Genomic DNA, 56,304 nt, shown 5'->3' with positions numbered 1-56,304 from the left:
CCCCTCGACGACGTCGAGCTCGTCGGCGAGCGACTTGCCGTCCTCGACGGTGATCACGCCTTCCTTGCCGACGCGGTCGATCGCTTCGGCAATGCGCTGGCCGATCGACTCCTCGCCGTTCGCGGAAATCGTCGCCACCTGCGCGATTTCCTTGCTGGTGGTGGTCGGCTTGCTGATCTTCTTCAATTCGTCGACGGCCGATGCGACGGCCTTGTCGATGCCGCGCTTCAGGTCGAGCGGATTGAGCCCGGCCGCGACGTATTTCTGGCCCTCGCGGACGATCGCCTGCGCGAGCACGGTGGCCGTCGTCGTGCCGTCGCCGGCCGCGTCGCTGGTGCGCGACGCGACTTCCTTCACGAGCTGCGCGCCGATGTTCTGCAGTTTGTCCGCGAGTTCGATTTCCTTCGCGACCGACACGCCGTCCTTCGTGACGACGGGCGCGCCGAAGCTGCGTTCGAGCACGACGTTGCGGCCTTTCGGCCCGAGCGTGACCTTCACCGCGTTCGCGAGGATGTTGACGCCTTCGGTCAGCTTCGCACGTGCGACGTCGCTGAAAATGATTTCCTTGGCTGCCATGATTGTGCTCCGTTATTGATTGACGACCGCGACGATGTCTTCCTCGCGCAGCACGAGAAACTCGTTGCCGTCCACCTTGACGGCTTGCCCCGCGTACTTGCCGAACAGCACGCGCTCGCCGACCTGCAGGTCTGGCACGATGCGCTGGCCGTCCGCGTCCTTGCGGCCGGGGCCGACGGCGATCACTTCGCCCTGGTCGGGCTTTTCGGCCGCGCTGTCGGGAATCACGATGCCCGATGCGGTGGTGGTTTCCTGATCGAGTCGCTTCACGATCACGCGATCGTGCAGGGGGCGTAGGCTCATTTTTTCGTCCTGTGCTGTTCTGTCGAAATTGGCTGGCACTCTTTAACAGAGAGTGCTGACGAGTATAGAAATGCGCGGCGACGCGATCCAATAACGGATTCGGAAAAGCATTTGCGCGAATGCGCTTTGGGAGCAGCGCCGGCTCCGCCGCATGGAGACCGTCGCCGGACGCAACGCGCAACGCGGATGCGTCAGATCAGCAGCGACACCGTCCTGAACAGCGCGAGATCGTCCTTGCGCGCGGAGCGCGCGTGCCGCCGGACGACCTGCAGCAGGCAGTCGATGAAGCAGCGCGCGGCCTCGCTCAGCGTGCTGCTGCGGCGCGTGACGATGCCGAGCTCGCGCGGCTCGAAGGTCTCCTTCAGCGACAGCGCGCGCATCCGCTCGCCGAACGGCGGCACGGCGGCAAGAATCGTCGGGCACCACGTGCACATGTCGGCCTGCTCGAGCATCGTCTGCAGCATCGCGACCGATTGCGCGCGCACGATGCGCCGCTCGTCGATCTGCGCGCCGTGGCGCGTGAACAGGTAGTCGACGAGCGCCGCCTGGCCGTCCACCGCGAAATTCAGCACCCAATCGTTGTCGAGTAGATCGTGGATCGATCGCGCGCGTTCGCGCGGGTGGCCGGCGCGCACCATCACCGAGGTCTCGTAACGCAGCATCGGCTCGAACGCGAATTCCTGCGCGCTGCCCGGCTGCACGTGCCCGAGCGCGAAATCCATGGTGCCGTCGCGCAGCAGCGGCTGCGCGACGGCGATCAACGCTTCGTAGAGTTCGAGACGCACGTCGGGCATCCGTTCTCGAAAACGCAGCACCGTTTCCGCGAGGAACGTCATGGTGAGCCATGGCGTGACGCCGACGCTCAGCCGCCCCTCGATGCGCCCGCGCATCCGTTCGAGATCGCTCTGCGCGTGCTCCAGTTGTTTCAGCACGAGCTTCGCGTGCGTGAGCAAAGTTTTCCCGTATTCGGTGAAACCGATGCCCTCCGGCGCGCGCACGAGCAGCGGCAGGCGCTCGTTTGCCTCCAGCTCGCGCAACGCGCGCGTGACGGCCGCCTGCGACAGCCCGAGCATGCGCGCCGCGCCCCGGATGCTGCCGGCCTCCGCGCTCGCGACGAGCGCCTGCAACTGATGCAGTTTCATGGTGCGATACCCGACAACGAAAGGTTGTCATCATAACGAAACCGCGGCTGTTCGCCCGGATTTTCACTGCATACGATCCCGTCACGATTCGCCCTCCGGCGATCGGCAACCGGAACGTAGCGAAGGAGTATCGGGGTTGGGCCAGACACGAATTTTTCCCGAAATGGCAGCGATCGAAGCCGAGATGATCGCGCTGCGCCGCCGGCTGCACGCGCATCCCGAGCTCGGCTTCGAGGAACGCGCGACCGGCGATCTCGTCGCCGAGCACCTGACAACATGGGGTTATCGGGTGGAGCGCGGCCTCGGCGGCACCGGCGTGGTCGGCACGCTGGCGCGCGGCGCCGGCAAGCGGCTCGGGTTGCGCGCGGACATGGACGCGTTGCCGATCCGCGAGACGACCGGGCTGCCGCATGCGAGCCGGCACGACGGCGTGATGCACGCGTGCGGCCACGACGGCCATACGGCGATGCTGCTCGCCGCTGCGTGCTGCATCGCGGCGCGCGCGCGTTTCACGGGCACGCTGAACCTGATCTTCCAGCCGGCGGAGGAAGGGCTCGGCGGCGCGAAGCGCATGCTCGACGACGGGCTGTTCACGCGGTTCCCGTGCGACGCGGTATTCGCGATGCACAACGTGCCGGGGTTGCCGGCCGGCGTGCTCGGCTTCTGCGACGGCTCGGCGATGGCGTCGGCCGACGAGGTGCGCGTGCGCGTGACGGGCCGCGGCGGGCACGGCGCCGCGCCGCACACGACGGTCGATCCGGTGGTGGTTTGCGCATCGATCGTGATGGCGCTGCAGACGATCGTGTCGCGCAACGTGAATCCGCAGGAGCTGGCGATCGTCACGGCGGGCGCGATCCATGCGGGCGCTGCGTCGAACGTGATTCCGCCGCACGCGGAGCTCGAACTGAGCGTGCGCGCGCTGTCGCCGGACGTGCGCGCGCTGCTCGAGCGGCGCATCCGCGAGGTCGTGCACGGGCAGGCCGCGAGTTATGGCGCGACGGCCGAGATCGACTACCGGCACACCTATCCGGTGCTCGTCAATCACGCGGCGGAAACGGCATTCGCCCGCGAAGTCGCGCGCGAATGGGGTGGCGACGGCGCGCTGATTCCGCAGCTGCGGCCGATCGCGGCGAGCGAGGACTTCGCGTTCATGCTGAACGCGTGCCCGGGCAGCTACCTGTCGATCGGCAACGGCGACGGCAACGGCGATGGCGCGACCGGATGCGGGCTGCACCACCCCGGCTACGACTTCAACGATGCATGTCTCGCGACGGGCGCGAGCTATTGGGTCGCGCTGGCGGAGCGATATCTCGCGTGACGCGGCGCACGCGGCGAACCGGCGCCCGATGCGCCGGACGAATTCGATTCACGATCTACACAAGGAGACTGCAATGAAGCAGTGGATGGCGGCGCTCTCGATGGCGCTGGCGGCAGGGGCCGCACATGCAGGCGACTGGGCGGGCAAGGATATCCGGCTCGCGGTCGATCCGACCTACCCGCCGCTCGAGTACAAGCTGCCGGACGGCACGCTGACCGGGTTCGGGATCGACATCACGAATGCGCTGTGCGCGGAACTGAAGGCGCGCTGCGTGTGGGTCGAGTCGAGTTTCGACGGGATGATCCCGGGGCTGCTCGCGCGCAAGTTCGACGTGATCGCGTCGTCGATGACGATCACGCCGAAGCGGATGCAGCAGATCGCGTTCACGAACCGGATCTCGAACGCGCCTGCGCGGCTGATTGCGCGCAAGGGTTCGCCGTTGCTGCCGACGGCCGAATCGCTGAAGGGCAAGCGGATCGGTGTCGAGCAGGGCTCCGCGCAGGCCGACTATGCGATCGCGAACTGGCAGCGGGCCGGCGTGCAGATCGTGTCCTACCCGAACAAGGACCAGGTCTACGCGGATCTCGTGACGGGGCGGCTCGACGCGGCGTTCCAGGCGTCGATCGCGGCCAGCGACGGTTTCCTGAAGAAGCCGCAGGGCAAGGACTTTGCATTCGCCGGTGAAGCGGTCGACGACACGAAGTACTTCGGGCAGGGCGACGGGCTCGGTCTGCGCAAGCAGGACACCGACTTGCGCGACGCGTTCAATCGCGCGCTCGCGACGATTCTCGCAAACGGCACGTATCGGCGGATCAACCGGAAGTATTTCGATTTCGACATCTACGGCGCGAAGTGAGCCGCGCGGCGTGCTGTCGGCGCGTCGCACGTGAGGAGACCCCGCGCGCGATCGACCGCGCGCCGGATACCGGGAATGACCGCCTGCACGGCCTGCGAATCGCGCGGGCATTCACGTGCAGGCCCGGAAAAACGAATAAGGATAACGAATGAACTGGAGAATTTTTTTCGTCGCGGTTCCGGCGCTGTGCGCAGTGCCTGCGTTCGCGCAGGGTAGCATCACGCTCTACGGTCTGGTCGACACTGGTATCGACTATACGAACGACGTCGGCGGCCACGGTGCGTGGCAGATGGCGAGCGGCTTCGCGCAGGGCAGCCGCTGGGGGCTGAAGGGCGCCGAGGATCTCGGCGGCGGCTATAGCGCGCTGTTCCAGATCGAGAGCGGCTTCAACGTGAACGCCGGCACGCTCGCGCAGGGCGGGCGCATGTTCGGGCGGCAGGCTTATGTCGGGCTCGGCAGCACGCGCTACGGCACGCTGACGCTCGGCCGGCAATACGATTCTGTGGTCGACTATCTCGCGCCGACGACCGCGAACGGGAGCTGGGGCGTCTATCCGTTCTCGCATCCGCTCGATAACGACAACACGGGCAACACGTTCCGCGTCGACAACACGGTCAAGTACGCGAGCCCGGATTTCTCGGGTTTCTCGTTCGGCGGCACCTACAGCTTCAGCAACGACACGGGCTTCGCGAACAACCGGGTGTGGAGCGTCGGCGCGCGGTACGAGCACGGCGGGCTGCTGGTCGGCGCTGCGTTCCTGAACGCGAACGACCCCGGCGCGACGTCCGGCGGCGCGGTCGCGGGTTCGGGTTCGGTCGGCGCCGATGCGAACTTTGCGTCGGCGCGGCTGCGAATCTTCGGGGCGGGGATCAACTACACGGCCGGGCTCGCGACGGTCGGCTTCGCGTACACGAACAGCAACGTCACGCGTCCGACCGCGAACGTCGGCTACCTGTTCGGCGACGAGACGATCGCGCCCATGACGGGGCTGCTCGCCGGCGGCACGGTGACGGCGATCAAGTACCAGAACTTCGAGCTGAACGGCAAATACCAGTTCACGCCCGCGTTCTTCGTCGGCGCGCAGTACGTGTACACGACGGTGCGCTACGACGCGACGACGGGCAGCGCGAAGCCGAAGATCCATTCGATCGGGCTGATGGCCGACTACGACCTGTCGAAGCGAACGGACGTGTACCTGATGGGCGCGTATCAGCGGGTTGCGGGCGACGCGACGGGTTCGTCGCTCGATCGGGCGCTCATCCCCGGCGCGGCGGACCTGTCGTCGACGTCCAAGCAACTGATGGCGCATGCGGGGATTCGTCACCGGTTCTGACGGCGTGCGGTCAAGCGGCGGCAACGGACGGCGGAAGACTCGTCGCCCGTCGCCGCCGACGTGCGTGCGCGATCGCGCAACGCGCCGCTTTCTCCCGTCACGCCGCGACGCGAATCACGACCTTGCCGAAATGCTGGCCCGACTGCAGGTACGTATAAGCTTCCGGCGCTTCGTCGAAGCCGAACACGCGATCGACGACGGGCCGGATCCGCTTCGCGTCGACGAGACGGACGACGTCGTCGAGCATCGCGCGGCTGCCGACCATGATCCCGTGAAGCCGCCGGATGCCGCCGATCAGCGACAGCAGCCCGAGTTCGGGGCCGCCGAAACTGCTGAGGCCGCCGATCACCGACACGATGCCGCCCAGCTTCGTCGCGACGACCGAGCGCGGCAGCGTGTCGCGTCCGCCGACCTCGACGACGAGATCCGCACCCGCGCCGTCGGTGAGCCGCAGCACTTCATGCTGCCATTCGGGCGTCGCGCGATAGTTGATCGTTGCATCCGCACCGAGTGCACGCGCGCGTTCGAGCTTCGCGTCGCTCGACGATGTGACGATCGTCCGTAGCCCCGCCGCATGCGCGAGCTGCAGCGCGACGATCGATACGCCGCCGGTGCCGAGCAGCACGACGGTTGAGCCGGGGCCTGCGCCGCCGTCGGCGAACAGCGCATTCCAAGCGGTCACGCCCGCGCACGACAGCGTCGCCGCCTCGTCGTAATCGAGATGCGCGGGAATCGCGACCAGCGCGGTTTCGTCGGACACGAAGTGTTCGGCCAGCACGCCGTCGAATTGCGCGCCGGGCGAACCGGAGACTTTCGCCGGCGTGGGCGGCCCGTCGATCCAGCGCGGGAAATACGTGTTGATCACGCGATCGCCGGGCTTGAAGCGCGTGACGTCGCGGCCGGTTTCGACGACTTCGCCCGCGCCGTCGGCCACGGGAATCAGCGGCGCGTCGCCGATGCCGAGATAATCGCCGCGCGCGAACATCAGGTCGCGATAGTTCAGCCCGGCCGAGTGGATCTTCACGACGACGTCGGTCGGCCCAACCGGCGGGCTGGCCGCGTCGATGCGCCGGAGCCCGGCGACGCCGTCGCCCGGTTTCAGTTGCCATGCATGCATGTTCGACTCCTGGTTCGAGGGGGACGGGACTATCATAGTGTTGCGTATGGGGACGCATTGGCGAGAGTTTGGCCACGTACTGTTTCCATGCGGGACACAAACCTGCGAACGAACCGGAGCGGAATCACATGGACGAGCGGCTGAGAGGCGTCGCGGAATTCGTCGAGGTCGTGGAGTCGGGCAGCTTCGCGGCGGCGGCGTTGCGCGTCGGCGTCACGCGTTCGGCGGTCGCGAAGGTCGTCGCGCGGCTCGAGCACCGTCTCGGCGTGCGGCTGCTGCAGCGCACGACCCGCCAGCTCAACCTGACCGACGAAGGGAACGTCTATTACGAGCAATGCCGGCGGTTGCTGGCCGAACTCGGCGAAACGGAGGCCGCGCTCGACGCGGGCCGCCGCGAGCCGTCCGGACGGCTGCGCATCAGCGTGCCCGTGCTGTTCGGGCGCCAATGCGTGGCCCCGGTCATGCGGCGTCTCGTCGAGCGTCATCCGCGGCTCGAAATCGACGTGTCGTTCAGCGACCGCGTGGCCGACCTGATCGACGACGGCTTCGACATCGCGGTGCGCATCGGCGAGCTGGCCGATACGAGTGCGCTCGTCGGGCGGCGGCTGGGCGTGCAGCGCATGGGCATCTGCGCTTCGCCCGCGTATCTCGAACAGCATGGCCGGCCGTCGGGGCTCGACGAACTCGCGTCGCACGTCGGCATCGCGTACTCGCGCGGCGGGCAGCCGGTGCCGTGGCGGATCATCGGCGCGGACGGCCAGGCGCACGACCACCGCGTGGCCGGGCGCCTGCGGTTCGACGACCTGCAGGCGATCGCCGAGGCCGCCGCCGCCGGCGCGGGCCTCGCATGGCTACCGTGCTGGCTGATGGCGCCGTACTTGCGCGACGGCCGGCTCGCGCTGGTGATGGACAGCAACAGCGTATCGGGCGCGGAGGTGTTCGCGGTGCGGCCGAAGTCGCGGCACGTGCCGTCGAAGGTGCGCGTCGTCGTCGATGCGCTGGTCGACGAGATCCCGCGGGTGCTGGCGTCGGATGACGGAGACGGGCAGCGCACGCCGCATCGTCGCGAGCGCGATCCGCGCCCCTCGCGCATGGTCGGTTGACGCGGCGTAGGTCGCGTCGACGTACCTGATCCTGGCGCCCGGCATGTCGGCCGGCGCCGTCGCGTTCGTCGCATCGCAGCAGCCGATTCTCGTCGCGGCGCTCGCGCTGCTGCTCGGGGCGCTCGCGTTGCCGGCAGGCAGGGTGCTCGCATGGCAGATCGCGTCGCGACGCGATCTGCCGATGGCGGTAAGCCGCCCCGCTCGAGCGAAGCGGATGGCGGCGACCGTACGCGTTTTTCTCACGTGACGCACAATCGTGCGGAACGTGCATGCGACGCGCGGCAGCGTACGCATCGCGCCGTCTTCGATTCTTTCGTACGAGGCACGAATCATGTCATCCCGCACTTATCTCGTCACCGGCGCGTCGCGCGGCATCGGCTTCGCGGTCAGCACGCTGCTCGCGCGGCGCGGCCATCGCGTCATCGGCGTCGCGCGGCATGCGCAGGACATCGATTTCCCCGGGGAATTGCACGCATGCGATCTCGCCGATATCGGGCAGACGGCCGCGACGCTCGCGCGTATCGGTGCGTCGGCCGATATCGACGGCATCGTGAACAACGCAGGCATCGCGTTGCCGCAGCCGCTCGGGCAGATCGACTTCGGCTCGCTGCAGGCCGTATTCGATCTGAACGTGCGGGCGGCGATCCAGGTCACGCAGCATTTCGCCGACGTGATGAAGGCGCGCGGCCATGGACGCATCGTCAACGTCTGCAGCCGCGCGATCTTCGGCAGTCTCGATCGCACCGCATATTCGGCCGCGAAAAGCGCGCTCGTCGGCTGCACGCGCACGTGGGCGCTCGAACTCGCCGAACACGGCGTGACCGTCAACGCGGTGGCGCCCGGCCCGATCGAGACCGAACTGTTCCGCCAGACGCGGCCGGTCGGCAGCGAAGCCGAGCGCAAGGTGCTCGCGACGATTCCCGCGCGCCGGCTCGGCACGCCCGACGACGTCGCGGCTGCAATCGCGTTTTTCCTGTCGGACGAAGCCGGTTTCGTCACGGGGCAGGTGCTGGCCGTGGACGGCGGCGGCAGCCTCGGCGGGCGCAACTGACGCACGGCGGCGCGGTGCGTGGCGGCCGGCGCGCATCGCATATTCCCGCACCCCGTTAGCATGTGACGAATCCGACTTTGGGCACCGCGCGCGCGACGCTAAGATCGCCGATCCCGTAGATCGAGCGTTCCGCAACAATGAAAAAGTCCGCGTCGCCGTTGCATGCTTTTCGTTTCCGTGTCGTCTGCGCCGCGATTGCCGGTGCGGTGTCGCTCGCGTCGTGCGGCGGCGTCGACGGCGATCCGCCGCCGCAAGCCAGCGCGACGCCGTCGGCCAAGCGCCCGAACATCCTGTACATCATGGCCGACGATCTCGGCTATTCCGACATCCATGCGTTCGGCGGCGAAATCGACACGCCGAACCTCGACGCGCTCGTCGCGTCCGGTCGCATCCTGTCGAACCACCACACGGGCACCGTCTGCGCGATCACGCGCGCGATGCTGGTGTCAGGCACCGATCACCATCTCGTCGGCGAAGGCACGATGGGCGTGCCGACCGACGAGCGGCGCGGGCTGCCCGGCTACGAGGGCTACCTGAACGACCGCGCGCTGTCGTTCGCGCAACTGCTGAAGGACGCCGGCTATCACACGTATATCGCGGGCAAGTGGCACATCGGCTCGGGGATCGTCGGCAGTACGACGGGCAGCGGGCAGACGCCCGACCAGTGGGGTTTCGAGCGCAGCTACGTGCTGCTCGGCGGCGCGGCGACGAACCACTTCGCGCACGAGCCGGCCGGCTCGTCGAACTACGCGGAAGACGGCCGCTACGTGCAGCCTGGCCAGCCCGGGCAGCCGGGCGGTGCGGGCGGCAACCCGGCCGTGTTCTATTCGACCGATTTCTATACGCAGAAACTGATCTCGTACATCGATGCGAACAAGCAGGACGGCAAGCCGTTCTTCGCATACGCGGCCTACACGTCGCCGCACTGGCCGCTGCAGGTGCCCGATCCGTGGCTGCACAAGTACGCGGGCGTGTACGACGCCGGCTACGATGCGATCCGCAACGCGCGGATTGCCCGACAGAAGGCGCTCGGCCTGATTCCCGCCGATTTCAAACCGTTCGACGGCCTGCCGGAAACGACGGCCGCATCGCCCGCGACCGCGAACGACGGCAAGGCCGGCGCGAAGTACGTCAGCGCCGTGCATTCGGCCGCGGACGGCTACGTCGACTACGGCCCCGGCAAGGTCGACAAGCTGTGGTCGAGCCTGTCGCCGGCCGAGCGCCGGGCGCAGGCGCGCTACATGGAAATCTACGCGGGGATGGTCGAGAACCTCGACTACAACATCGGACTCCTGATCCAGCATCTGAAGGACATCGGCGAATACGACAACACGTTCATCATGTTCCAGTCGGACAACGGCGCGGAAGGCTGGCCGATCGATTCCGGCGCCGACCCGACCGCGACCGATACCGCGAACGCGCAGGAGCCGACCTATTCGGCGCTCGGCACCGACAACGGCAAGCAGAATGCGCAGCGCCTGCAGTACGGGTTGCGCTGGGCCGAAGTGAGCGCGGCGCCGTTCCGGCTCACGAAAGGCTATTCGGGCGAAGGCGGCGTATCGACGCCGACGATCGTGCACCTGCCGGGCCAGTCGCAGCCGTTGCCGACGCTGCGCGCGTTCACGCACGTGACCGACAACACGGCGACGTTCCTCGCGGTCGCGGGCGTCACGCCGCCGTCGCAGCCGGCGCCGCCGCTCGTGAACACGCTGACGGGCGTCGACCAGAACAAGGGCAAGGTCGTCTACAACAACCGCTACGTGTATCCGGTCACGGGCCAGTCGCTGCTGCCGGTGCTCACGGGCTCGGCGACGGGCGAAGTGCACACGACGCCGTTCGGCGACGAAGCGTATGGCCGCGCGTACCTGCGCAGCGCCGACGGCCGCTGGAAGGCGCTGTGGACCGAGCCGCCGCTCGGGCCGCTCGACGGTCACTGGCAACTGTACGACCTCGCGTCGGACCGTGGCGAGACGACCGACGTGTCCGCGCAGAATCCGTCCGTGATCGGCGCGCTAGTCGACCAGTGGAAGGCCTACATGAGCAACGTCGGCGGCGTCGAGCCGCTGCGGCCGCGCGGCTACTACTGAGCGCGGGGGCGACACGATGCGGTTCCGCTTCTGGACGATCGGCGCGACGCTGGCCGCCACGCTGTTCGCCGCCGCGTTCGCGGCAGGCTACGCGAACCCGGCGGCGTCGGCCGGCGGCGCATTCGACGACCTGAATCGCGGCCGCACGCTCGCGCCGCTCGGTTCGGAGCGCGAGTGCGAACGCTATTCGGGCTTGCCGTCGAAGTGGCGCGACGATCCGAAGGCCGGGATGGTGCACCTGCGCGGCGGCGCGTTCGTGTTCGGCAGCACGCGCGGCTATGCGGACGAGCGTCCGGCCGGCGACGGCCGCACGCGCGTCGGCGGCTTCTGGATCGACCAGACCGACGTGACGATCGCGCAGTTCGCGGCATTCGTGCAGGCGACCGGTTACGTGACCGAGGCCGAGCAGCAGGGCGGCGCGGCGGTGTTCCATGTGCCGACGCGCGACGAGATGAACGCGCGCGACCTCGCGTGGTGGTCGTGGGTGAAGGGCGCGTCGTGGCGGCATCCGCGCGGGCCCGGCAGCGACGTGGCGGGGCTCGGTAACCTGCCGGTGACGCTCGTCACGCAGCGCGATGCGCTCGCGTATGCGCACTGGCTCGGCCGCGACTTGCCGACCGAGGCCGAATGGGAGTACGCGGGCAAGGCCGGCCGCGACGACGCATCGCTCGATGCGGCGCCGCGCGACGCGCAGGGCAAGCCGGCCGCGAACTACTGGCAGGGCGCGTTTCCGGTGCTCGATTCGGCGGAGGACGGCCACGCGGGGTTGGCCCCCGTCGGCTGCTATGCGGCGAACGGCTTTCGTCTTTACGACATGATCGGCAACGCATGGGAATGGACGAAGGACGCGTACACGGGCCCGCATCAATCCCACACGAACGGCGACACGGCGGCCGTCGCCCCGCCGACGCGCCGGCACGATACGCCGATGGTGATCAAGGGCGGATCGTTCCTGTGCTCGCGCGATTACTGCGTGCGTTACCGCGCATCGTCGCGCGAGCAGCAGGAAGCCGATCTCGGCGCGTCGCATATCGGGTTTCGCACGATCCTGAGGGACGCTTCATGAAGCGGGCGATGACGCATTGCGTTGCCGCGTCGCTGGTCGTTGCGTGCGGCTTCGTATGTTCGGGTGCGGCTCTTGCCGCGGAAGCGGTGACGCAGGCGATACGCGTCGGTGTCACGCGCGGCGTGCATGCGGAGATCCTCGACGAGGTGAAGCGCGTCGCCGCCGCGCGTGGCCTCGATGTCGACGTCGTGCAGTTCGACGACGCGTCGCGCATCGATGCCGCGCTCGCGAACGGCCGAATCGACGCGGCGAGCTTCGAGGACGCGCAGCGCCTCGGCGCGACACGCGCGGAAAAAGGCTACGCATTGACCGCCGTCGCCCCGACCGTCACGTTGCCGATGGCGTTCTATTCCCGCAAGCTGACGAGCCTGAACGCATTGCAACCCGGCGCGACGGTCGCGCTTCCCGCCGATCCGCGCGGGATGGCGCGCGCGCTCGTGCTGCTGCAGAACGACACGCTGGTGACGCTGCGCGAGAAGGCCGGCCTGCATGCGACGCTGCGCGACGTGACGGGCAACCGGCTCGGGCTGAAATTCGTCGCGCTACGCCGCGACCGGCTTTACGCGGCGCTCGACACGGCCGCGTTCGTCGCGATCGACAGCGACGACGCGGCCCGCGCCGGGCTGCAGCCCGCGCGCGACAGCATCAGCCTGGAGGATGCGCGCTCGCCGTATGCGAACGTGCTGACGGTACGCGACGCCGATCGCGCGAAGCCATGGGTCGCGCAGCTCGTCGCCGCGTACCACTCGGACGACGTCGCGCACTTCATCCTCACGCGCTACCAGGATTCGGTGCGGCGGCCGTGGTAGACAGTTACCTGCTCGCGTGCAACGCGTGCGGCCGCTGCTGCAACAGCGCGCCGGCGCTGTCGTTGCGCGAACTGTTCCGGTATCGGCACCGCTTCGTCGGCGCCTTGACGATCCGCCGCGTGCCGAAGCGGCGCATCGGCGAACGCTGGCAAGCGGGCGGCCGCGAGCACGCGCTCGATGCGGACGACGTCGCGGCGGCCGATGCGTTGGCGGACCGGCTGTTCCATCGCGGCCGCGTGGATGGCGAATGGCTCGCGCTGACGCTGCAAGGCTACGACTATCCGTCGCTGGGCCGTTGCGCGGCGCTGGCCGACGACGGCCGCTGCGGCGTGCACGCGAACAAGCCGTCGATCTGCCGCGCGGTGCCGCTCGATCCGATGCTGCCCGACCGGTTGCAGGCACGCGTGCTCGCGACGCGGCGCGGCGATGCGGCGTGGCTCGGCGCGAATTGCATCGTCGATGCCGCGAGCGTGCAGTCTGCCGAGGTATCGGCGTTCCCGATTCCGCTGGTGACGGCCGGGCAGGTCGAGGATCGTGCGATGCTCGACGCGCATCGCGATGCGCTCGTGTTCGAGCGCGCGGTGTGGCGCGACGCCGTGTTCGCGTCGCTGGCCGACGGCGGACCGGGCGTGAGCGATGCGCTGTCGCGGCTGGCGCCCGGCGGCTACCTGACCGTGTCGATCGTGCCGGCCCTGCTGGCCGTCGCTCAGGTATCCGCGCATTGCCGCGCGCTGTGCATCGACTTCGTCGACGCCCAACTGACCTTGATCGGCACGAACATCGAAGCGGCGCTCGCGCGCCGACATGCCGACGACCGGCCCGCGACGCGCGAATTGCGCGGCTTCGCGCAGGCGCTGGAGCGGGCGCGACGGGCGCTCGCGGCGACGCCGGCATTCGCCGCCGCCACGCGCGACGATGCGTCACGCATCGAAGCGTGGCTCGACGATCGCGTCGACGCCGCTTCGCTCGCCGCCTGACGATCGCGGCACGCCGCGCGTGCCTTACACTTGGCGCTCTTTCAATCGTTGCAGAGCGAGCGGGCATGTACGCGTCGACTTTCATTTTTCGCGCCGGCCAGTACGACGACGAATTCCACCGGCTCGACCGGCAGATCGCCGACATGGCGCGCGCGACGCCCGGCTATCTCGGCGAGGAAACGTGGGAGAACGCGCAAGCCGGCTTGATCCAGAACGTCTATTACTGGGAATCCGAGGCGGCGCTGCGGCAGTTGATCCAGCATCCCGCGCATCTCGAGGCCAAGGCGAAGCAGGCGCGCTGGCTGGACGGGTATCGTGTCGTGATTTCGCAGGTGCTTCGCGAGTATGGCGACGGCAAGCTGACGCCGCCGCATGCGGCGCCATCCGCGTAAGGGGTGCCGGGTCAGGCGGCCGCCCCGGCTTTTCCCGGGCCGCCCGGCTTGCCCGCCGCGCGCTCCCAGATCGGGAAGGTCGCGTTCTGGATCGACGTCTGCGCATCGATGACCTTGCGGTGGTCGATGCCGGGCAGGTCGAGCAGCCGGTCGACGGCCGCCTTCGCGCCCTGGGCGTCCTGCGGAAAGCCGCACGCGAACTGCTTGTTCGTATCGAACAGGATCCACCAGACGTCCGACACGAACGGCCCATGATCGCTGGTTTCGATCAGGATCGCGCCGAGGTCGGACAGCGCGATGCCGCGTGTCGTCCCGGTCTGGTCGGTCGACGCGATGCGCGTATCGGTGGCGGTCACGGTCCAGCCGCTTTGCCGGGTAGACGGGCGGGGCGAGGACGGCGCGGCATTCGGTCCGGCCGGGCTGCCGGCGGCTGCGTTTGTCCCAGCGCCTGCGCCGGTCGGCACGCCCCCGCCCGCGGCACCGACCGCAACGCTTGGCGCACTGCCATCCTGCCGTGCGCGCCCGTCGATCCACGGCAACGCGGCGGCGCCCGCCATCGCCGCAATCCATAAGTAGTACCCGGCCCCGAACGTGCGGATCGTTTCGTAGTTCGCGTCGGTCGGGATCGTATGCCACCCGGCCGCAAAGGCCACGACCACGGCCAGCAGCGCCGACACGGTACGGCTCGGCCTGAGCAGCGCGACGACGAGCAGCGGGTTGCCGAGCCAGGCGAATTGCAGGTCGAGGATCGCGAGCCCGCCGAGCGCGAGCACCGTATAGCCATGCAACCAGCTCACCGCGCCGGCCGCATTCGGCGGTTCGGCCGCGACGGGCAGCAGCAGCGACGCGGCATACAGCGCGACGATCACGACGCGCGCGAGGTTCAGGCGGGGCGAGGCGGAGCGAATCTGCATGTTGCCTTCCTGTCGTGCACGGTCATGCGAGGCGACGAATGCCGGACGGCCCGGCCTTCATTCACGATGCGCGGCGCCGACGTGGCGGCGCGCCGAACGCGATTGTGGGCGATTCGCGCGGCGATGTCGAACGCGCGTCGTCCACCGCTGCAAAGTCAAAGCGCTTCGACCAGCAACCGCGTGCTCTTCTCGCAATACTCGTGACAGGCCGCGCGCGCGGCGATCGACGCGCCATGCACGAACCGCGGCGCGTCCGCCCGCCGCGACATCGACACGACGATCGACGGCGGCGACGGCTGCAGCGGCAGCTCGACGACTTCGCCGCTCGCGATCAGCGCATCGACGAACAGTACCGGAATCGCGGCGACGCCGAAGCCGTCGCGCACCAGTTGCACGATCACCGAGATCGACGGCGATCCGGTGATGCGCGTCTCCGACAGCGGCACGCCGTGCGCATGCGCGAGCGTGCGGACGATGTCTTCCAGCGCACGATGGGGCGCGGTGCCGCGCCCGTAGGTGAGGATCGGCTGGCGCAGCACCTGCCGCGCGAGGCCTGTGCGCAGGTTCGGCAGCAGCCCCGCGCGCGCGATCCAGCGCACCGGGTAGTTCGCGAGCGCGTCGCATACGACCGACGCCTCGTCGCTGCCTTCCACGCGGATGATCAGGTCGAGCTCGCCGGCCATCAGCCGGCGTTGCAGCACGACGCTGACGTCGACGGTCAGATCGATCTCGAGCTGCGGATAGTCGGCCGCGAGCCGCCGCATATAGTGCGGCAGCCAGCTGTGCACGACCGTCTCGATCACGCCGAGCCGCAGCTTGCCGCGCAGCGCGCGCTCGCCGGACGCGGCGGCCTGCAGTTCCTGCGTCGCTTCGACCACGGCTTTCGCATAGCCGAGCAGGTATTCACCGTTCGGCGTGAGCCGGAACGCGCGGCTGTCGCGATCGACGAGTACCGTATGCAGTTCGTCCTCGAGCGCTTTCAGGCGCTGCGAGATCGCGGCCGGCGTCGCATGCAGCGCGGCCGCGGTCGTGCGGAAGTTGCGCAGCTTCGCGAGCGTGACGAAGGTTTCGAGAAAACGCGTGTTCATGGCGGTCGGGCGAGCAGTGGATGCGCAGCTTGCCGGCGACGAAAAATGAACGGGACCGGGGAAAACCCGCGGATCCGTTAAGAAATTCTATACAACGGACGCAAAAAAACTCGTTGGCGACAAATTTTTTTCTTTTCTATTCTTCGCCGTATCCGATGACACGCCACCGTCATCGCCATGCCATCCCGATTCTGCGACCGACCATCATGACGCCTTCCGAATTCCGCCAGTCCGTGCGCCGCGGCGCGTTCCGCGGCCCGACCGCCGGCCATTGCGGCCCGTTTGCCCAGGCGAACCTGGCGATCCTGCCCGACGCGTACGCGCACGATTTCCTGCGCTTCTGCCAGGCCAACCCGAAGGCCTGCCCGCTGCTGGGCGTTGGCGAACCGGGCGCGTTCCGGATCGACGCGCTCGGCGAGGATCTCGACATCCGCACCGACGTGCCGAGCTACAACGTCTACCGCGACGGCCGTCTGACCGGGCGGGTCGAATCGCTGGAAGCGCTGTGGCGCGACGATTTCGTCGTATTTGCGATCGGCTGCTCGTTTTCGTTCGAGGACATGCTCGCCCGCGAAGGGATCGGGCTGCGCCACGTCGAGGAAGGGCGCAACGTGCCGATGTACCGCACGTCGATCGCGAACCGCCGCGCGGGAATCTTCGGCGGCCAACTGGTCGTGTCGATGCGGCCGCTGCGCGGCGCCGACGCGATCCGCGCGGTGCAGATCACGAGCCGGTTCCCGGGCGTGCATGGCGCACCGATCCATATCGGTCATCCGCGGGAACTGGGCATCGAGGATTTGAACGCGCCCGAATTCGGCGACGCGGTGACGATCCGCGACGGCGAACTGCCGGTGTTCTGGGCGTGCGGCGTGACGCCGCAAACCGCGCTGATGGACGCGAAGCTGCCGATCGCGATCGCGCATACGCCCGGCCACATGCTGATGACCGACATCACGAACGCGTCGCTGGCCGTGTTTTGACCGGCCGCACACCCCTTACGCCACGTACCCGCGACATACCACACCACACGCCATTCGACGGCGCATCACGACAGGAGCACCACCATGGAAAGCAAGACCCTCGCGGCGCCCGCCGCCGAGCCCGCGAGCCGCGCGCGCAGCGGCCTGTTCTCGTGGTACGCGGATGCGCAGCCGCGCGAACGCCGCGCGTTCTGGAGCTGCAAGGTCGGCTACATGCTCGACGGAATGGACACGCAGATGCTGTCGTTCGTGATCCCGACGCTCGTCGCGACCTGGGGCATCTCGCTCGCCGACGCAGGCTTCATCGGCACGATCACGCTGCTCGCGTCGGCGCTCGGCGGCTGGATCGCCGGCATCCTGTCCGACCGGATCGGCCGTGTGCGCACGCTGCAGCTCACGGTGCTGTGGTTCGCGGTGTTCACCGCGCTGTGCGGGCTCGCGCAGAACTACCCGCAACTGGTCGCGGCGCGCGCGCTGATGGGCTTCGGCTTCGGCGGCGAATGGACGGCCGGCGCGGTGCTGATCGGCGAGGTGATTCGCGCGCGCGACCGCGGCAGGGCGGTCGGCCTCGTGCAGTCGGGCTGGGCGATCGGCTGGGGGCTGTGCGCGCTGCTGTATGCGCTGCTGTTTTCGGTGCTGCCGGCCGAGCAGGCGTGGCGCGCGCTGTTCCTCGTCGGGCTCGCGCCCGCGCTGCTGGTCGTCGCGATCCGCCGTTACGTGAAGGAGCCGGACGTCTACGAGAAGGAGAAGGCCGCGCAGGCGAAAGTGGCCGACGCACCGCGCCTCACCGAGATCTTCGCGCCGAAGCTGATCACGACGACGCTGCGCGCGGCGCTCCTGACGACCGGCGCGCAGGGCGGTTACTACGCGATCACGACGTGGCTGCCGACCTTCCTGAAGACCGAGCGGCACCTCACGGTGATGGGCACCGGCGGCTATCTCGCGATGATCATTCTCGGCTCGTGGGTCGGCTACCTGACGAGCGCGTACCTGACCGACCGCCTCGGCCGCAAGCCGAACTTCATCCTGTTCGCGGTCGGCTCGATGGTGATCGCGTTCTCGTACACGTCGCTGAACCTGACCAATGCTTCGATGCTGTGGCTCGGCTTCCCGCTCGGCTTCTTCGCGTCGGGCATCTTCTCGGGGATGGGTGCGTTCCTCACCGAGCTGTTCCCGACCCGCGTGCGCGGGTCCGGCCAGGGCTTCTGCTACAACGTGGGCCGTGCGATCGGTGCACTGTTCCCGTTCCTGATCGGCGCGCTGTCGAAGCAATACGGGCTCGGCACGAGCATCGGCATCTTCGCGGTCGCCGCGTACGGCGTGGTGATCGTCGCCGCGCTGACGCTGCCCGAGACCCGCGGCCGCGAACTCGACGCCGCGTAAGCGGCAGCGGCCCGCGCGCCGCTTTCTCCCTTTTCCCCTTTTTTACCGGTACCGCCACGCGGCGCGCGACGCGCGCCGTGCGGCGGCGCTCGCCCCTCGATTCAACGACGCATCGACCCGACATCATGACCGACCGACACCTTTCTCCCGTTTCCTCCGACGCCGCGCGCTGGCAATTCTGGATCGACCGCGGCGGCACGTTCACCGACATCGTCGCGCGGCGGCCCGACGGCACGCTCGTCACGCACAAGCTGCTGTCGGAGAACCCCGAGCAGTACCGCGACGCGGCCGTGGCCGGCATCCGTCACTTGCTCGGCCTCGCGGCCGGCGAGCCGATCACGCCCGAGCGGGTCGACATGGTGAAGATGGGGACGACGGTCGCGACCAACGCGCTGCTCGAACGCAAGGGCGAACGCACCGCGCTCGCGACGACGCGCGGCTTTCGCGACGTGCTGCGCATCGCGTACCAGAACCGGCCGCGCCTGTTCGATCTCGACATCGTGCTGCCCGACGCGCTGTACGAGACGGTCGTCGAGATCGACGAGCGCGTCGGCGCGCATGGCGACGTGGTCGTGTCGCTCGATGTTCAGGGTGCCGAAGCATCGTTGCGCCGCGTGTTCGACGGCGGCGTGCGCGCCCTCGCGATCGTGCTGATCCACGGCTACCGCTACACCGCGCACGAACGGATGCTGGCCGAACTCGCGCGCCGCATCGGCTTCACGCAGGTGTCGGTGTCGCACGAGGTGTCGCCGCTGATGAAGATGGTGTCGCGCGGCGACACGACCGTGGTCGACGCGTACCTGTCGCCGATCCTGCGCCGCTACGTCGAACAGGTCGCGCACGAGATGCCGGGCGTGAACCTGCAGTTCATGCAGAGCAGCGGCGGGCTGACACGCGCCGATGCGTTCCAGGGCAAGGACGCGATCCTGTCCGGCCCGGCCGGCGGCATCGTCGGGATGGTGCGCGCGGCGCGCGCGGCCGGCTTCGAGCGCGTGATCGGCTTCGACATGGGCGGCACGTCGACCGACGTGTCGCACTACAACGGCGAATTCGAGCGCGTGTTCGAGACGCAGGTGGCCGGCGTGCGGATGCGCGCACCGATGATGAGCATCCATACGGTCGCCGCGGGCGGCGGCTCGGTGCTCGGCTTCGACGGTGCGCGGCTGCGCGTGGGGCCCGAATCTGCCGGCGCGAATCCGGGGCCGGCCGCGTACCGGCGCGGCGGCCCGCTGACGGTGACCGACTGCAACGTGATGCTCGGCAAGATCCAGCCCGACCATTTTCCGCGGGTGTTCGGCCCGCATGCGGACCAGCCGCTCGACCGCGACGGCGTGGTCGCGAAGTTCGCGGCGCTCGCCGACGAGATTCACGCGGCGACCGGGCGGCGCGAGACACCCGAGGCGCTTGCCGAAGGTTTCCTGGAGATCGCGATCGGCAGCATGGCGAACGCGATCAAGAAGATTTCCGTGCAGCGCGGCCACGACGTGTCGCGCTACGTGCTGACGACGTTCGGCGGCGCGGGCGGCCAGCACGCGTGCGGCGTGGCCGATGCGCTCGGGATGACGCAGGTGTTCGCGCATCCGCTCGCGGGCGTGCTGTCCGCGTACGGGATGGGGCTGGCCGACCAGACTGCGATGCGCGAGCGTGCGGTCGAGGCCGTGCTGACCGACGCGTCGCTGCCGGCGCTGAACGCGGCGCTCGACCGGCTGGCCGACGAGGCCATCGGCGCGCTGCTCGAACAGGGCGTGCCGCCGCAGCGGATCGCGACCGAGCGGCGCGTGCATCTGCGCTACCAGGGCACCGATTCGGCGCTCGACGTACCGGCCGGCAGCGTCGCCGCGATGCAGCAGGCGTTCGAGGCCGCGTACCGGCAGCGCTACGCGTTCCTGATGCCGGGCACGCCGCTCGTCGCCGAGCTCGCGTCGGTCGAGGCGATCGGCCGCTCGGACGCGCCGGTCGACCTCGCGCCGCTCGCGCCGCGCGCGGAAGACGCGGCGCCTCGAGCGCACACGGCCGTGCGCTTTTATTCCGGCGGCCGGTGGCACGACGCGGCGCTGGTCGTGCGCGACACGCTGCGCGCCGGCGATGCGATCGACGGCCCGGCGATCGTCGCGGAGCAGAACGGCACGACCGTCGTCGAGCCCGGCTGGCGCGCCGCGATGACCGCCCAGGGCAACCTCGTGCTGACGCGCACGACGCCGCTGCCGACGCGCCGCTCGCTCGGCACCGACGCCGATCCGGTGCGGCTCGAGATCTTCAACAATCTGTTCATGTCGATCGCCGAGCAGATGGGGCTGCGGCTGCAGAACACCGCGTACTCGGTGAACATCAAGGAGCGGCTCGACTTCTCGTGCGCGATCTTCGACGGCGACGGCAACCTGATCGCGAACGCGCCGCACATGCCCGTGCACCTCGGCTCGATGGGCGAAAGCATCCGCACGGTGATCGAGCGCAACCGCGGCCGCATGCGCGACGGCGACGTGTTCATGCTGAACGACCCGTACCACGGCGGCACGCACCTGCCGGACGTGACGGTCATCACGCCGGTGTTCGCGGACGGCTCGGACGCGCCGCTGTTCTACGTCGGCTCGCGCGGCCACCACGCGGACATCGGCGGCACGACGCCGGGCTCGATGCCGCCCGATTCGACCCATATCGACGAGGAAGGCGTGCTGATCGACAACTGGCAGCTCGTGTCGGCCGGCGTGCTGCGCGACGCCGAGACGCGCGCGTTGCTGGCGTCGGGCCGCTACCCGGCGCGCAACGTCGAGCAGAACATGGCCGACCTGCGGGCCCAGGTCGCCGCGAACCGGAAGGGCGTCGACGAATTGCGCCGGATGGTCGCGCAGTTCGGCCGCGACGTCGTGCTCGCGTTCATGGGGCACGTGCAGGACAACGCGGAAGAAGCGGTGCGGCGCGTGATCGGCGCGCTGCAGGACGGCGCATACCGGTACCCGCTCGACAACGGTGCGGAGATTCGCGTCGCGATTCGCGTCGACCGCGCGGCGCGGTGCGCGGAGATCGACTTCACCGGCACGTCCGCGCAGCTCGACAACAACTTCAACGCGCCGAAGGCCGTCTGCATGGCCGCGGTGCTGTACGTGTTCCGCACGCTGGTCGGCGACGACATCCCGCTGAACGCCGGCTGCCTGAAGCCGCTGACCGTGATCGTGCCGGCCCGCTCGATGCTGAACCCCGAATACCCGGCGGCCGTCGTGTCGGGCAACGTCGAGACGTCGTCGGCGATCACCAACGCGCTGTACGGCGCGCTCGGCTGCGTCGCGTCGAGCCAGGGAACGATGAACAACTTCACATTCGGCAACGATTGGTACCAGTACTACGAGACGATCGCGGGCGGCAGCGGCGCGGGCGACGGCTTCGCGGGCGTCGCCGCGGTGCAGACGCACATGACGAACTCGCGGCTCACCGATCCGGAGGTGCTCGAATGGCGCTATCCGGTGCGGCTCGATTCGCACCGGATCCGCGCCGGCTCGGGCGGCGCCGGGCGCTGGCGCGGCGGCGACGGCGCGGTGCGGCGGATCCGCTTCCTCGAGCCGATGACCGCGTCGATCCTGTCGAACAACCGGATCCACGCGCCGTTCGGCGCGGCGGGCGGCGAAGCCGGTGCGCTCGGCCGCAACACGATCGAGCGGGCGGACGGCACGGTCGAGGCGCTCGACCACATCGGCCGCGCGCAGATGGCGCCGGGCGACGTGTTCGTCGTCGAAACGCCGGGCGGCGGCGGCTACGGCGCGCCGGAATGAGCGGCGCACCCGGCGCGGGCACTCCGCGCCGGGTGCGCGGGCGGGTGAAGAATATTGCAAAGAACTGTGGAATAAAGCGGCGCATTCACGCGCGAGCGGAATCAAAATGGCGGCAACACGGATCGCGGCATGCGATTCGACCCCTGCCGCCACGGTCTCCCCAAAGATCTGGCCCCGTCACCGCGGATCGACCTCAAACGCCCGTCCGGCGCGGGTTCCGGCCCGGCAATCCACCCTCGACGCGCGGCGCGTCGCCCACCCGTTCTCAAGCGGCCGATCATGAAAAATCCGGCTTGCCAATCGAGTCCCGGTTCCTTGACACTTTTCTCTAAATGTGAGTGCCAATCTTCATCGTCATTTGATAAGATGGCTCTCATCATTCGTAAGGCAGAACCTGCGCGCATCACGCGCGAACGCCGGCCGCATCAGCTGCAAACAAGTACGGGACGAGGCCCGCTGTCACGGCGATCACGGCTGCCCTGCCGGGCATGCGCGCTGCGCGTGCCCGGGAAGGCGGTCGGCCCACTCGCCTCCGTCTACACTGTGCGTTTTTTTTGGATCGGGGCGTGTCCATGGATGACGAAAACGATAGCGCGGTGCTCGAGGCGCATGTCGGTACGCGCAGCCCCTGCTGGCGTCTCGGCAGCGACAGCAACGCGCTCGAGCTGGCCGCGGTCCGCGGCCTGACCAACGTCGCGATCGCGCTGACGGCCGAACAGGCCGCGCGCATCCGCGCGCTGACCGGCGTCACGTCGCACCTCGTGCTGGACATCGTGCTGTTCGGCAACCCGGTCAGCCTCCATCTCGTCGGCAGGAAGGTCAATACGGTCGACTGGGCCGGCACGGCGTCCGCCTATTCCGATACCGAGTCCGTCGCCGGCGACCTGTCGCACGGGCTCGCGTTCGCCGAGCAGGTCGTGTCCGAAGTGAATTCGCTCGTCGTGATCCTCGACCGCAACGGGATGGTGCAGCGCTTCAACCGTTTGTGCGAGGAAGTGACGGGCAAGCGCGAGGTCGACGTGATCGGCCGCAGCGCGTTCGAGCTGTTCATGAGCCCCGAACAGGGCGCGCAGTCGCGCAGCAACATCACGGGCTTCTTCGCGAGCAACCAGTCGTTCGCGGTCGAGCGCTACATCAACACGGTCAACGGGCCGCGCCTGTTCCAGTTCCGCAACAAGTTCGTGCGGAGCGGCAGCGGCGTGGACGAACAGTTCCTGATCTGCTCGGGCATCGACATCACCGAGGAGCGCAACGCGCAGCAGCGGCTCTCCGAGCTCGCGAACACCGACGTGCTCACCGGGCTGCCGAACCGCCATGCGATCAGCGAGCGCATCCGGACGGCAATCGCCGAGGAGAGCGAGCTGACGCGCGGCCAGGTCGGCATCCTGTTTCTCGATCTCGACAACTTCAAGCGCGTCAACGATCACTACGGCCACATCACCGGCGACCGCCTGTTGCAGGACGTATCGGCGATCATCAGCGGCTGCCTGCCGTCCGGTGCGACGCTCGCGCGGCTCGGCGGCGACGAATTCCTCGTACTGTTCGAACACGGCACGCGCCCGCTGCTCGAAGCGACCGCGCAGATCATTCTCGAGCGGCTGCGCACGCCGATCCATCTCGGGCTGATGGAGGTCTACACGAGCTGCTCGATCGGTATCGCGATGTATCCGCAGCACGGCGATTCGCTCGAGACGCTGATCCGCAGCGCCGACACCGCGATGTACGTCGCGAAGGAAGCGGGCAAGCATACGTATCGCGTGTTCTCGCTGGAGATGAACCAGAAGGTCGCGAAGTACATGTGGCTCGACACGAACCTGCGCAAGGCGCTCGAGGAAGAGCAGTTCGTGCTCCATTACCAGCCGGTCGTCGATATCGCGACGGGCGACGTGCACGGCGTCGAGGCGCTGATCCGCTGGCAGTCGCCCGATCGCGGGCTCGTCGCGCCGGTCGAGTTCATCCGTTTCGCGGAAGAGTCGGGGCTGATCGCGCCGCTCGGGCGCTGGGTGATGCGTACCGCGGCCGCGCAGGCCGCCGCATGGAAGGCGAAGGGGCTCGGCGTCCGGATCGCGGTGAACGTGTCCGCGCGGCAGTTGCAGGACATGAACATCGTCCACCAGTTCGCGTCGATTCTCGACGCCGCGGGGCTGAAACCGGGCCTGCTCGACATCGAGCTGACCGAAAGCTGCTTCATCGAGGACGAGGAGGCGGCCATCGGGCTGATGCGGCAGTTCCGCCAACTGGGCGCGGAGATCCATCTCGACGATTTCGGCACCGGCTATTCGTCGCTGTCGCAGTTGTCGCGCCTGCCGCTCGACGTGATCAAGCTCGACCGCACCTTCATCACGGCCATCGACCGCAATCCGCGCTCGCAGGCGCTGGTGCGCTCGGTCGTGTCGCTCGCGAAGGCGCTGAATTTCGCGGTGGTCGCCGAAGGCGTCGAAACGCATGCGGAAGCCGAATTCCTCAAGCAGCTCGACGTCGATCACGCGCAGGGCTACTACTACGCGCGGCCGATGCCGGCGCAGGCGTTCGAGGGGTGGCTCGCGGAGACGAGAAAGCTCAGGCTGATCGCCTGAGCGTCGTTCCGGAAACGGGCGCCGCCGGCTGCCGGCGGCGCCCGTCGCATTACACCGTGCGCAGTTTCGACACGCGCCGGTTCTGCAGCATCACCAGGCGTTCCATGTACGCGAGGTCCTTCGGCTCGATCGTGAACGCCGCATGCACCCACGCTTCCGTGATGTCCATCAGCTCCGAGCGCGACAACTGGAACACGCGTTCGCGGGCGCGCAGCATCGCACGGATGCCGTTCAGCTTGGGCTTCGTCACGTCGATGAAGGTGCGCGTCGCGAGGTACGCGTCACCGGCGTCGAACGTCTCGTCGATCAGGCCGCGATCTTCGTACCACTCGGCCGCGTGCGCTTCGCCGGTCGCGATCAACGATTCCGCGAGACCGCGGTTCGCCTTGCGCGCGACCAGCGAATAGCCGCCCATGCCCGGGAACAGGTTGAACGCGATCTCCGGGAACCCGAGTTTCACGCCCTTCTGCGCGAGCACGTAGTGATGCGCGAGCGCGGCCTCGAAGCCGCCGCCGAGCGCGCTGCCCTCGACCATCGCGATCGAGATCGCGCCGGTGCCGAAGCCCGTGTAGATCTCGTACACGCCGTCGATGCACGAGCGCGCGTAGGCCATCAGCTGGTCGCGCCGGCCGCTGCGGATCGCGTCGACGAAGAAGCTCAGGTCGCCGCCGACGTTGAACAGCTCGGGGACGAGCGAGCCCGTCACCCAGAAGTCGAACTTGAGGCCCGAGTCGCGGGCGACGCGCGCGAGATGAATGATGTCGGTGACGAGTTGTTGGTTGAAGCACGGCCGCGGCTCCGATCGGAGCATCATCCACATGACGTTACGGCCTTCTTCGTAGAAGGCGGTCAGTTGCGAGAGTTCACCGGCTTCGTAAAACGGGCGGCATGCCGGATGGGATTGGAGTTGCATGGTATGTCCTCGTGAGATGTGGTTTTAAAGACCGCCGCGCCAGGCGCGAGGCATCGCCATTGTTGCGCGCGCACAAATGTCGAATTGCGGGGAAAAACGCACGACCGGGACGCCGATGCGAATCGCGTTCGGGCGGGGCGGGTGACGGACGGGGTGAGGTCGATCGGAAGGCGGCGGCCGGCGGGCCGGGCGGGGGCGAGGCGCTGCCGGCGTGGGCTGGCAGCCGGTCCGGCGCGCGGTTGCCGGCGCCGTTCGCTTGCATGCCGAAAGCGTCGCCCCGGCCGCCGGGGCTGCAGGCCGGACAGTTCGGCGGCCGGCTACCGGGTCGTATCCGGCCGTCCGGACGGCGGGAAAAGTTTTGCTAAGATGCGCGGCGCATTGCCGCAATCAATCGAACTAAAAATCTTTTCCGAGAGACTCCCATGACGAATGCAGTCACGCTGTTCACCCGGTTCACGCGAGCCGGCCGCTACGCATTGCCGGCCGCCGCGCTGCTGTCGCTTTCCACGCTCGCCGGCGCCGCCGGCGACGTGCCCGGCTCGAAGGACCATCCGCTGATTTCGCGCTTTGCCGGCGCGACGATCAACGCGTATTCGCAGACCGCGTTCGACGAGGCATTCCTGCCGAACCAGCCGATCGACGACGAGAGGACCGCGAAGGGGTTGAACCTGGAAGGCAAGGTCACGCGTATCAGCTATACGATCGGCGCGGACAAGTCGACGCTCGAAGTCGAGCGCAACTACCTCGATGCGCTGCAAAAGGGCGGCTTCCAGATCCTGTTCCGTTGCACGGCGGAGCAGTGCGGCAAGAGCGGCGGCGGCGAGTTCCAGAGCGTCGTGATCAATTCCGGGCGGATGCGCAAGGCGGGCGGCGGCGAAGCGAACTTCGGCGGCAAGCACCGGACGATCCTCGCGAAGCTGCCGCGCGCAGCCGGCGATGCATACGTGTTCGTGCACGTGATGGACGATTCGGCGTCGAACAAGCGCACGGTCGTCTACGAGGAAGTGGTCGAGGTGAAGCCGATGCAGACGGGGCAAGTGAAGGTGATCGATTCCGGCGCGCTGCAAAAGGGGCTGGCCGCGACCGGCAAGGTCGCGCTGTACGGCATCTACTTCGATACCGACAAGGCGCAGGTCAAGCCCGAGTCGAAGGCGCAGCTCGACGAGATGGCGAAGCTTTTGTCGGCGAATCCGGCGCTGAAGGTCTACATCGTCGGGCATACCGACAACCAGGGGCAGCTCGCGCACAACGTCGACTTGTCGCAGAAGCGCGCGGAGGCCGTGGCGCAGGCGCTCGCGACGACGTACCGGATCGCGCCGGCACGGCTGGCCGCGAAGGGTGTCGCATCGCTGTCGCCGGTCGCCTCCAACGCCGACGACGCGGGCCGCGCGCAGAACCGTCGCGTCGAACTCGTGCAGCAGTAATTCCCGACGCCAGCCGGATGCCCGTGCGGCCGCGCGGGCATCGCTCAATCGAACACAGACATCATGAAACTGCTGACTGCCGCCGTGCTCGCCGGCTTCGCCGTCTCTTCTTTCGCGCAGACCGTATCGCCCGGGCTCTGGCATGACGACACGGCCTACACGCTGAACGGCAAGCCGCTGCCGCAGGGCACGGATCCGATGCCGGACCAATGCCTGACCGACGCGGATGCGAAGAACCTGCGCAAGACGATGACGGCGCGCCTGCAGCGCGACGACATCCGCTGCACGATCACGAACTGGGATTACGCGGGCACGACACTGAAGGTTGCGCTTTCCTGTGCGAACGAGCAGGGGCGTGGCAACGGCACCGTGACGGGGGTCGTCACGCCGACGAGCTACGACCTGAAGGGGCAATTGCGCGGGCAGCACGTGCAGGCCGGTGCGTACACGCTCGCGTGGACGTGGCGCGGCAAGCGCGTCGGCGACTGCAAGTAACGCGCCGCGCGCCGGCCTTGCGCCGCGGCTTGACGCTCGCCGGTACGTCACCCACACTGGGCCGCACGACGGCGCCGCGGCGGGTACGCGGGTGGCTTGTCATCCGCGCGTCATGCGGTACGACTTCCGCCCTCGCGCGCGACGCCGACGCCCGGCAACGAACGCGCGGAGAGCTTCGACGTGGTGCGTTTTCCTTCCCGATGGACCGGCTGCCTGTTCGCATGCGCGGTGGCGCTCGGCGCGGGTACGACCGCCGCCGAGACGCGCGGCACCGGCGATTCGCCCGATGCGGGCGATACGGCGCCCGTCACGCTCGTCAGCGACGTCCACGAATTCGTGATCCAGCACGACGGTTCGCTCGACGAGCACGACGATTCGACGCTGCGCGCGAACGACGCGAACGGCATCGACGCGGTCGCGCAGCGCTGCGTCTGGTTCGACAAGAATCTCGAGAAGGTCGAGCTGCTCGCGGCCGAGACGATCGACCGCGACGGCGTCGCGCATCCGGTCGGCGCGGACGGCATCCGCGACGTGCAGGAGCCGCGCTCGGCCGGCGCGCCGACGTTCCAGGACGGGCTGCTGCGCACCGTCGTGTTCCCCGGCGTCGAAGCCGGGTCGAGCACGCGCGTCGCGTTCCGCAAGACCCGCACGAAGCCGGTCAATCGCGGCTACTTCGGCTACTACGTCGAGCCGTCGCGCGAGCCGGTCGACCGCCAGCGGCTGATCTTCGACGTGCCGGCCGACATGCCGCTCTATGCGGATGCGCGCGGCTACGTCGCGCTGCCGCCCGTCACGGCGAACGGCCGCACGCGTTACGAATTCGACTACCGGCACGGCACGTACGATCGCATCGAGCGCGGCGCGGTCGGTTACCCGACCTACGGCGACCGGCTCGTCGTGTCGACGCTGCCCGACTACGCGGCGTTCGCCGCGCGATACCGCGACGCAGCCGTCGACCCGAGCGCGAACGATCCGGCCGTCGTGCAACTGGCGCGAGCGCTCACGGCGGATGCCGCCGATCCGCGCGACAAGGCGCGCCTGCTGTACGACTGGGTGCAGGCGAACGTGCGCTACGTCGGGTTGTTTCTCGGCGAAACGGCCGCCGCGCCGCATCGCGTGACCGACATCCTGCGCAACCGCTACGGCGATTGCAAGGATCATGTCGCGCTGTTCGGCGCGTTGCTGGCGGCGGTCGGCATTCGCAGCGAACCGGTGTTGATCAATCTCGGCGCCGTGTACACGCTGCCGTCGGTGCCCGGCTACGGCGGCGGCGCGATCAATCATGCGATCACGTGGCTGCCCGATCTCGGGCGCTACGCGGATACGACGACGGCCGGCATCGCGTTCGGCTACCTGCCGCCGATCGTGATGGATCGCCCCGCGCTGCTGGTCGATACGGGCGTGCTGTCGCGCACGCCGGCCACGCAGCCGCGCGCCCGCACCGCGCGCATCGCGATCGATGCCGCGCGGCCCGGCGCCGCGCGTTTCCAAGCGTATGTCGAGGACGACGGCTGGACGGCCGAGCTCGAACGCAACCTGTTTCGCCGCGCGTCGCGCGACCGCATCGCGCAACTCGCGAACGAGCGCCTGCGGCAAAGCGGCCTGCGCGGCCGCGTGCAACTGTCGACCGGCGACCGGCGCGCGACCGACGGGCCGTTCGACGTGACCGTTACCGGCACGCTCGATCATTTCGTATGGCCGGACGGCACGACCGCGTTGCCCGCGCTGTCGAGTCTGACGGGCGGCATCGCGACGCAGGTCGAGACCTGGCTGGCCGAGCCCGTGCGCACGCAGCCGTGGGGCTGCCTCGGCGGCACGTTCGACGAGACGGGCCAGATCGCGTTGCCGGCGGGCGTCGCCGTGACCGACCTGCCGGCCGATGCGGCCGTGCACGACCGTTTCGTCGACTTCACGTCCCATTACGTGTTCGATGCGGCCGCGCGGGTCGTGCAGGTCACGCGGCGGATGAAGGCGGATTTCGGCCGGCAGGTGTGCTCGCCGGACGAGTTTGCCGCGCTGCGCGCGTCGCTCGAGCGCATCGAGCGCGACACGCAGGCGCAGATCGTCGTGCGGGCGCAGCAGCGTTGAGCGGCGCGGGCACGGCGTTCGCTCCGGACGGGCGAATGACGCAATCGCCGACGCGCAGGAGGGACATCATGACGGAGCGGGACCGCGAGATCGCCGAACTCGCGAAGGAATTGCTGGGGCGGATCGTGCAGGGTACGGTCGCGACCGGTGCGGCAGTCGATGCGCAGCAGTGCGCGGCGCTCGCCGTGCAATGCGCGACGGCACTGATCGACCGGCTGGACGCGCTGAAGTGACGCCCGGCGGGCCGCCGCCCGCGCCGGCGCCGCGCGGCGGGCGTTACGCTTCGGCGTGCACGTCGCTGTCCGCACGCACGGCGCCCGGCGGCTTGCCGACCACGCGCTTGAACGCACGGCTGAACGCGGCGAGCGAACCGTAGCCGAGCCGGTACGCGACGGCTTCGATCGTCTCGCGGTCGCGCGCGATCCACTGCGCGGCGAGCCGCATCCGCAGCTCGGTCAGGTAACGCACGGGCGTCATCCCGGTGGCCGCGAGGAAGCGCTCGGCGAACACCGAGCGCGACACGCCCGCTTCGGTCGCGAGTTCCGCGACGCTCCAGTTGCGGCCCGGGTCGCGATGCAGCGCGACGATCGCGCGGCCGAGCTTCGGCTCGCGCAGCGCCTGCACCCAGCCCGTCGCGTCGCCGCATCCGCACTCGACCCAGCCGCGCACGATGAACGCCGCGACCACGTCCGCGAGCCGCGCGAGGATGCCCGCGAAGCCCGCGCGCGCGGTGCACGCTTCGCGCTCCATCGCATCGAGCATCGGGCGGATCTCCGGGTAGCGCGCGAGCAGCGTGCCCACGTGCATGAACTTCGGCATCGTGCCGACGAGCGGCTGCATGCCGCCGAGGTCGAGCTCCATGCACGCGCTGAAGATCAGCGCGTCGCCGGCGCCGGGTTCCGTCGTCGCGCAGGTCGCCGGCGAGACGCCGGCCGACGCCACCGACGCGACCGTATCGCAGATCTTCGCGATCTCGAAGCCGTTGATCTCGCGGCACGGCACATCCGGATCGGACACCAGCGCGTGCATGCCGCCGTGCGGCAACAGGATCGCGTCGCCGGCCTCGAGCCGCATCGTGTCGCCCGACGCGTCGCGCAGCAGCACGGGCCCGCGCACGACGAAATGGAACTGCGCGCGGCCCGGCGCATGGCCGAAGTTCAGCCCGAACGGCCGCGCGACCTGGATGCGGCGGTACTGGACGCCGCTCAGGCGCATCCCCAGCAGCAGCTCGCTGACGAGGTCGTGCACATCGGGAATCGGGGGCAGAAGGGGTTCGGGCATATCGAGATACGGACGTTCGATCAACAAGAACGGATTGTATGTCATAGACCGTCCTGCCGCTGTTCCTTACGATACGCCCTCATCAGTACTTTCCCTAACCGACACGGAACCACGCATGAATCCCGGAATCTCCTCGGCCGCCTCGACGGCGGCTCCCCGCGAACCGGCCTGGGGCGCGGTATTCGCGATGGCGCTCGGCGTGTTCGGGCTCGTCACGGCCGAATTCCTGCCGGCGAGCCTGCTCACGCCGATGGCCGAGAGCCTCGGTGTGACCGAAGGCGTGGCCGGGCAGGCCGTCACGGCCACTGCCACGGTCGCGCTCGTCACGAGCCTGCTGATCTCGGCGCTCACGCGCACGATCGACCGGCGCCGCGTGCTGCTCGTGTTCTCGGTGCTGCTCGTCGCATCGAACCTCGCCGTGGCGTTCGCGCCGAACCTTGCGATGCTGCTGTTCGGCCGCGTCGTGCTCGGCGTCGCGCTCGGCGGTTTCTGGACGATGGCGACGGCCACCGCGATGCGGCTCGTCCCGACGGCGATGGTGCCGCGCGCGCTGTCGATCATCTTCAGCGGCGTGGCGGTCGCGACCATCGCGTCCGCGCCGATGGGCAGCTATTTCGGTCACCTGATCGGCTGGCGCAACGTGTTCCTGATCGCGGCCGTGCTGGGCGGCATCGCGTTCGTGTCGCAGATGGTCACGCTGCCATCGATGCCGCCGAGCGGCACCACGCGGCTGCGCACGCTGATCGACGTGCTGCGCCGGCCGACCGTCGGCCTCGGGATGTTCGCGACGATCCTCGTGTTCACCGGGCATTTCGCGTTCTTCACGTATCTGCGGCCGTTCCTCGAACAGGTGGCGGGCGTCGGCGTGAACGGGCTGTCGGCGATCCTGCTCGGCTACGGCATCGCGAACTTCGTCGGCACGTCGCTCGCGGGCCGCGTGCTCGAACACCGGCTGCGGCCGATGCTGATCGGCATGCCCGCGCTGATGGTCGTGCTCGGCATCGCGCTCGTCGTGCTCGGCCGCGCGCCGATGATCGACGCGGTGCTCGTCGCGTTGTGGGGGATGGCATTCGGCGGCGTGCCGGTCGCGTGGTCGACGTGGGTCACGCGCACCGTGCCCGACGAGGCCGAGAGCGCGGGCGGGCTGATCGTCGCGGCGATCCAGCTCGCGATCGCGACGGGCGCAGCCGCCGGCGGCGTCGTATTCGACGCGAACGGCGCGGCGGGCGTGTTCGTCGGCGCGGCCATCGTGCTGGCGGTGGCGGTCGCGACGATCGTGACCGGCGTGCCGAAGCGGGTTGGCGTGGCCGCGTCCTGACCGGCCGGCGATCCGGCGGCCGGTGGCCCGCGTTGCACGGGCTGCCGGGCGATCGTCCGCGCGTCAGGCGGCGTCGGCGCCCGCGATGCGGTCGAGTTCCGCGAGCGCGTCTGCCGGCAGATCGACGTCGGCTGACGCGAGATTCTCGTGCAGGTGCGTGACCGACGACGTGCCGGGAATCAGCAGGACATTCGGCGCGCGGTGCAGCAGCCACGCAAGGGCGACCTGCATCGGCGTCGCGCCGGTACGGGCGGCGACGCCGGACAGCGTCGACGACTGCAGCGGCGAGAAGCCGCCGAGCGGAAAGTACGGCACGTATGCGATGCCGTCGCGGGCAAGCGCATCGATCAGCGCATCGTCGCCGCGATGCGCGATGTTGTAGTGGTTCTGTACACAGACGATGTCGCAGATTCGTCGGCCTTCCGCGACCTGCGCGGGCGTGACGTTGCTCAGGCCGATATGCCGGACGAGCCCGCGCCGCTGCAGTTCGGCGAGCGTGGCCAGCGGCGCTTCGATCGATCCTTCTGCCGGCCCGTGCGTGTCGAACATGATGCGCAGGTTGACGACGTCGAGCACGTCGAGCCGCAGGTTGCGCAGGTTGTCGTGCACGGCCCGTTCGAGTTCGTCGGGCGCGAACGCGGGCAGCCACGACGCATCGTCGCCGCGTCGCGCGCCGATCTTGGTGACGATCACGAGATCGTCGCGATACGGATGCAACGCGTCGCGAATCAGTTGGTTCGTGACGTGCGGGCCGTAGAAGTCGCTGGTGTCGAGATGGTCGACGCCGGATTCGACGGCTTCGCGCAAGACGCGCAATGCAGCATCGCGATCTTTCGGCGGGCCGAATACGCCGGGGCCTGCAAGCTGCATCGCGCCGTAGCCGATTCGTTTGACGTGGCGATCGCCGAGCTTGAAGGTGGCGGTGGGACGAATGTCGGGCATGACCGTGCTCCTGTCGATGGGATGAATGCGTTCAGCATAGGGACGAGTCGTCTGCGCGATAAGCCGTCATAATTCGCACGGGTTGTACGAAAAGGCGAACAATGCAAACCGATCTGGGCGATCTGAACGCGTTCATGGCCGTGGCACGCGCCAGCGGATTCCGCGACGCCGCACGCATGACGGGCCTCAGCGCGTCGGGGCTGAGCGAGGCCGTGCGCCGGCTGGAAGCGCAGCTCGGCGTGCGGCTGCTGCACCGCACGACGCGCAGCGTCGTGCCTACCGAAGCCGGCGAACGCCTGCTCGCGCGCCTCGGGCCCGCACTGACCGAAGTGGCGGCGGCGCTCGACGATATCGACGAATTCCGGAACCGGCCGGCCGGCACGCTGAAGCTCAACGTGCCGGTCAGCGCATCGCGGCTCGTGTTGCCGGCGATCGTGCCGCGCTTTCTCGACGCGTATCCGGATATCCGGCTGGAAGTGATCGCCGACGAAAATTTCGTCGACGTGCTGGCGGCCGGATGCGACGCGGGTATCCGCTACGACGAACGGCTCGAACAGGACATGATCGCGGTGCCGATCGGCCCGCGCATCCAGCGCTTCGCGACCGCGGCGGCGCCCGGCTATCTCGCCCGGCACGGCCGGCCGCGGCATCCGCGCGATCTGCTCGACCATCGGTGCCTGCGCGGGCGCTTCGCCAGCGGCGCGATGCCGCCGTGGGAGTACGAGCGCGACGGCGAGGTCGTGCGGGTCGAGCCGGCCGTCGGCCCGCTGCTGGTGCAGATCGGCGGCGCGACGGACCTGCTGGTCGATGCGGCGATCGCCGGTACCGGCATCCTGTATCTGTTCGAAGACTGGGTGCGCCCGCATTTCGACAGCGGCGCGCTCGAACCCGTGCTCGAACCGTGGTGGCGGCCGTTCTCCGGCCCCTTCTTGTATTATCCCGGGCGGCGTCTCGTGCCGCCGGCGCTACGTGCGTTCATCGATTTCATTAAGGCCTCCTGAGCGTCGTCAGCGCGCCGGCGCGTGCGCGTCGAGCAACTGCCGGCGGCGCGCGTCGGTCGCATCGTCGGCGGGAAACATGCATTCCATGCGTAATTCCTGCGCGGCCGCGCTTTGCGGTGTGCCGACCGTCGTGATCGGCGAGAAGTAACGCAGCACGACGCCTTCGTGGATGAAGCCGATCGGGATGACCGGCAGCGGCGGCGCAGCGGCCGGCGCCGGCGGCGTGTTCCAGTCGCGCGGAAGCGGATGGGCGCACATGATGTCTGCGGGCGACGGGCGCCGCCAGAGTGGCGGCGCGACACCCGAAGCGTAGAAGCGGGCGTGTCGTGCGCCAATGACATGCGATGTCATCGTTCGACGCGCGGTGGCGCCCGCCGTTTCGCGAATCCGTCAGCCGCCCTGCCTGACCAGCGCCGCCAGCGCCTTCATCGCCTGCAGATACGGATACGGCCCGTGGCTGATGCGCGCCACGCCGTACTCGGCGAGTTCGGCGAGCGTCGGCGTTTCCGCGACGCGCATCACGTTCACCGGCAGCGGCGACGCGGCCGTCAGCGCACGAATGAGCGCCGGCGCGCGCAGGCCCGGCACGAACAGGCCGTCGGCGCCGGCCGCCGCATAAGCGCGGGCGCGCGCCAGCGTCGCCTCGAGCAACCGTTCGTCGTGCGTATCGGCCGCCGCCAGGAAGAACACGTCGGTGCGCGCGTTGATGAAGTAGTCGGCGCCCGCGCGATCGGCCGCCTGCCGCGCTGCCGCGAGACGGGCCGCCGCGGCGTCGACGTCGCGCAGTTCGCCCGTCGACGGCACGCTGTCTTCGAGATTGCAGCCGATTGCGCCGGCCCGGATGCTCAGCGCGATCGTCTCGCCGACTTCCTCCGGCCGCTCGCCGTAGCCGCTTTCGAGATCGACGGTGACGGGCAGGTCCGTCGCGCGCACGATCCGCTCCAGCACCTCCATCATCAGTGCGCGCGGCATCTGCTCGCCGTCGCCGAAACCGTTGGCGGCTGCGACGGACCAGCTACCGGTGGCCAGCGCGGCGGCGCCGGCGTCGGCCACCGCGCGCGCACTGCCGGCGTCCCATACGTTGAACAGCGCCAGCGGTTGGCCCGCACGGTGAAGCGACCGGAAAGTCGCGCCTTTCTCGTTGTTGCTCATGCTCGTCTCCTTGGATAACGGATCGGTTGTCGTGCCGAGCGATATTGCCACCGAATCGGGCGGTGCGACGGGGGCCGGCAATGTCTGCTGACAGCGCGTGGCAGGAAGTGCGCGCAACCGCCGCGGCCCGCTCCGTGCGCCGGCTCAGTCGCGCGAACCCGGATCGATCGACAGCGTGCGCAACTGGCCGCGCAACTGGTCGACTTCGCCCGGCGCGAACGCCCGCTCGATCTCGGCATGCGTGCGCTGCCACAGCGGAAACGCTTCGGCCAGCAGGCCGTGCCCGGCCGGGGTCAGTTCGAGCAGGCGGCTGCGCCGGTCGTCCGGATCCTGCGCGATCGCGACGAGGCCGCGCCGCTCGAGCGGCTTGAGCGCAGCGGTGAGCGTGGTGCGATCCATCGCGAGCAGCGACGCGACCGATTTCATCGGGGCCGGTTGCGGCCGATTCAACGACATCAGCAGCGAAAACTGGCCGTTGGTGAGATCCAGCGGGCGCAGCACATCGTCGAAGATGCGCGCCAGATTGCGCGCCGCGCGCTGCATGTGCAGGCACAGGCAGCAATCGCGCACCATCAGCGTCGTTTCGAAGGGAAGCTTTTCTTTTCGTGCCATGTTGCAATTGTGTTGATATCAACCTATCTTGTCAAGGTCGAGGCGCGGCAACCCGCTGCGTCCGTCATCGGAGGAGAAGGCATGAGTGCGCAACAACAGGTGTATCTCGCCGTATTTCTCGGGAGCCAGGATAGCCCGGCGATGAAGGCATGGCTCGCGCTGCCCGAGGAAGAGCGGCGCACGCGCGAGCGCGACGGCATCGCCGCATGGCATGCGTGGGTCGAGCGCCATCGCGACGCGATCGTCGAGCTGGGCGGGCCGCTCGGCAAGACCAAGACCATCGACGCAGGCGGCATCCGCGACACGGCCAATGCGCTGACCGGCTTTACCGTCGTGCGGGCCGCGTCGCACGACGCGGCCGCCGCGCTGTTCGAAGGTCATCCGCATTTCACGCTGTTCCCGGGCGTGTCGGTCGACGTGATGCCGGTGCTGGCGATTCCCGGCGCGTGAGCGACGCGTGATGCCGGGCGCTGCGTGTCGCCCGGTTCGATGCGCGTGGCCCGGATACGGGCTTTTTTCCGACGTTCTGGATGGAGATTGGCGATGAAGCTTTACGGATTTGCCGGCACCCGCTCGCAACGGGCGCTGTGGGGGCTGAAGGAACTGGATGCGGATTTCGAATTCGTGTCGGTCAACCTGCTCGAGGGCGAGCACAAGCGGCCCGAATTCCTGCGCCTCAATCCGGCCGGCAAGGTGCCCGTGCTGGTGGACGGCGACCTCGTGATTCCCGAATCGGCCGCGATCGTGCTGTATCTCGCGGACAAATACCCGGAGAAGGCGCTGCTGCCCGTCGATCCGGTGCTGCGGGCGCAGGCCTATCGGTGGATCATGTTCGCGGTGACGGAGCTCGAGCAGCCGCTGTGGCGGATCACGCGGCATACGTTCCTCTATCCGCCGGAGAAGCGCTCGCCGGCCGATATCGAACTGGCGCGCGAGGATTTCGCCACGATGGCCGTCATTCTCGACAAGCATCTCGAAGGGCGCGAGTTCATCGTCGGCGATGCGCTGACGGTGGCCGATTGCGTGACGGCCTACCTGATCGACTGGGCGAACGAATGCCACCTGATCGAACCGTTCCCGCAATTGCGCGCGTATCTCGAACGGCTGTATGCGCGGCCGAAGGCGCCGCAGCGGATCGCGGAGGCGAGGAAGGCGGCGTGAAACGGGTGGCGGGTCATGCGCCGTATCGGCATGACCTGCCGCGTTCGCCTACGATCGCGACACCGTATCTGGCCCGCCAAGCGCACGGCACAGCATCGCCAGGTCGCGCAGCGTGAGATGCGGCGTCGCCGGATGCCGAGGCGCCCGTTCTCCTTCGGCCCGAGGCTCGCGCACGACCCATGCGGCTTGAAGCCCCGCATTCAACGCGCCGACGATATCGAGGTGGAAGTCGTCGCCGACATGCAGCAATTCGGCCGGACGTACGTCGAGTGCGTCCGCCGCCGCATGGAAGATCTCGGGTGCCGGCTTGGCGAAGCCGAAGGCACGCGCGCTGAGCGTCGTGCGGAAGAACTCGCCGCCGCCGGTCAGCCGGAGATCCGCGTTGCCGTTGGTGACCGCGATCAACGGAAAGCGGGCACTCAACCATGCCAACGCCGGCAGCGCGTCTTCGTAGAATTCGACGCGGTTGCGCGCTGCGTAGAAGACGTCGTAAGCACGGTCGGTCAGCGAGACGTCTTCGTTCGCGCGTTCCAGCGCGAGCCGGATCGACCCGATTCTCATCGCACGATAGTCGCTGGCGAGCTCCGGACATGAACGTTCGTATTCCTCACGTAGCGCACTGAGTGCCTGTTGCGTCGGCAGCACGCTCGCGGTATTGGGCGCGTGCTCGATCAGCCATGCGCGAAGCGTCGCCTCGGCCCGGACGACGGACGGCCCGAACGGCCACAGGGTGTCGTCGAGGTCGAACGAGAGGGCGGAAACTTTGGCGAGACGCATGGCGGCGGAAAGCGGGAAGTCGTTTTACCAGGGCCACGGAACGGAGGTTCCGGTGCCGTTGTCGAGGGCGTACCGGTACAGGAGGCGCGCGACGGTCAGGTCCTGAAGCGCGAGCCCGGTCATGTCGAAGACGGTGATCTCGTGCGCGGCACGGTCGACCGATGTCGCACCCGCGAGGATGTCACCGATCTCCGTACGCGGCAAATCGGGCGCCCACTGGCACTCGCCGATGCTGCGCGCCTGGTCGTGATCGTCCACGACGATGCGCGCGCGTTCCAGCACGCCTGCCGGAAGTTCGCGCTTGCCCGCGGTATCGGCGCCCACGCAGGTCAGGTGGGTGCCCGGCTGAAGCGCATCCGCGTCGAACAACGCGCCGCCGCCGGGCGTGGCCGTGATCACCACGTCGCTATTGGCGACCGCCTCGTTCCGGTCGCGCGCGACGCCGATCTTGCACCGTTCGACGAAGTGCGATTCGAACGCCGGGTCCGGCTCGCCACTGACGTTCACGTACTGCACCGTGCACCGCTGCGGCAGCAGCCTGAGCGCGTAGTCGAGCTGCACGCGCGCCTGCACGCCGGTGCCGAACACGCAGATCCGCGTGCTGTCGCGGCGCGCGAGCAATTGCAGCCCGAGGCCGCCCGCGGCGCCGGTCCGCGCGGTGGTGATCGCGTTGCCGTCCATGATGCACAGCGGCCTGCCCGTCGCGGGATCGAACAGCGCGACGGTGGCCTGATGCGGCTCGCCGCCGCGTGCCCGGTTGCCCGGCCAGAACCCGGCGGCCTTGAAGCCGAGCAGATCCTGACCGGCGACGTCGCCCGACTTGATGCCGAACACGCCGCCGGTATGCAGCTTCTCGCGCACCACCGGGAATACGCGTCCGGCCCTTTGACTGTGCAGCACGAAGGCTTCGCGGACGGCCGCCAGCACTTGCCCGGCCTGCAGGGCGGGCTCGACGGCGTCGCGGTCGAGGAGAAGGAGGCGGGCGTCGGTCGGCATGGTCGCGGAGCTGTTCGGCACGAGACGAATCGAGAATGTTTAAATTCTGTCCAGAGTTGGACGAATAGTCAATGCGTGGATGACGCGGCATGGACGCCGGACTTCGCTCACCAGCCGTAGAAGCGCGGCCACGTCTGCGCGTCGCCGTCGTCGCCGATGGCTTGGTATTCGGGATGTTGCGCGCCGGTGGCGCACGCGTGATTCGGCAGGATGCGCAGGCGCGTGCCGATCGGAAACCGCTGCGCGATACCGGTATCCGGCGTGCCCGCGCGCGACACGATCCCGTGTTCCTGGTTGGCGGCGCTCATCAGGTAGTCGCCGAGCACTTCGCCGGCTTCGGTGCAGATCTGCCCGTAGCCGAAATCGCGCGCCTGGCGTTGCGTGCCTCGGTCGCGGCTCATCGCCATCCAGCCCGCGTCGACGATCGCCCAGCCTTTCTCTTCCTGGTGGCCAATGACGGTGGTCAGCACCGACAGCGCGATGTCCGACAGTTCGCACACGCCGATGTTGTGCATCACGAGGTCGAACATCACGTACACGCCGGCGCGCACTTCGGTCACGCCGTCGAGCCGTTGCGCCGCCAGCGCGGTGGGCGTCGATCCGATACTCACGACCGGGCACGGCAAGCCGGCCGCCCTCAGGCGCTCCGCGGCCCGCACGGTGCGGCTGCGCTCCTGCTCTGCGATCGCGACCAGCGCATCGTGCGTGTCGTATTCGTAGCTGGAGCCCGCGTGCGCGAGCACGCCGCCGAGCAGCATGCCGCCGTCGGTCAGCGCGCGGCCGACGTCGATCAGCAGGTCGGCTTCGGGCGGGATGCCCGAGCGGTGGCCGTCGACGTCGACCTCGATCCACACGTCGAAACGTTCGCCGTGCTCGCGCCCGAAGGCGGCGATCGCATGCGCGGCCGGCAGGCTGTCGGCGACGATCTTCAGGTCGCAGCCCTGCCGGCGCAGCGCAAGCGCCTGGCCGAGCCTGGCGGGCACCATGCCGACCGCATAGACGATGTCGCGGATGCCGTCGGCGAAGAACTGCTCGGCTTCCTTGAGCGTCGACACCGTGATGCCTTGCGCGCCCGCCGCGATCTGCGCGTCGACGACGTGCCGGCATTTGGTGGTTTTGACGTGCGGTCGGAACCGGACGCCGAGTGCGTCCAGATGCGCCTGCATGCGCGCGATGTTGCGACGCATGCGGCCGACATCGATCAATGCGGCCGGGGTATTGAGCGTGTGAAGGTCCACGGTGGGTCCGATTGCGAGGTTGCCGAAGCGGACACTGTAGGGCAGTTGGCTCGCATCGTGCTTAATGCAGGACTAATCCGTCATTAAGCCGGATTTAATGGATCGAATCTCGCGGATCGCGCCCCCGGCTCACGCCTTGCCGCGCCACGGCGGCGGATCGAGAAACCGCCGCGCGGCGTCGAGAAACACGCGCTGCCGCGCGGAGCGGCCGGTGCGCGACGGCAACAGCGCCGTCACCGGCGCGGGCGGCAAGCGCCAGCCGGGCAGCAACCGGACGAGCTTGCCGTTCGCGAGCAGCGGGGCGACGTCCCACTCGGAGCGTTCGACGATGCCGAGCCCGGCGAGCGCCCATTCGGTGATGACGGTGCCGTCGTTCGACGACAGCGCGCCGGTGACGCGGATGACGGCGGACCGCCGCGATTCGCCCTTGACGCTGCTGCCGGGCGAGAAGCGCCAGCGCGGGATGTCTTCGTCGTTCTCGCGCAGGCACAGGCAGTCGTATCGTGCCAGGTCGGACGGATGGTTCAGGTCCTCGATGCGGCGCGCGTACGCGGGGCTCGCACACAGAAAGCGCTCGTTGGGCGCGAGCGGATAGCCGATCCACGACGACGACTTGAGGCTGCCGACATGAACGACCACGTCGGCCCCCGCCGCGCTGGTCAACGGGCTTTCCGACAGGTGGAGCGAGATGTCGAGTTTCGGATGCGCACGGTGCAGGTCGCGCACGATCCGGGCGACGTACTTGCGGCCGAAGCCGAGCGGGGCGACGACGCGCAGCGTGCCCTGCACGTCGCCGTGGTCGCCCGTGATGCCGACCGGCAGCGCCTCCACGCGCTCGAGAATGCCGACGGCTTCCTGGTACAGCCGCTGCCCTTCGTCGGTCAGTGCGATGCCTTTCGGCTGCCGCACGGCGAGCCTGGCGGACAGGCGTGCCTCCATCCGCTGCAGGCGAATCGTGACCGCGGGCGGCGTGAGATCGAGCAACCGGGCGGCGGCGGCGAGGGAGCGCGACATGCCGATCGCGCGGACGAGTCGAAGGTCGTCGAGGTCGAGCATTTCATGGCTCTTAATGCGGATGATGGCGAGCATTAAACCGCACATCGTGCGGCGAAGCCATCGACGTGGCGCCGGGCGGCGCCTACGAGGATGGCGGGAACGCGTCGCTGCCAGCCTGTGGTGGCTCAACTGGCGCGAGACGCGGCGGATCTCGCTGGAGGAGTGCAGTGTGGAGGGCGATGCGCAGCCGGCTGCGGACGCCGCGCCGCGCGCGGCGTGACGCCTGCTGCCCACCCATCTACGCGTCCAGCCCGAAAATCAGCGACCGGTGTACGCCCACGCCGGCCGCCACGCCCGATGCCGATGCGAACGTCGCATTGGTCATCAGGCTCGACGCGTCGCCGGCCGCATACACGCCGGCGATGCTCGTCTGCTTCCACGTATCGACGCGGATCGCGGGGCCGAGCGGCCCTTCGTCGAACGCGCAGCCGAGCTGCTGTGCGAGGTCGCTCGCCATGGTTGTGCGCGCGCCGATGAACAGCGCGTCGATCGGCACGACCTGACCGTCGGCGAGCCGCAGCGCGTCGATACGCGGCGCATCGCCGAGGATCTCGACGACCGGCGAGCGCTCGATGCGCACGCCGCGCGCAGCGAGCAACGCGGCTTCTGCTTCATTCGCTTCGACCACGCCCTGCGTGAACCATGTCGTCGGGCCCCAGTCCGGAATCAGGATCGCCTGATGGACCGACAGCGGATGCGAGGCGAGCACGCCGAGCCGCTGGCCGCCGACCTCGTACCCGTGGCAGTACGGACAGTGCAGCACGCTGATGCCCCAGCGTTCGGCGAGCCCGGGCAGCGCCGGCAGTTCGTCGCGGATGCCGGTCGCGAGAATCAGCCGGTCGGCGCTCGCGTGGCGGCCATCGGCCAGCGTCACGTCGAAGCGCCCGTCCGTGTTGCGTTCGGCGGTGCGGACCTCGCCGTCGATACGCTGCACGGTTGGATACGCGGCGAGTTGCGCGCTCGCTTCGGCGACGATCTGCGCGGGCGGCTTGCCGTCCTGCCCGAAGAAGCCATGCGCGTGTTCGGCAAAGCGGTTGCGCGGCCGGCCGGCGTCGATCACGAGCACGCGGCGGCGTGCCCGCGCCAGTTGCATCGCGGCCGACAACCCGGCAAAGCTGCCGCCGATCACGATCACTTCATGATGGGAATGCATGCATCGACTCCTTTCTGAACCTGCGTGAATGATCACGTGCTCCGCTGGCGGACAACTCATGAAACACGAGAAGTTGCATGATAGGGCGATGGTATCATTCATGCAACTTCAGAAGTTTCGAGAAAAGGGAGTCCCGCCCGTGAGGACCGACAGCCGTTTGTCGCGCATGCTGCATGCGCTGATCCACATGGACCAGGCCGACGGTCCGCTGACGTCGGAGACGATCGCGACGATGCTGTGCACGAACCCGGTCGTCGTGCGGCGGCTGCTCGGCGGGCTGCGCGATTGCGGGTACGTGCAGTCGGAGAAGGGGCACGGCGGCGGCTGGGCGCTGAGCGTCGCGCTCGACGACATCACGCTGCTCGACGTCTATCGCGCGGTGGGCGAACCGCCGCTGTTTTCCGACCTGGTGTCCGAGGATGCGCCCGAGTGCCTGGTCGAGCAGGCCGTCAACGCGCATCTGTCGGCGACGCTGAAGGAGGCCGAAGCCTCGCTGCTTGCGCGCTTCGGCGAAGTCACGCTCGGCATGCTGTCGCGCGATTTCGAAGCGAAGGCGGCCCGGCGGCGCAAGCCGCGCTGACGCGTCGCAGCATCGCGCTCGGGCGCACCCGACCGGCGATCCGGCGCGGCCGAAACCGCCGCGCCGCGGTGTTCTGTCCCCTGACTTCTGCCCGGTTCGTCCGCCACAGGGCAAAATACGGGTTTTCCGCACCCGCGAGGGCGCGTTCGAATCACGCGCCGGGCGGCGGCAGTGCGCATTCCGCACGCTGCGGCCGGGCGCCCAGGCAAGATCGCTCGCCGTGCTGCGAGCCCACAGGAGTCCAGACCCCATGCCCGAATCCAACCTGTCCTTCTTTGGCCGGCTGTCGCTGGCCGTCGGCACGTTCTTCTCCGTGCTCGGCAACCGCGAGTTCGCGGCTGAAGTGCTGCGCGTGCGCGACGGCGTCCCGGCGGCGCCGGTTGCCCAGGCCCCGGCAGCGCCGGCACCGGCCGCGGCGCCCGTGAAGGCGCCGGCCCCCGAGCTGCGCGAAGCGAGCCCGCAGGCTGCCCTACAACTGCTCGGCCTGCTGCAACGCGATGCACGCTTCATCGATTTCGTCGAGGAAGACATCGCCGGCTATGCGGACGCCGACATCGGCGCCGCCGCGCGCCTCGTGCACGACGGCTGCCGCGCCGCGCTGCGCGAACACTTCACGATCGTGCCGGTGCGCGACGAAGCCGAAGGCAGCCGCGTGACGCTGCCGGCCGGCTTCGACGCGACGGCCGTACGCGTGACCGGCAACGTGGTCGGCTCCGCGCCGTTCACCGGCACCGTCAGCCATCGCGGCTGGCGCGTGTCGGACGTGCGCCTGCCGAAGCTGACGGGCAGCCACGACGCATCGGTGATCGCACCGGCGGAGGTGGAACTGTGAGCGATCCGCGCTATTCGATCGGTATCGACCTCGGGACGACCCATTGCGCGCTGTCGTACGTCGACAGCAGCACGAGCGACGGCGAAAAGATCGTGCAGCAGGTGCTGCCGATCGCGCAGCTCACCGCGCCCGGCGCGCTGGAATCGCGCGACCTGCTGCCGTCGTTCCTCTACCTGCCGCATGAAAGCGAACTGACGCAGGGCGACCTGACGCTGCCGTGGACGGCCTCGCGCGGCTTCGCGGTCGGCGAAATGGCGCGCACGCGCGGCGCCGGCACGCCGATCCGCCTCGTGTCGAGCGCGAAGAGCTGGCTGTGCCACCCGGGCGTCGACCGTCGCGCGGCGATCCTGCCGAGCGATGCGCCGCCGGAAGTCGCGCGCGTATCGCCGCTGGAAAGCTCGATCCGCTACCTGACGCACCTGCGCGAAGCGTGGGACCACGCACACCCCGACGCGCCGTTCGCCGACCAGGACGTGACGGTCACGATCCCCGCATCGTTCGATCCGGCCGCGCGCGAACTGACGGCGGAAGCCGCGCGGGCCGCCGGCTATTCGCGGATGACGCTGCTGGAAGAGCCGCAAGCGGCGCTCTACAGCTGGATCCAGAAGAGCGAGGGCGGCTGGCGCAAGCAGGTGCAGGTCGGCGACCTGATCCTGTGCGTCGACGTCGGCGGCGGCACGACCGACCTGTCGCTGATCGCGGTAGTCGAGCGCGACGGCAACCTCGAACTGCATCGCGTGGCCGTCGGTGAGCACATTCTGCTCGGCGGCGACAACATGGATCTCGCGCTCGCGCACGTGGTCGCGCGCAAGCTCGCGCAGCAGGGCACGCAGGCCGATCCGTGGCAACTGCGCGCGCTGACCTACGCGTGCCGCTCGGCCAAGGAAACGCTGCTGTCCGACCCGACCACCGATGCGGTGCCGCTCGTCGTGCCGAGCCGCGGCTCGAAGCTGATCGGCGGCTCGATCCGCACCGAGCTGACGCGCGCGGAACTCACGCAGACGATCCTCGAAGGCTTCTTCCCGCAAGTCGATGCCGCCGCGCGCCCGGTGAGCCGCGCGCGCGTCGGCCTGACGCAGCTCGGCCTGCCGTATGCGCAGGACGCCGGCATCACGCGCCATCTCGCGGCGTTCCTCGGCCGCCAGGTCGCGGCGCTCGACACGCTCGAAGGCGTGCAGCGCACGCTGCCGCCCGGCGCGACGTTCCTGCATCCGACCGCCGTGCTGTTCAACGGCGGCGTGTTCAAGTCGACGCTGCTCACGCAGCGCGTGCTCGACACGCTCAACGGCTGGCTCGCCGCCGAAGGCGCGCCGCCCGCGCGCCTGCTCGAAGGCGCCGATCTCGATCTCGCGGTTGCGCGCGGCGCGGCGTATTACGGCTACGTGAAGCGCGGCCGTGGCGTGCGCATTCGCGGCGGCACGGCGCGCGCGTACTACGTCGCGATCGAATCGGCGATGCCCGCGGTGCCGGGGCTCGAACCGCCGGTGCAGGCGCTGTGCGTCGCGCCGTTCGGGATGGAGGAAGGCTCGGACGCGGCGCTGCCGCCGCAGGAGTTCGGCCTCGTCGTCGGCGAACCGGTGCAATTCCGCTTCTTCGGTTCGTCGGTGCGCCGCCAGGATCAGGTCGGCACGCTGCTCGACTACTGGTCGCCGGAAGAGCTGCAGGAACTGGAAGAAATCCAGGCGACGCTGCCCGCCGAAGGGCGTACGGTCGGCGAAGTCGTGCCGGTGAAGCTGCATGCGCGCGTGACCGAAGCCGGCACGCTCGAACTCGAGGCGATCCCGAGCGGCACGAACGAGCGCTGGAAGGTCGAGTTCGACGTGCGCGGCGCCGCCTGAGCGCGATGAAGCGTTATACGGTCGGCATCGACCTCGGCACGAGCAACACCGTCGTCGCATACGTCGAGGCCGGTTCCGACGCGATCCGCGTGTTCGACGTCGAGCAACTGGTCGGGCCGGGCGCGGTGGCCGCGCAGCCGCTGTTGCCGTCGGTGCGCTATCACCCGGCGGCGGGCGAGTTGCCGCCGGACGCGCTGCGCTTGCCGTGGCAGGCGGCTGGCGTGCGCGGCGCGCTCGCCCATTCGGGCGGCGGCCGTGACGGCGGGGCGGACGACGCGCCGCCGGCCGTGATCGGCCGCTACGCGCGCACGCTCGGCGCGCAGGTGCCGGGCCGGCTCGTGTCGAGCGCGAAGAGCTGGCTGTCGCACGCGGCGGTCGACCGGCTCGCGGCGATCCTGCCGTGGGGCGCGGCCGACGGCGTCGACAAGGTGTCGCCGGTCGATGCGAGCGCGAGCTATCTCGCGCATGTGCGCGACGCGTGGGACGCGCACTTTCCCGATGCGCCGCTCGCGGAGCAGGACGTGATCCTGACGGTGCCCGCGTCGTTCGACGACGGCGCGCGCGCGTTGACCGTCGAGGCCGCGCGACGCGCGAAGCTGCCGGCGCTGCGATTGCTGGAAGAGCCGCAGGCCGCGTTCTACGACTGGCTGTACGGTCAGCGCGACACGTTGCGCGAGACGTTCGCCGCCGCGCGGCGCGTGCTGATCTGTGACGTCGGCGGCGGCACGACCGACCTCACGCTCGTCGACGTCGCGCCGGGCGGCGACGGAGAGCCGACCTTCACGCGCGTCGGCGTCGGCAACCATCTGATGCTCGGCGGCGACAACATGGACCTCGCGCTCGCGCGCCTGGTCGAGACGCGGCTGACCGAGCCCGGTACGCGGCTGTCGGCCGCGAGCCTGTCGCAACTCGTCGAGCGCTGCCGCGCGGCCAAGGAGCGGCTACTCGGCGACGACGCGCCGGCGTCCGTCACCGTCACGCTGCTCGGCGCGGGCAGCAAGCTCGTCGGCGGCGCGCGCTCGGCCGAGCTGACACGGCAGGAAGTCGAGCAGATCGTCGTCGACGGGTTCTTTCCGCAGGTCGATGCCGGCGAACTGCCGCGCCGTGCGCGCGCTGCGATCGTCGAATTCGGCTTGCCGTATGCGAGCGACGCGGCCGTCACGCGCCACGTCGCCGCGTTCCTGAAGCGTCATGCGCAAGGCCCGCTGCCGGACACGCTGCTGCTCAACGGCGGCGTGTTCCGTGCGCGCGCGCTCGCCGGCCGTCTCGCGCAGACACTCGGCGCGTGGCGCGGCGCGCCGCTCGACGTACTGCACAACGCGCATCCCGATGTGGCCGTCGCGCGCGGCGCGGTGGCCTACGGACTCGCGCGTGCCGGCCATGCGCCGCGTATCGGCGGCGGCTCCGCGCGCAGCTATTTCCTCGTGCTCGACGATGGTGCGGACGATTCGGCCGCACGCGGCGTCTGCCTGTTGCCGCGCGGCGCGGAGGAGGGCCGCGAGATCCGGCTCGACGATCGCACGTTCGCGCTGCAACTCGGGCAGCCGGTGCGTTTTCACCTCGTGTCGACGGTGGCCGACACGCAATATCGACCCGGCGATCTCGTCGATCTCGACGGCGGCGATTTCGTGCGGCTGCCGCCGATCGCGACGGTCGTCGATGCGAAGGCGGGCAGCGACGCGCGCGAGACGCCGGTGAAGCTCACCGCGTCGCTGACCGAGGTCGGCACGCTCGAAATGCATTGCATCGCGACTGACGACGCGGCGCGCCGCTGGCGGCTCGAATTCCAGTTGCGCGGCGATGCGCCGGTTCACGGCGACGATGCCGCGGCCACGCGGCATCCGCGTCTCGACCAGGCGATCGCGCTGATCGAGCGCTCGTTCGGCAGCAAGGCCGCAGGCGTGACGCCGAAGGACACGCGCCGGTTGCGCACGCAACTCGAACAGGTGCTCGGCGCGCGCGAAGACTGGGACGTCGCGCTCGCACGCGAACTGTTCGACGCTTTGCTTGCGCGGGCGCGGCGGCGTCGTCGCTCGGCCGATCACGAGCGCGCCTGGCTGAATCTTGCCGGGTATTGCCTGCGTCCGGGTTTCGGCCATCCGCTCGATGCGTGGCGCATCGAGCAGCTGTGGCCGTTGTTCGACGACGGCATTCAATACGTGACCGACGCCCAGGTGTGGTCCGAGTGGTGGACGCTGTGGCGGCGCGTGGCCGGCGGCCTCGACGACGATGCGCAAGCGCAGGTGCGCGACGCGATCGCGTTCCTCGAACCGTCCGACGACAAGCGGCGCAAGCTGCCGTTCGATCCGGCCAAGGTCGGGCCGGCCGACATGACGCGGCTGTCCGCGTCGCTCGAACGGCTGCCCGTCGAGCGCAAGGTCGAGCTCGCCGAGCGCCTGATCGCGCAATTGCAGAAGCCGGCCGAACGGGCGTTGTGTGCGTGGGCGCTCGGGCGGATCGGAGCAAGGCGGCCGTTCTACGGCAGCGCGCATGGCGTCGTGCCGCCGGAAATCGTCATCGGCTGGCTCGATGCGCTGTTCGCGCTCGACTGGAAGCAGGTCGAGCCCGTGGCGTTCGCAGCGGCACAGATTGCGCGGATGACGGGCGACCGCTCGCGCGACCTGCCGGACGACACGCGCGAAGCCGTCATCAAGCGCCTGTCGGCCGCGAATGCGTCGGCGGCGTGGATCGACATGGTTCGTGAAGCGATCGCGTTCGACGAAGCCGATACGGTGCGCGTGTTCGGCGAGACGCTGCCGGCGGGGTTGAAGCTGCTGGCCGATTGAAAACAGGACAGGATGCTTCGATCTCGTTCGGAGATCGAAGTATACTGCCGAGCGTCGAGCGTCGACCGCGAGCTCATCGCGCTGCTGCGCGACAACGCGCGACAACGCGCGACTGCCCGTCGTCGCGTTGGCGAAGGCATTGCGCGTGGCGCGCGCGACCGTGCAGAACCGGCTCACGCGGCTGGAGAAGAACGGCGTGATCGTCGGCTATACGGTGCGGCTCAAGCCGGCGGCCGAACGGCACCGGATCCGCGCGCTGATGTCGATCGCGGTGCAGGGCAATCGCGGCGCGGAAGTGGTGAAGGTGCTGCGCGGGCATCCGAACGTCGCGTCGATCCACAGCACCAACGGCCGCTGGGATCTCGTCGCCGAACTGCATGCCGATTCGCTCGAGCACTTCGATCGCGTGCTCGGCGCGATCCGGTTGATCGACGGGATCGCGAATACCGAGACGAGCATTTTGTTGTCGACGCACAAGGCGTGACGCGGCCCTGGCCCGCGCCACGTCCTTCCGTGCGCTCAAGCATCGGCCTCCGGTGCCGGGAACACCGGCTCGCCGAGCGTAAGCATCAACCGGTTCGCCCACGCGAAGATCGCGATGGCGTGCGACAGGTCGAGAATCTCCTCGTGCGTCAACCCTTCGGCTTCGAGCGCCGCGATGTCGTGCTCGCCGATCGCGTCGGGCCGTTCGGTCAACGCGATCGCATAGCGGACGATCGCGCGTTCGCGCGCCGTCGTGCCGGCCGTCGCCGGATCGTCGAACACCTGTTCGATCGCATCGGTGCGTTTCGCGAGCTGCGCGAAGCGCTGCGCATGCACCGACGCGCAGTACACGCAGCCGTTCACGCGCGATACGGCCGTGCTCGCCAGTTCGCGCTCCGCGCGCGACAGCCCGCCGGAGCCGTACATGATCGCGTTGAACACGCCCGAGCGGTGCCGCAGGATGTCGGGAAGATGGACGAGCAACAGGTAATAGTCGGACGTTTTCGCTTGCGGGTGGCTCGCTTCGAGCACCGCGAGCTGATCGGGCGTCGCCGCGTCGAGCGGCACCGTGTCGAGCCAGGCGCGCCAGCCGAGCGTATCGGACGTGAAGCCGTGGGCGGCAGTCGTCATGCGGCCTCCTTCGCGGCACGTGCCTGAAGTGCCTGCGCGGCAGCAGCGACGCGCAACTGATACGCGACGAACGCGACGAGTTGCGACAGCGCGACGATCGCGGGCGTCGTGAGTCCGGCCGACTTCAACGTGTCGAGATCGGATGCGCGCGCGTTGGCCGGGGCGTGCGTCAGGCGTTTCGCGTGCAAGAGGGTTGCGCCGAGGCGTCGAGGTAGCGCGTCGAACGCATCGGCATCCGCCCGGTCGATGTCGTCGAGCGTACCGCCCGCGTCGAGCAGCCGCGTGCGATAGAGGTCGGCCAGCGCGTGCGCATTCGACTGCCGCGCGACATACCGTGCCGCATGCAGCCGCTCGATCAGCGAAAGATCGGGCAACGCGGGATCGAACAGCGCGGCTTCGCTCAGTTGCGTCGGCAGCAGCACCTTGTCGCGGGCGCGGCGTAGCGTGGCGACGGCGTCGTTTTCCCGCAGGCCGGCTGCCGCGTCGATCGTATCCGGCACGGCGGCCGGCGTGATGGAGTCAGTCATCGTTTCGGTTTTCCTTCGTCGTCAAAGTGATCGAGGGCGTCGGCGTCGCGCCATTCGTCGCCCTGCAACTCCGCATTCGCGTAGGCGACGAGCGCGTCGTAGTGGCGGTCGCGATCGGCATCGAACAACTGACTCGCGATGCCGCGTGCCAGCCGCTGCGCGCCCGCGCTGATGGCCGGGATATCGCCGGACAGCTTGCCGTGGCTCAGGCTCGCCGCATGGTTGAAGCAATGGATTCGCGTGACGGCCGGGCAGGCACCGCGCTCGCGCTCCTGGAACGCGAACGCGGGGCCGAGATCGGGCGACTCGGCGAGCTCGTCGAGCCACAGCGCCGGTTCCGGTCGATAGCGATCCTTCCAGCGCCGCACGTGTGCGCCGAACGACGCGAATTCCTCGCGCGTCGTCCAGTCCGAATGAAAGCCCGTCGCGAAGATCAGGAAGTCGACCGTGTAGCGGCCGCGCGATGTCGTCACTTCCAGCCCGTCCGCATGGTCGGCGAGCGTTTCGATCGGGCTGCCCGCATGGAAATGCGCATGGCCGTGGCGCGACACGCGCAGCACGCTGTCGCGCGGCGGCGGCGTTTGCGACGTCAGCGCGTAGTGCATGAAGCGCCACTTCGTCGCGTCGTCGAGATCCGCGTAGCCGTGCACGAGCCCCGGGCTGCCGATGCCCGTCAGCTTGTTGATGCGCGGAATTTCCGCGCGGCGGAAGAACAGGTCGACGCGGGCGGCGCCGGCTTCGAGCGCGGTGCCCGCGTTGTCGAACGCGGACGCGCCCGCGCCGACCACGCCGACGCGCTTGCCCGCGAGCGCGGCGAAGTCGATCGGCTCGGACGAATGGGCCCAGCGCGTGCGCGGCACGCGTTGCGCGACGGGCGGCACGTACGGACCGCCGAGCCCGTCGCGGCCGGTCGCGAGCACGACGTGCCGCGCGAGCAGCGTCTGCGCTTCGCCGTTGCCGCGCACGTCGAGCGCGAGCAGCCCGTCGTCGCGCGGGCGCAGCGCGACGAGCGTCGTGTCGTTGCGTACTTGCAGGTCGAGCACGCGCCGATACCAGCGCAGGTAGTCCATCCATTGCGGGCGCGGGATCTTGTAGAGCGCGTCCCATGCGTCGCGGCCGTATTGCGCTTCGTACCATGCGCGGAACGTCAGCGCTGGCAGGCCGAGCGCGGGGCCCGCGAGCTGCTTCGGCGAACGCAGCGTCTCCATCCGCGCGAAGGTCAGCCATGGGCCTTCGTAACCGGCCGGCGCGCGGTCGATCACGCACTGGTTGTCGATGCCGAGCAGGCGCAGCTCGGCGGAGGCCGCAAGCCCGGCCATGCCGCCGCCGACGATTGCGACGTCGAGCACGCGCGCGCCGTCCGCTTCGCGCGGCGGCACCCACGACGGCGCGGGCAGGTCGAGCCAGCGCAGGTCCTGCGCGAGCCGCGCTTCGAGTGCGTCGAGCTGGGTCGTCATGCGGCCTCCGGGCGCACGCGGCGGGTACGTGTCGGGCGAGGCGGGCGCGTTGCGCGATCGGTGCGCAGCCGGTCGCCGCGCAGCAGCGCGTCATGCGCGGCGGCGTCGTGAAAGATCACGTCGTCGAGCAGCGCGCGCGTCGTGCGATGCAGCGCGTCGAGCAGCGCATCGACGGCCGCCGTGCGCGCCTTGCCGGCCGGTGTTGCGACGCCGAATGCGAACGGGATGTCGACGTCGAGCGGGCGCGCGACGACGCCGTCGACCGGCAGCGCGACGCCCGTGGCCGGATCGACGATGCCGATCCCGATGCCCGCGCGCGCGGCCATGACCGCATTCAGCGACGCATTGGTTTCGATGAATACGCGCGCATCGACGCGCGCGGCGGCGAACGCCGCGTCGATCCGCTGGCGCAACCGGTGGCGATTCGCGACCGTCACGATGCGGCGCCGCGCGAGGTCGCGCAGCATGACGCGCGGCTTTGCCGCGAGCGGGTCGCCGGCGGGCAGCACGGCAACGCACGGTGTCTGCGCGATCCACTGCACGTCGAGCCCGGCATGCGCCATCGGCAGCGTGAGCACGCCGACATCGGCCGTGCCGGCCAGCACCTCGTGCACGACATGCTCGGCCGATTCGCTGCGCAACTGATAGTGCGGCGCATGCGCACTGTCGGGCAGCGCGGCGAGCGCGGCCGGGACGAGCGTGGCCGCGAGCGACGGCGTGGCCGCGATGCGTACGGGTTCGGCGGTTTCGTCGCCGAGCGCGCGCGCCCGCGCCTCGATCGCGCGCAGGCCGACCAGCGAGCGTTCGACTTCCTCGTACAGCAGGAACGCGCGTCGCGTCGGCGTGACGCGCGGGCCATGCCGGTCGAACAGCGCGTAGCCGAGATCGGCTTCGAGTTCCTGGATCTGCCGCGTGACGGCCGGTTGCGAGCGACCGAGTAGTTCGCCCGCGCCGGTCACGCTGCCGGCCGACATGACCGCGGAAAAGGCTTCGAGTTGATGCAGCTCCATGTCGCGTTCCGATGATGCAATTTGCGCATTGTAGGAGTGCGAGCATGCGCGATTCATATAATGATTTTTGCTATCGACAGCGGGAAAACTGCGAAGCGCGCGACTGTCGCGGCGGCCGGTCGTATGCGCATGCGCGCCGGTTGCACGGGGGTGACGAGAACGAAACGTCAATCGAATCAACGCGATGCGGTGGGTGTCTGCACGTCGCTCGACGCACGACGGATAGACGGCCGTTCACGAGCGTCGCCTGCTTCGCGCCGCGTGCGATATCGATATGCGCAAAACTTCGTTGGATCGTCCTGAACCGGATGGTTACATGCCCTCACTCTTTTCGACGGACTGAAGCTGGGGGACGCATGAATGTTTCGGGGAACGACGCGCGCGGCGCATGGCGACGCGTGCTGGGCACGGTGGCGGCGCTCGCTGCGGCATGGGGCTTGTCGACGGGCGGCGCGCTCGCGGCCGGCGTATCGGGCGAGCCGGTGGTGATCGGCGTGAGCGGCCCGCTCACGGGCCAGGACGCGCAATACGGCGAGCAGTGGAAGCGCGGTTTCGATCTCGCGCTCGACGAGATCAACGGCAGCGGCGGCATTCACGGCCGGCCGCTCGCGATCGACTTCCAGGACAGTCGCAGCGACCCGCGCCAGGCGGTGGCGATCGCGCAGAAGTTCGTCGCCGATCCGCGCATCGCGGTCGAGCTCGGCGATTTCTCGAGCGCGACGTCGATGGCTGCGTCGCCGATCTACCAGCGCGGCCAGTTGGTGCAGTTCGGCTTCACGAATTCGCATCCGGATTTCACGAAGGGCGGCGATTATCTGTGGAGCACCGCGTTGAGCCAGGCCGAGGAGCAGCCGCTGCTCGCGCGCTACGCGGTGAAGGAGCTCGGTTTCAAGCGGATCGCGGTGCTGTACCTGAATACCGACTGGGGCCGCACCAGCAAGGACATCTTTGCGAAGGCGGTGACCGGGCTCGGCGCGCAGGTCGTCGCGGCCGAAGGCTACCAGCCGGCGGAGAAGGATTTCCGCTCGACGCTCGTGCGGATCGGCGCCTCGAAGCCCGATTCGATCGTGCTGATCTCGTACTACGCGGACGGCGCGCAGATCGTGCGCCAGGCGCGCACGTCGGGCATCGTGCTGCCGATCGCGGCGGTGGGCTCCGTGTATTCGCCGAAGTTCCTCGAACTGGGCGGCACGGCCGTCGACGGCGTCTATACGGAATCGAACTTCTTTCCGGCCGAACCGCGCCCCGAGGTGCAGGCATTCGTGCAGCGCTATCGTGCGAAATTCCACGCGGATCCCGATTCGTTCGTGGCGCGTGCCTACGATGCGCTGATCCTGTCGGCGGAAGTGCTGCGCCGCTACGGTACGACGCGCCAGGCCGCGCACGACGGCTTCGCGAAGGTCAGCGACGTGCCGAGCGTGATCTTCGGCAAGGTGCGCTTCGATCCGCAGACGCGCCGCGTCGCGGGCGCGCGCACCGTGTATCTGGTCGTGAAGCAGGGGCAGTGGGCGCTGTGGGACGGCGCGAAGCCGCAGCTCGCGGCGCGCTGAACCCGACATGAACCGCCTGCACCTGACGGACGCATCGTGATGGCTTCCTGGCTCGACTACACGCTCAACGGCCTCATCGTCGGCAACATCTACGCGCTGCTCGCGGTCGGGCTCGCGCTGATCTTCGGCGTGTCGCACCTGATCAACTTCGCGCACGGCTCGGTGTACATGGTCGGCGCATTCATCGGCTGGCTGTGCCTGACGCGCTTCGGGTTGCCGCTGCCGCTTGCGCTCGCGGCGGTGATCGTCGGCTGCGGTGCACTCGGCATCGCGATCGAGCGAATCGGGCTGCGGCCGCTGCGCCATGCCGCGCGCATCGCGCCGCTGCTCGCGACGATCGGCATCAGCTTCATCCTCGACCAGCTCGCGCAACTCGCGTTCAGCGCGGACCCGCGCGCGGTGCCGACACCGCTGCCCGACTGGCACGTACGGATCGCCGGCGCGACCCTCGGCTCGCTCGACCTGCTGATCGCGGGCATCGGCATCGCGGCGGCTGCGCTGCTGTACGGCTTCCTGCGCTTCACGCGGCTCGGCTGGGCCGTGCGTGCGACCGCGCAGGATCGCGACGCGGCGCTGCAAATGGGCGTCGACGTCGACCGCGTGAACCAGACCGTGTTCGCGATCGCGTGCGCGCTCGGCGGCGTGAGCGGGCTGCTGGTCGGCATGTACTACAACAGCATCGATCCGGCGATGGGCTTCCAGGCGACGCTGAAGGGCGTCGTCGCGCTGCTGATCGGCGGGCTCGGCAACGTGCCCGGCGCGATCGCCGGCAGCCTGCTGCTCGGTCTCGTCGAAAGCTACGGCGTCGCGCTGTTCGGCACCAGCTATCGCGACCTGTTCGCGTTCGGACTGCTGATCGTGTTCCTCGTGTGGCGGCCGAACGGCTTGTTCAGCGCGAACCGCGCGCTGCCGCCGGAGCCGATGACGGGCACCTTCCTCGCCGCCGCGAAAGCCGTGCGCGTGCCGCGCCCGGTGCTCGTCGTGCTGATCGCGGCGGCGGCCGTGCTGCCATGGCTCGGCGCATCGCCTTACGTGCTGCAGACGCTGACCAACGCGTGGCTGTACGGGTTGCTCGCGCTGAGCCTCACGCTCGTCGCGGGCACGGTCGGGCAGATCTCGCTCGGCCACGCCGCGCTGCTTGTGATCGGCGCGTATGCGTCGGCGCTGCTGTCGTCGGATCTCGGCTGGCCGCCGGCCGTGACGATTCCGTGCGCGGGCGCGATCGCGGCCGTGCTCGGCACGCTGCTCGTCTATCCGGCATTCCGGCTGCGCGGGCATTACGTGTCGATCGCGACGCTCGGCATCGGCGAAGTGGTGAGCCTCGTGATCCTGAACTGGGACGGCTTGACGCGCGGCCCGCTCGGCATCACCGGCATCGCGCCGTTGCCGTGGGCGACGACCGCGCGCGCCGCGTACTGGTTCACGTTCGCGGTACTCGTCGTGTTTGCGCTCGTGCAGGTGCGGCTGCTGCATTCGCATCTGGGCCGCACGCTGCGCGCGGTGCGCGAGGACGACGTCGCCGCGCGGGCGCACGGCATCGCGCCGAACCGCTACAAGGCGATCGCGTTCGCGGTCGGCGGCGTCGCGGCGGGCGTGAGCGGCGGGATCGCCGCGCACCTGTACAGCTACATCAATCACCAGACCTTCGATTCGCAGGTGTCGATCCTCGCGTTGACGATGGTGATCCTCGGCGGGCTTGGCAACGTGCTTGGCGGCATCGTCGGCGCGATCGCGCTGATCGGGCTGCCCGAGCTGTTCCGTTGGGCGGCCGACTACCGGATGCTGATCTACGGCCTCGTGCTGCTGCTGCTCGTCCGGTTCCGGCCGCAGGGCCTGCTCGGCACGGTGTGAGGAGCAATGCGATGACGACCACTCGACCCCTGCTCGACGTGCAAGGCCTCACACGCCGTTTCGACGGCGTGACCGCGCTCGACGGCGCGAGCCTGACGCTCTCGGACGGCGAGTTGTTGAGCGTGATCGGCCCGAACGGCGCGGGCAAGTCGACGCTGTTCAACCTGATCGCGGGCGCCGACCGGCCCGATGTCGGCCGCGTGACGTTCGACGGCCGAGACATCACCGGTATCGCGCCCGAACGGCTCGCGGCGCTCGGTATCGCGCGCACGTTCCAGCATGGCCGCGTGTTCGGCAACCTGAGCGTGCTGGACAACG

At 69.1% G+C, this 56,304-nt stretch carries 50 protein-coding genes, 1 tRNA gene and 2 pseudogenes (2 of these 53 only partly in view); 32 read left to right on the top strand and 21 right to left on the bottom strand.

Translation table 11 applies throughout. The features are described 5' to 3' along the window. The 3 genes from groL to WS61_RS24675 all read right to left on the bottom strand — a co-directional run. On the bottom strand, positions 1 to 576 hold the 5' end (the start) of the coding sequence (groL, locus tag WS61_RS24685) for a chaperonin GroEL (RefSeq protein ID WP_059504350.1). The gene continues 1,065 nt to the left of window position 1, outside the view; only the first 576 of its 1,641 coding nucleotides appear in the window; its start codon is at positions 574 to 576; the stop codon falls past the left edge of the window. Positions 577 to 588: 12 nt separating this feature from the next. Next, positions 589 to 879 carry a co-chaperone GroES gene (locus tag WS61_RS24680; RefSeq protein WP_011356207.1) on the bottom strand — a complete coding sequence of 97 codons (291 nt, stop codon included), beginning with the start codon at positions 877 to 879 and terminating at the stop codon, positions 589 to 591. A 191-nt stretch (positions 880 to 1,070) separates the two neighbouring features. Beyond that, entirely contained in the window at positions 1,071 to 2,021 is a 951-nt protein-coding gene (locus WS61_RS24675) for a LysR substrate-binding domain-containing protein (RefSeq protein ID WP_059504348.1), read from the bottom strand. 163 nt (positions 2,022 to 2,184) lie between these two features. Between WS61_RS24675 and WS61_RS24670 the strand changes: the two genes are divergently transcribed. The 3 genes from WS61_RS24670 (at position 2,185) to WS61_RS24660 (ending at position 5,528) form a co-directional block, all read left to right on the top strand. After that, entirely contained in the window at positions 2,185 to 3,339 is a 1,155-nt protein-coding gene (locus WS61_RS24670) for a M20 aminoacylase family protein (RefSeq protein ID WP_373557136.1), read from the top strand. Positions 3,340 to 3,412: 73 nt separating this feature from the next. Continuing rightward, a complete protein-coding gene (locus WS61_RS24665; RefSeq protein WP_059504346.1) occupies positions 3,413 to 4,195 on the top strand; it encodes an ABC transporter substrate-binding protein in 783 nt (260 codons plus the stop codon). Between the two features lie 148 nt (positions 4,196 to 4,343). Beyond that, positions 4,344 to 5,528, top strand: coding sequence for a porin (locus WS61_RS24660; RefSeq protein WP_059504344.1), 1,185 nt, complete (start codon positions 4,344 to 4,346; stop codon positions 5,526 to 5,528). A gap of 97 nt (positions 5,529 to 5,625) precedes the next feature. Here WS61_RS24660 and WS61_RS24655 read toward each other — a convergent pair whose 3' ends face one another. After that, on the bottom strand, positions 5,626 to 6,645 hold the full coding sequence (locus tag WS61_RS24655; RefSeq protein ID WP_059504343.1) for an NAD(P)-dependent alcohol dehydrogenase: 1,020 nt from the start codon (positions 6,643 to 6,645) through the stop codon (positions 5,626 to 5,628). A 128-nt stretch (positions 6,646 to 6,773) separates the two neighbouring features. Between WS61_RS24655 and WS61_RS24650 the strand changes: the two genes are divergently transcribed. The 8 genes from WS61_RS24650 (at position 6,774) to WS61_RS24615 (ending at position 14,130) form a co-directional block, all read left to right on the top strand. Further along, positions 6,774 to 7,748 (top strand): LysR substrate-binding domain-containing protein, encoded by a 975-nt coding sequence (locus tag WS61_RS24650; RefSeq protein WP_059504341.1) that lies wholly within the window; start codon positions 6,774 to 6,776, stop codon positions 7,746 to 7,748. A 43-nt stretch (positions 7,749 to 7,791) separates the two neighbouring features. Continuing rightward, positions 7,792 to 7,995 (top strand): hypothetical protein, encoded by a 204-nt coding sequence (locus WS61_RS36115; protein WP_059504339.1) that lies wholly within the window; start codon positions 7,792 to 7,794, stop codon positions 7,993 to 7,995. 84 nt (positions 7,996 to 8,079) lie between these two features. Then, entirely contained in the window at positions 8,080 to 8,799 is a 720-nt protein-coding gene (locus tag WS61_RS24640; RefSeq protein ID WP_059504375.1) for an SDR family oxidoreductase, read from the top strand. 137 nt (positions 8,800 to 8,936) lie between these two features. Next, positions 8,937 to 10,886 carry an arylsulfatase gene (locus WS61_RS24635; RefSeq protein ID WP_059504336.1) on the top strand — a complete coding sequence of 650 codons (1,950 nt, stop codon included), beginning with the start codon at positions 8,937 to 8,939 and terminating at the stop codon, positions 10,884 to 10,886. A 16-nt stretch (positions 10,887 to 10,902) separates the two neighbouring features. Beyond that, the gene (locus WS61_RS24630; protein WP_059504334.1) at positions 10,903 to 11,952 is read left to right on the top strand and encodes a formylglycine-generating enzyme family protein; all 1,050 of its coding nucleotides are present in this window, start codon (positions 10,903 to 10,905) and stop codon (positions 11,950 to 11,952) included. Then, positions 11,949 to 12,761 carry a MetQ/NlpA family lipoprotein gene (locus tag WS61_RS24625; RefSeq protein WP_059504332.1) on the top strand — a complete coding sequence of 271 codons (813 nt, stop codon included), beginning with the start codon at positions 11,949 to 11,951 and terminating at the stop codon, positions 12,759 to 12,761. Before WS61_RS24630 ends, WS61_RS24625 begins: the two co-directional genes overlap by 4 nt. Then, entirely contained in the window at positions 12,755 to 13,738 is a 984-nt protein-coding gene (locus WS61_RS24620) for a YkgJ family cysteine cluster protein (RefSeq protein WP_059504330.1), read from the top strand. Before WS61_RS24625 ends, WS61_RS24620 begins: the two co-directional genes overlap by 7 nt. A 65-nt stretch (positions 13,739 to 13,803) precedes the next feature. Then, the gene (locus WS61_RS24615; protein ID WP_059504328.1) at positions 13,804 to 14,130 is read left to right on the top strand and encodes an antibiotic biosynthesis monooxygenase; all 327 of its coding nucleotides are present in this window, start codon (positions 13,804 to 13,806) and stop codon (positions 14,128 to 14,130) included. 11 nt (positions 14,131 to 14,141) lie between these two features. Here the strand turns inward: WS61_RS24615 and WS61_RS24610 are convergent, their stop codons facing one another. Both WS61_RS24610 and WS61_RS24605 read right to left on the bottom strand, forming a co-directional pair. Further along, positions 14,142 to 15,044 carry a hypothetical protein gene (locus WS61_RS24610; RefSeq protein ID WP_059504326.1) on the bottom strand — a complete coding sequence of 301 codons (903 nt, stop codon included), beginning with the start codon at positions 15,042 to 15,044 and terminating at the stop codon, positions 14,142 to 14,144. A 155-nt stretch (positions 15,045 to 15,199) separates the two neighbouring features. Continuing rightward, the gene (locus WS61_RS24605; protein ID WP_034205491.1) at positions 15,200 to 16,132 is read right to left on the bottom strand and encodes a LysR family transcriptional regulator; all 933 of its coding nucleotides are present in this window, start codon (positions 16,130 to 16,132) and stop codon (positions 15,200 to 15,202) included. Positions 16,133 to 16,338: 206 nt separating this feature from the next. On the opposite strand from WS61_RS24605, the gene WS61_RS24600 reads away from it, so the two are divergent. From WS61_RS24600 to pdeR, 4 genes are all read left to right on the top strand, one after another. After that, positions 16,339 to 17,112 carry a putative hydro-lyase gene (locus WS61_RS24600; protein WP_059504324.1) on the top strand — a complete coding sequence of 258 codons (774 nt, stop codon included), beginning with the start codon at positions 16,339 to 16,341 and terminating at the stop codon, positions 17,110 to 17,112. 84 nt (positions 17,113 to 17,196) lie between these two features. After that, positions 17,197 to 18,495, top strand: coding sequence for an MFS transporter (locus WS61_RS24595; protein ID WP_059504322.1), 1,299 nt, complete (start codon positions 17,197 to 17,199; stop codon positions 18,493 to 18,495). Between the two features lie 125 nt (positions 18,496 to 18,620). Further along, complete coding sequence (locus tag WS61_RS24590; RefSeq protein ID WP_059504321.1) at positions 18,621 to 22,259, top strand: hydantoinase B/oxoprolinase family protein; 3,639 nt, start codon at positions 18,621 to 18,623, stop codon at positions 22,257 to 22,259. A 572-nt stretch (positions 22,260 to 22,831) separates the two neighbouring features. Next, the gene (gene pdeR, locus WS61_RS24585) at positions 22,832 to 24,835 is read left to right on the top strand and encodes a cyclic di-GMP phosphodiesterase (protein ID WP_059504319.1); all 2,004 of its coding nucleotides are present in this window, start codon (positions 22,832 to 22,834) and stop codon (positions 24,833 to 24,835) included. Between the two features lie 49 nt (positions 24,836 to 24,884). Here the strand turns inward: pdeR and WS61_RS24580 are convergent, their stop codons facing one another. Further along, positions 24,885 to 25,748 carry a crotonase/enoyl-CoA hydratase family protein gene (locus tag WS61_RS24580; RefSeq protein WP_059504317.1) on the bottom strand — a complete coding sequence of 288 codons (864 nt, stop codon included), beginning with the start codon at positions 25,746 to 25,748 and terminating at the stop codon, positions 24,885 to 24,887. Positions 25,749 to 26,170: 422 nt separating this feature from the next. On the opposite strand from WS61_RS24580, the gene WS61_RS24575 reads away from it, so the two are divergent. From WS61_RS24575 to WS61_RS35305, 4 genes are all read left to right on the top strand, one after another. After that, the gene (locus tag WS61_RS24575) at positions 26,171 to 27,172 is read left to right on the top strand and encodes an OmpA family protein (protein ID WP_059504315.1); all 1,002 of its coding nucleotides are present in this window, start codon (positions 26,171 to 26,173) and stop codon (positions 27,170 to 27,172) included. Positions 27,173 to 27,235: 63 nt separating this feature from the next. Then, a complete protein-coding gene (locus tag WS61_RS24570; protein ID WP_059504313.1) occupies positions 27,236 to 27,667 on the top strand; it encodes a DUF3617 family protein in 432 nt (143 codons plus the stop codon). Positions 27,668 to 27,847: 180 nt separating this feature from the next. Beyond that, positions 27,848 to 29,755, top strand: coding sequence for a DUF3857 and transglutaminase domain-containing protein (locus tag WS61_RS24565; RefSeq protein WP_059504311.1), 1,908 nt, complete (start codon positions 27,848 to 27,850; stop codon positions 29,753 to 29,755). A gap of 68 nt (positions 29,756 to 29,823) precedes the next feature. Beyond that, the gene (locus tag WS61_RS35305) at positions 29,824 to 29,988 is read left to right on the top strand and encodes a hypothetical protein (RefSeq protein WP_179949402.1); all 165 of its coding nucleotides are present in this window, start codon (positions 29,824 to 29,826) and stop codon (positions 29,986 to 29,988) included. Positions 29,989 to 30,031: 43 nt separating this feature from the next. Here the strand turns inward: WS61_RS35305 and WS61_RS24560 are convergent, their stop codons facing one another. Beyond that, positions 30,032 to 31,081, bottom strand: a complete 1,050-nt coding sequence (locus WS61_RS24560) for an AraC family transcriptional regulator (RefSeq protein WP_059504310.1) — start codon at positions 31,079 to 31,081, stop codon at positions 30,032 to 30,034. Between the two features lie 70 nt (positions 31,082 to 31,151). On the opposite strand from WS61_RS24560, the gene WS61_RS24555 reads away from it, so the two are divergent. Continuing rightward, entirely contained in the window at positions 31,152 to 32,354 is a 1,203-nt protein-coding gene (locus WS61_RS24555; RefSeq protein WP_059504308.1) for an MFS transporter, read from the top strand. A 63-nt stretch (positions 32,355 to 32,417) separates the two neighbouring features. Here the strand turns inward: WS61_RS24555 and WS61_RS24550 are convergent, their stop codons facing one another. Then, positions 32,418 to 33,296: an aldo/keto reductase family oxidoreductase gene (locus WS61_RS24550; protein ID WP_059504307.1), complete on the bottom strand. Its 879-nt coding sequence runs from the start codon at positions 33,294 to 33,296 to the stop codon at positions 32,418 to 32,420. Between the two features lie 101 nt (positions 33,297 to 33,397). Between WS61_RS24550 and WS61_RS24545 the strand changes: the two genes are divergently transcribed. Further along, positions 33,398 to 34,297 (top strand): LysR family transcriptional regulator, encoded by a 900-nt coding sequence (locus WS61_RS24545; RefSeq protein ID WP_059504305.1) that lies wholly within the window; start codon positions 33,398 to 33,400, stop codon positions 34,295 to 34,297. A gap of 6 nt (positions 34,298 to 34,303) precedes the next feature. Here WS61_RS24545 and WS61_RS24540 read toward each other — a convergent pair. From WS61_RS24540 to WS61_RS24530, 3 genes and pseudogenes are all read right to left on the bottom strand, one after another. Further along, positions 34,304 to 34,561 (bottom strand): annotated as a pseudogene (locus WS61_RS24540) (transcriptional regulator); the annotation flags it as partial. 126 nt (positions 34,562 to 34,687) lie between these two features. Further along, the gene (locus tag WS61_RS24535; protein ID WP_059504303.1) at positions 34,688 to 35,449 is read right to left on the bottom strand and encodes an isocitrate lyase/phosphoenolpyruvate mutase family protein; all 762 of its coding nucleotides are present in this window, start codon (positions 35,447 to 35,449) and stop codon (positions 34,688 to 34,690) included. Between the two features lie 144 nt (positions 35,450 to 35,593). Beyond that, complete coding sequence (locus WS61_RS24530; protein ID WP_059504302.1) at positions 35,594 to 36,061, bottom strand: MarR family winged helix-turn-helix transcriptional regulator; 468 nt, start codon at positions 36,059 to 36,061, stop codon at positions 35,594 to 35,596. Positions 36,062 to 36,142: 81 nt separating this feature from the next. Here WS61_RS24530 and WS61_RS24525 point away from each other — a divergent pair, with 81 nt between their 5' ends. Continuing rightward, entirely contained in the window at positions 36,143 to 36,511 is a 369-nt protein-coding gene (locus tag WS61_RS24525) for a YciI family protein (RefSeq protein WP_059504300.1), read from the top strand. Positions 36,512 to 36,604: 93 nt separating this feature from the next. After that, the gene (locus WS61_RS24520; protein WP_059504298.1) at positions 36,605 to 37,222 is read left to right on the top strand and encodes a glutathione S-transferase family protein; all 618 of its coding nucleotides are present in this window, start codon (positions 36,605 to 36,607) and stop codon (positions 37,220 to 37,222) included. A 48-nt stretch (positions 37,223 to 37,270) separates the two neighbouring features. Here WS61_RS24520 and WS61_RS24515 read toward each other — a convergent pair whose 3' ends face one another. From WS61_RS24515 to WS61_RS24495, 5 genes are all read right to left on the bottom strand, one after another. Then, a complete protein-coding gene (locus tag WS61_RS24515; protein WP_059504296.1) occupies positions 37,271 to 37,999 on the bottom strand; it encodes an HAD family hydrolase in 729 nt (242 codons plus the stop codon). A 24-nt stretch (positions 38,000 to 38,023) separates the two neighbouring features. Next, positions 38,024 to 38,995 (bottom strand): ornithine cyclodeaminase family protein, encoded by a 972-nt coding sequence (locus WS61_RS24510; RefSeq protein ID WP_059504294.1) that lies wholly within the window; start codon positions 38,993 to 38,995, stop codon positions 38,024 to 38,026. A gap of 107 nt (positions 38,996 to 39,102) precedes the next feature. Beyond that, entirely contained in the window at positions 39,103 to 40,233 is a 1,131-nt protein-coding gene (locus WS61_RS24505; protein ID WP_059504292.1) for a DSD1 family PLP-dependent enzyme, read from the bottom strand. Positions 40,234 to 40,362: 129 nt separating this feature from the next. Beyond that, entirely contained in the window at positions 40,363 to 41,322 is a 960-nt protein-coding gene (locus WS61_RS24500) for a LysR substrate-binding domain-containing protein (protein ID WP_059504290.1), read from the bottom strand. A 205-nt stretch (positions 41,323 to 41,527) separates the two neighbouring features. Beyond that, on the bottom strand, positions 41,528 to 42,442 hold the full coding sequence (locus WS61_RS24495) for an NAD(P)/FAD-dependent oxidoreductase (RefSeq protein ID WP_059504288.1): 915 nt from the start codon (positions 42,440 to 42,442) through the stop codon (positions 41,528 to 41,530). A 139-nt stretch (positions 42,443 to 42,581) separates the two neighbouring features. On the opposite strand from WS61_RS24495, the gene WS61_RS24490 reads away from it, so the two are divergent. From WS61_RS24490 to WS61_RS24470, 6 genes and pseudogenes are all read left to right on the top strand, one after another. Beyond that, positions 42,582 to 43,022 (top strand): Rrf2 family transcriptional regulator, encoded by a 441-nt coding sequence (locus tag WS61_RS24490; protein ID WP_059504286.1) that lies wholly within the window; start codon positions 42,582 to 42,584, stop codon positions 43,020 to 43,022. A gap of 89 nt (positions 43,023 to 43,111) precedes the next feature. Then, a tRNA-Gly gene (locus WS61_RS35050) sits at positions 43,112 to 43,187 on the top strand. An 85-nt stretch (positions 43,188 to 43,272) separates the two neighbouring features. Beyond that, complete coding sequence (locus WS61_RS24485; RefSeq protein WP_059504284.1) at positions 43,273 to 43,854, top strand: DUF2760 domain-containing protein; 582 nt, start codon at positions 43,273 to 43,275, stop codon at positions 43,852 to 43,854. Then, positions 43,851 to 45,692: an Hsp70 family protein gene (locus WS61_RS24480; protein WP_059504282.1), complete on the top strand. Its 1,842-nt coding sequence runs from the start codon at positions 43,851 to 43,853 to the stop codon at positions 45,690 to 45,692. The genes WS61_RS24485 and WS61_RS24480 overlap by 4 nt, the downstream gene beginning before the upstream one ends. Before the next feature lie 5 nt (positions 45,693 to 45,697). Next, a complete protein-coding gene (locus WS61_RS24475; protein WP_059504280.1) occupies positions 45,698 to 48,478 on the top strand; it encodes an Hsp70 family protein in 2,781 nt (926 codons plus the stop codon). A 12-nt stretch (positions 48,479 to 48,490) separates the two neighbouring features. Beyond that, positions 48,491 to 48,962: pseudogene (locus tag WS61_RS24470) on the top strand (Lrp/AsnC family transcriptional regulator). A gap of 35 nt (positions 48,963 to 48,997) precedes the next feature. On the opposite strand, the gene WS61_RS24465 reads toward WS61_RS24470, so the two are convergent. Genes WS61_RS24465 through WS61_RS24450 form a run of 4 tightly spaced genes read right to left on the bottom strand, consistent with a single transcriptional unit; the run spans position 48,998 to position 52,585 of the window. After that, positions 48,998 to 49,591: a peroxidase-related enzyme gene (locus WS61_RS24465; RefSeq protein WP_059504276.1), complete on the bottom strand. Its 594-nt coding sequence runs from the start codon at positions 49,589 to 49,591 to the stop codon at positions 48,998 to 49,000. Continuing rightward, complete coding sequence (locus WS61_RS24460; protein WP_059504274.1) at positions 49,588 to 50,118, bottom strand: CMD domain-containing protein; 531 nt, start codon at positions 50,116 to 50,118, stop codon at positions 49,588 to 49,590. The genes WS61_RS24465 and WS61_RS24460 overlap by 4 nt, the downstream gene beginning before the upstream one ends. Further along, positions 50,115 to 51,575, bottom strand: a complete 1,461-nt coding sequence (locus WS61_RS24455; protein ID WP_059504272.1) for an NAD(P)-binding domain-containing protein — start codon at positions 51,573 to 51,575, stop codon at positions 50,115 to 50,117. Before WS61_RS24455 ends, WS61_RS24460 begins: the two co-directional genes overlap by 4 nt. Next, complete coding sequence (locus WS61_RS24450; RefSeq protein WP_059504270.1) at positions 51,572 to 52,585, bottom strand: LysR family transcriptional regulator; 1,014 nt, start codon at positions 52,583 to 52,585, stop codon at positions 51,572 to 51,574. The genes WS61_RS24455 and WS61_RS24450 overlap by 4 nt, the downstream gene beginning before the upstream one ends. 356 nt (positions 52,586 to 52,941) lie before the next feature. Here WS61_RS24450 and WS61_RS24445 point away from each other — a divergent pair, with 356 nt between their 5' ends. The 3 genes in view from WS61_RS24445 to WS61_RS24435 are tightly spaced (at most 39 nt apart) and all read left to right on the top strand, a layout consistent with a single transcriptional unit that may run on beyond the window. After that, complete coding sequence (locus tag WS61_RS24445; RefSeq protein WP_059504268.1) at positions 52,942 to 54,135, top strand: ABC transporter substrate-binding protein; 1,194 nt, start codon at positions 52,942 to 52,944, stop codon at positions 54,133 to 54,135. Positions 54,136 to 54,174: 39 nt separating this feature from the next. Then, entirely contained in the window at positions 54,175 to 55,986 is a 1,812-nt protein-coding gene (locus WS61_RS24440) for an ABC transporter permease (RefSeq protein WP_059504266.1), read from the top strand. Between the two features lie 11 nt (positions 55,987 to 55,997). Next, positions 55,998 to 56,304 carry the 5' end (the start) of an ABC transporter ATP-binding protein gene (locus WS61_RS24435; RefSeq protein WP_059504371.1) on the top strand. Its footprint extends 551 nt past the window's final position, so the window shows 307 of its 858 coding nt (coding positions 1-307); it begins with the start codon at positions 55,998 to 56,000; its stop codon lies off the right edge, out of view.

This window comes from Burkholderia sp. ABCPW 11 (genome assembly GCF_001523445.1).
GTDB lineage: Bacteria > Pseudomonadota > Gammaproteobacteria > Burkholderiales > Burkholderiaceae > Burkholderia.
The sequence above is the reverse complement of the archived record's forward strand: the minus strand, read 5'-3'. Positions and strand labels throughout refer to the sequence as shown.

Bases quoted from the DNA above. Each gene is read 5' to 3' on its own strand.
- WS61_RS24665 (WP_059504346.1), top strand. From the start codon at position 3,413: ATGAAGCAGTGGATGGCGGCGCTCTCGATGGCGCTGGCGGCAGGGGCC.
- WS61_RS24625 (WP_059504332.1), top strand. From the start codon at position 11,949: ATGAAGCGGGCGATGACGCATTGCGTTGCCGCGTCGCTGGTCGTTGCG.
- pdeR (WP_059504319.1), top strand. From the start codon at position 22,832: ATGGATGACGAAAACGATAGCGCGGTGCTCGAGGCGCATGTCGGTACG.
- WS61_RS24550 (WP_059504307.1), bottom strand. From the start codon at position 33,296: ATGCCCGACATTCGTCCCACCGCCACCTTCAAGCTCGGCGATCGCCAC.
- WS61_RS24590 (WP_059504321.1), top strand. From the start codon at position 18,621: ATGACCGACCGACACCTTTCTCCCGTTTCCTCCGACGCCGCGCGCTGG.
- WS61_RS24640 (WP_059504375.1), top strand. From the start codon at position 8,080: ATGTCATCCCGCACTTATCTCGTCACCGGCGCGTCGCGCGGCATCGGC.
- WS61_RS24450 (WP_059504270.1), bottom strand. From the start codon at position 52,585: ATGGAGCTGCATCAACTCGAAGCCTTTTCCGCGGTCATGTCGGCCGGC.
- WS61_RS24615 (WP_059504328.1), top strand. From the start codon at position 13,804: ATGTACGCGTCGACTTTCATTTTTCGCGCCGGCCAGTACGACGACGAA.
- WS61_RS24445 (WP_059504268.1), top strand. From the start codon at position 52,942: ATGAATGTTTCGGGGAACGACGCGCGCGGCGCATGGCGACGCGTGCTG.
- WS61_RS24660 (WP_059504344.1), top strand. From the start codon at position 4,344: ATGAACTGGAGAATTTTTTTCGTCGCGGTTCCGGCGCTGTGCGCAGTG.
- WS61_RS36115 (WP_059504339.1), top strand. From the start codon at position 7,792: ATGTCGGCCGGCGCCGTCGCGTTCGTCGCATCGCAGCAGCCGATTCTC.
- WS61_RS24465 (WP_059504276.1), bottom strand. From the start codon at position 49,591: ATGACGACTGCCGCCCACGGCTTCACGTCCGATACGCTCGGCTGGCGC.
- WS61_RS24500 (WP_059504290.1), bottom strand. From the start codon at position 41,322: ATGCTCGCCATCATCCGCATTAAGAGCCATGAAATGCTCGACCTCGAC.
- WS61_RS24515 (WP_059504296.1), bottom strand. From the start codon at position 37,999: ATGCGTCTCGCCAAAGTTTCCGCCCTCTCGTTCGACCTCGACGACACC.
- WS61_RS24555 (WP_059504308.1), top strand. From the start codon at position 31,152: ATGAATCCCGGAATCTCCTCGGCCGCCTCGACGGCGGCTCCCCGCGAA.
- WS61_RS24670 (WP_373557136.1), top strand. From the start codon at position 2,185: ATGGCAGCGATCGAAGCCGAGATGATCGCGCTGCGCCGCCGGCTGCAC.
- WS61_RS24580 (WP_059504317.1), bottom strand. From the start codon at position 25,748: ATGCAACTCCAATCCCATCCGGCATGCCGCCCGTTTTACGAAGCCGGT.
- WS61_RS24535 (WP_059504303.1), bottom strand. From the start codon at position 35,449: ATGAGCAACAACGAGAAAGGCGCGACTTTCCGGTCGCTTCACCGTGCG.
- WS61_RS35305 (WP_179949402.1), top strand. From the start codon at position 29,824: ATGACGGAGCGGGACCGCGAGATCGCCGAACTCGCGAAGGAATTGCTG.
- WS61_RS24605 (WP_034205491.1), bottom strand. From the start codon at position 16,132: ATGAACACGCGTTTTCTCGAAACCTTCGTCACGCTCGCGAAGCTGCGC.
- WS61_RS24655 (WP_059504343.1), bottom strand. From the start codon at position 6,645: ATGCATGCATGGCAACTGAAACCGGGCGACGGCGTCGCCGGGCTCCGG.
- WS61_RS24495 (WP_059504288.1), bottom strand. From the start codon at position 42,442: ATGCATTCCCATCATGAAGTGATCGTGATCGGCGGCAGCTTTGCCGGG.
- WS61_RS24460 (WP_059504274.1), bottom strand. From the start codon at position 50,118: ATGACTGACTCCATCACGCCGGCCGCCGTGCCGGATACGATCGACGCG.
- WS61_RS24475 (WP_059504280.1), top strand. From the start codon at position 45,698: ATGAAGCGTTATACGGTCGGCATCGACCTCGGCACGAGCAACACCGTC.
- WS61_RS24635 (WP_059504336.1), top strand. From the start codon at position 8,937: ATGAAAAAGTCCGCGTCGCCGTTGCATGCTTTTCGTTTCCGTGTCGTC.
- WS61_RS24600 (WP_059504324.1), top strand. From the start codon at position 16,339: ATGACGCCTTCCGAATTCCGCCAGTCCGTGCGCCGCGGCGCGTTCCGC.
- WS61_RS24525 (WP_059504300.1), top strand. From the start codon at position 36,143: ATGAGTGCGCAACAACAGGTGTATCTCGCCGTATTTCTCGGGAGCCAG.
- WS61_RS24545 (WP_059504305.1), top strand. From the start codon at position 33,398: ATGCAAACCGATCTGGGCGATCTGAACGCGTTCATGGCCGTGGCACGC.
- WS61_RS24650 (WP_059504341.1), top strand. From the start codon at position 6,774: ATGGACGAGCGGCTGAGAGGCGTCGCGGAATTCGTCGAGGTCGTGGAG.
- WS61_RS24455 (WP_059504272.1), bottom strand. From the start codon at position 51,575: ATGACGACCCAGCTCGACGCACTCGAAGCGCGGCTCGCGCAGGACCTG.
- WS61_RS24675 (WP_059504348.1), bottom strand. From the start codon at position 2,021: ATGAAACTGCATCAGTTGCAGGCGCTCGTCGCGAGCGCGGAGGCCGGC.
- WS61_RS24595 (WP_059504322.1), top strand. From the start codon at position 17,197: ATGGAAAGCAAGACCCTCGCGGCGCCCGCCGCCGAGCCCGCGAGCCGC.
- WS61_RS24510 (WP_059504294.1), bottom strand. From the start codon at position 38,995: ATGCCGACCGACGCCCGCCTCCTTCTCCTCGACCGCGACGCCGTCGAG.
- WS61_RS24630 (WP_059504334.1), top strand. From the start codon at position 10,903: ATGCGGTTCCGCTTCTGGACGATCGGCGCGACGCTGGCCGCCACGCTG.
- WS61_RS24610 (WP_059504326.1), bottom strand. From the start codon at position 15,044: ATGCAGATTCGCTCCGCCTCGCCCCGCCTGAACCTCGCGCGCGTCGTG.
- WS61_RS24440 (WP_059504266.1), top strand. From the start codon at position 54,175: ATGGCTTCCTGGCTCGACTACACGCTCAACGGCCTCATCGTCGGCAAC.
- WS61_RS24560 (WP_059504310.1), bottom strand. From the start codon at position 31,081: ATGACATACAATCCGTTCTTGTTGATCGAACGTCCGTATCTCGATATG.
- WS61_RS24520 (WP_059504298.1), top strand. From the start codon at position 36,605: ATGAAGCTTTACGGATTTGCCGGCACCCGCTCGCAACGGGCGCTGTGG.
- WS61_RS24680 (WP_011356207.1), bottom strand. From the start codon at position 879: ATGAGCCTACGCCCCCTGCACGATCGCGTGATCGTGAAGCGACTCGAT.
- WS61_RS24530 (WP_059504302.1), bottom strand. From the start codon at position 36,061: ATGGCACGAAAAGAAAAGCTTCCCTTCGAAACGACGCTGATGGTGCGC.
- WS61_RS24570 (WP_059504313.1), top strand. From the start codon at position 27,236: ATGAAACTGCTGACTGCCGCCGTGCTCGCCGGCTTCGCCGTCTCTTCT.
- WS61_RS24575 (WP_059504315.1), top strand. From the start codon at position 26,171: ATGACGAATGCAGTCACGCTGTTCACCCGGTTCACGCGAGCCGGCCGC.
- WS61_RS24485 (WP_059504284.1), top strand. From the start codon at position 43,273: ATGCCCGAATCCAACCTGTCCTTCTTTGGCCGGCTGTCGCTGGCCGTC.